General features: G+C 37.3%; 40 protein-coding genes (2 of these 40 running past the window's edge). 20 read left to right on the top strand and 20 right to left on the bottom strand.

Annotation, left to right across the window (positions count from 1 at the left end; genetic code table 11):
* From VXS03_RS04630 to VXS03_RS04600, 7 genes are all read right to left on the bottom strand, one after another.
* Nucleotides 1-131: the 5' end (the start) of a hypothetical protein gene (locus VXS03_RS04630; protein ID WP_327762247.1), read on the bottom strand. It extends 184 nt beyond the left edge of the window; the window shows 131 of its 315 coding nt (coding positions 1-131); its start codon is at nt 129-131; its stop codon lies beyond the left edge, outside the window.
* 199 nt (nt 132-330) lie between these two features.
* Nucleotides 331-1,068 carry a DUF2931 family protein gene (locus VXS03_RS04625; protein ID WP_327762246.1) on the bottom strand — a complete coding sequence of 246 codons (738 nt, stop codon included), beginning with the start codon at nt 1,066-1,068 and terminating at the stop codon, nt 331-333.
* The gene (locus VXS03_RS04620) at nt 1,069-3,147 is read right to left on the bottom strand and encodes a phospholipase effector Tle1 domain-containing protein (RefSeq protein ID WP_327762244.1); all 2,079 of its coding nucleotides are present in this window, start codon (nt 3,145-3,147) and stop codon (nt 1,069-1,071) included.
* On the bottom strand, nt 3,144-3,917 hold the full coding sequence (locus VXS03_RS04615; RefSeq protein WP_327762242.1) for a DUF4123 domain-containing protein: 774 nt from the start codon (nt 3,915-3,917) through the stop codon (nt 3,144-3,146). Before VXS03_RS04615 ends, VXS03_RS04620 begins: the two co-directional genes overlap by 4 nt.
* On the bottom strand, nt 3,917-5,947 hold the full coding sequence (locus VXS03_RS04610; RefSeq protein ID WP_327762241.1) for a type VI secretion system Vgr family protein: 2,031 nt from the start codon (nt 5,945-5,947) through the stop codon (nt 3,917-3,919). Before VXS03_RS04610 ends, VXS03_RS04615 begins: the two co-directional genes overlap by 1 nt.
* Nucleotides 5,948-6,055: 108 nt before the next feature.
* Nucleotides 6,056-6,574 (bottom strand): Hcp family type VI secretion system effector, encoded by a 519-nt coding sequence (locus VXS03_RS04605; protein ID WP_327762240.1) that lies wholly within the window; start codon nt 6,572-6,574, stop codon nt 6,056-6,058.
* A 312-nt stretch (nt 6,575-6,886) separates the two neighbouring features.
* Entirely contained in the window at nt 6,887-9,352 is a 2,466-nt protein-coding gene (locus VXS03_RS04600; RefSeq protein ID WP_327762239.1) for a GH92 family glycosyl hydrolase, read from the bottom strand.
* 634 nt (nt 9,353-9,986) lie between these two features.
* Here VXS03_RS04600 and VXS03_RS04595 point away from each other — a divergent pair.
* Nucleotides 9,987-10,622, top strand: a complete 636-nt coding sequence (locus tag VXS03_RS04595) for a hypothetical protein (RefSeq protein WP_327762238.1) — start codon at nt 9,987-9,989, stop codon at nt 10,620-10,622.
* A 79-nt stretch (nt 10,623-10,701) separates the two neighbouring features.
* Here VXS03_RS04595 and VXS03_RS04590 read toward each other — a convergent pair whose 3' ends face one another.
* Both VXS03_RS04590 and tpx read right to left on the bottom strand, forming a co-directional pair.
* Entirely contained in the window at nt 10,702-13,194 is a 2,493-nt protein-coding gene (locus tag VXS03_RS04590) for a GH92 family glycosyl hydrolase (RefSeq protein WP_327762237.1), read from the bottom strand.
* Between the two features lie 302 nt (nt 13,195-13,496).
* Nucleotides 13,497-13,994, bottom strand: coding sequence for a thiol peroxidase (gene tpx / locus VXS03_RS04585; RefSeq protein WP_327762236.1), 498 nt, complete (start codon nt 13,992-13,994; stop codon nt 13,497-13,499).
* A 394-nt stretch (nt 13,995-14,388) separates the two neighbouring features.
* On the opposite strand from tpx, the gene VXS03_RS04580 reads away from it, so the two are divergent.
* From VXS03_RS04580 to VXS03_RS04555, 6 genes are all read left to right on the top strand, one after another.
* Nucleotides 14,389-15,411, top strand: coding sequence for a HoxN/HupN/NixA family nickel/cobalt transporter (locus VXS03_RS04580; RefSeq protein ID WP_327762235.1), 1,023 nt, complete (start codon nt 14,389-14,391; stop codon nt 15,409-15,411).
* A gap of 266 nt (nt 15,412-15,677) precedes the next feature.
* A complete protein-coding gene (locus VXS03_RS04575; RefSeq protein WP_327762234.1) occupies nt 15,678-16,016 on the top strand; it encodes a DUF1971 domain-containing protein in 339 nt (112 codons plus the stop codon).
* Between the two features lie 12 nt (nt 16,017-16,028).
* Nucleotides 16,029-16,661 carry a deoxynucleoside kinase gene (locus VXS03_RS04570; RefSeq protein WP_327762233.1) on the top strand — a complete coding sequence of 211 codons (633 nt, stop codon included), beginning with the start codon at nt 16,029-16,031 and terminating at the stop codon, nt 16,659-16,661.
* A 450-nt stretch (nt 16,662-17,111) separates the two neighbouring features.
* Nucleotides 17,112-17,354, top strand: a complete 243-nt coding sequence (locus tag VXS03_RS04565) for a hypothetical protein (RefSeq protein ID WP_327762232.1) — start codon at nt 17,112-17,114, stop codon at nt 17,352-17,354.
* A 253-nt stretch (nt 17,355-17,607) separates the two neighbouring features.
* Nucleotides 17,608-18,759 carry an iron-containing alcohol dehydrogenase gene (locus VXS03_RS04560; RefSeq protein WP_327762231.1) on the top strand — a complete coding sequence of 384 codons (1,152 nt, stop codon included), beginning with the start codon at nt 17,608-17,610 and terminating at the stop codon, nt 18,757-18,759.
* Between the two features lie 437 nt (nt 18,760-19,196).
* The gene (locus VXS03_RS04555) at nt 19,197-19,673 is read left to right on the top strand and encodes a hypothetical protein (RefSeq protein WP_327762484.1); all 477 of its coding nucleotides are present in this window, start codon (nt 19,197-19,199) and stop codon (nt 19,671-19,673) included.
* Nucleotides 19,674-19,912: 239 nt separating this feature from the next.
* On the opposite strand, the gene VXS03_RS04550 is transcribed toward VXS03_RS04555, so the two are convergent.
* From VXS03_RS04550 to VXS03_RS04530, 5 genes are all read right to left on the bottom strand, one after another.
* Nucleotides 19,913-21,073, bottom strand: coding sequence for an ABC transporter substrate-binding protein (locus VXS03_RS04550; protein WP_327762230.1), 1,161 nt, complete (start codon nt 21,071-21,073; stop codon nt 19,913-19,915).
* A 19-nt stretch (nt 21,074-21,092) separates the two neighbouring features.
* A complete protein-coding gene (locus tag VXS03_RS04545; RefSeq protein ID WP_327762228.1) occupies nt 21,093-22,022 on the bottom strand; it encodes a porin in 930 nt (309 codons plus the stop codon).
* A gap of 654 nt (nt 22,023-22,676) precedes the next feature.
* Nucleotides 22,677-25,352 carry a molybdopterin-dependent oxidoreductase gene (locus tag VXS03_RS04540; RefSeq protein ID WP_327762227.1) on the bottom strand — a complete coding sequence of 892 codons (2,676 nt, stop codon included), beginning with the start codon at nt 25,350-25,352 and terminating at the stop codon, nt 22,677-22,679.
* A gap of 381 nt (nt 25,353-25,733) precedes the next feature.
* The gene (locus VXS03_RS04535; protein WP_327762226.1) at nt 25,734-28,646 is read right to left on the bottom strand and encodes a GH92 family glycosyl hydrolase; all 2,913 of its coding nucleotides are present in this window, start codon (nt 28,644-28,646) and stop codon (nt 25,734-25,736) included.
* A gap of 256 nt (nt 28,647-28,902) precedes the next feature.
* Nucleotides 28,903-31,428 (bottom strand): GH92 family glycosyl hydrolase, encoded by a 2,526-nt coding sequence (locus VXS03_RS04530; RefSeq protein WP_327762225.1) that lies wholly within the window; start codon nt 31,426-31,428, stop codon nt 28,903-28,905.
* 859 nt (nt 31,429-32,287) lie between these two features.
* Here VXS03_RS04530 and VXS03_RS04525 point away from each other — a divergent pair.
* The 5 genes from VXS03_RS04525 (at nt 32,288) to VXS03_RS04505 (ending at nt 37,955) form a co-directional block, all read left to right on the top strand.
* Entirely contained in the window at nt 32,288-32,605 is a 318-nt protein-coding gene (locus tag VXS03_RS04525) for a PTS fructose transporter subunit IIB (protein ID WP_065193308.1), read from the top strand.
* 28 nt (nt 32,606-32,633) lie between these two features.
* A complete protein-coding gene (gene ptsP / locus VXS03_RS04520) occupies nt 32,634-35,129 on the top strand; it encodes a phosphoenolpyruvate--protein phosphotransferase (RefSeq protein WP_327762224.1) in 2,496 nt (831 codons plus the stop codon).
* A 271-nt stretch (nt 35,130-35,400) separates the two neighbouring features.
* A complete protein-coding gene (locus VXS03_RS04515) occupies nt 35,401-35,553 on the top strand; it encodes a hypothetical protein (protein ID WP_327762223.1) in 153 nt (50 codons plus the stop codon).
* Nucleotides 35,550-36,485 (top strand): DMT family transporter, encoded by a 936-nt coding sequence (locus tag VXS03_RS04510; RefSeq protein WP_327762222.1) that lies wholly within the window; start codon nt 35,550-35,552, stop codon nt 36,483-36,485. Before VXS03_RS04515 ends, VXS03_RS04510 begins: the two co-directional genes overlap by 4 nt.
* Before the next feature lie 9 nt (nt 36,486-36,494).
* A complete protein-coding gene (locus VXS03_RS04505) occupies nt 36,495-37,955 on the top strand; it encodes a sodium:solute symporter family protein (protein ID WP_327762221.1) in 1,461 nt (486 codons plus the stop codon).
* Nucleotides 37,956-37,996: 41 nt separating this feature from the next.
* Here VXS03_RS04505 and VXS03_RS04500 read toward each other — a convergent pair whose 3' ends face one another.
* Nucleotides 37,997-38,926, bottom strand: a complete 930-nt coding sequence (locus tag VXS03_RS04500) for an AraC family transcriptional regulator (RefSeq protein ID WP_327762219.1) — start codon at nt 38,924-38,926, stop codon at nt 37,997-37,999.
* A gap of 467 nt (nt 38,927-39,393) precedes the next feature.
* Here VXS03_RS04500 and VXS03_RS04495 point away from each other — a divergent pair, with 467 nt between their 5' ends.
* A complete protein-coding gene (locus VXS03_RS04495; protein WP_080156497.1) occupies nt 39,394-40,626 on the top strand; it encodes a serine/threonine protein kinase in 1,233 nt (410 codons plus the stop codon).
* A gap of 297 nt (nt 40,627-40,923) precedes the next feature.
* On the opposite strand, the gene VXS03_RS04490 is transcribed toward VXS03_RS04495, so the two are convergent.
* A complete protein-coding gene (locus tag VXS03_RS04490; RefSeq protein ID WP_327762218.1) occupies nt 40,924-43,155 on the bottom strand; it encodes a patatin-like phospholipase family protein in 2,232 nt (743 codons plus the stop codon).
* A gap of 186 nt (nt 43,156-43,341) precedes the next feature.
* Entirely contained in the window at nt 43,342-45,342 is a 2,001-nt protein-coding gene (locus tag VXS03_RS04485) for a replication initiator protein RctB domain-containing protein (RefSeq protein ID WP_327762216.1), read from the bottom strand.
* Nucleotides 45,343-46,681: 1,339 nt separating this feature from the next.
* Between VXS03_RS04485 and VXS03_RS04480 the strand changes: the two genes are divergently transcribed.
* The 5 genes from VXS03_RS04480 to VXS03_RS04460 all read left to right on the top strand — a co-directional run bounded on the left by VXS03_RS04480 (nt 46,682) and on the right by VXS03_RS04460 (nt 52,134).
* Nucleotides 46,682-47,896, top strand: coding sequence for an AAA family ATPase (locus VXS03_RS04480; RefSeq protein WP_080156500.1), 1,215 nt, complete (start codon nt 46,682-46,684; stop codon nt 47,894-47,896).
* Between the two features lie 7 nt (nt 47,897-47,903).
* On the top strand, nt 47,904-48,878 hold the full coding sequence (locus VXS03_RS04475) for a ParB/RepB/Spo0J family partition protein (RefSeq protein ID WP_327762215.1): 975 nt from the start codon (nt 47,904-47,906) through the stop codon (nt 48,876-48,878).
* Nucleotides 48,879-48,978: 100 nt separating this feature from the next.
* Nucleotides 48,979-51,108, top strand: coding sequence for a tRNA(Met) cytidine acetyltransferase TmcA (locus VXS03_RS04470; RefSeq protein WP_327762214.1), 2,130 nt, complete (start codon nt 48,979-48,981; stop codon nt 51,106-51,108).
* A gap of 12 nt (nt 51,109-51,120) precedes the next feature.
* Nucleotides 51,121-51,867, top strand: a complete 747-nt coding sequence (locus tag VXS03_RS04465; protein WP_327762213.1) for a phosphatase — start codon at nt 51,121-51,123, stop codon at nt 51,865-51,867.
* Between the two features lie 60 nt (nt 51,868-51,927).
* Nucleotides 51,928-52,134 carry a hypothetical protein gene (locus tag VXS03_RS04460; protein ID WP_327762212.1) on the top strand — a complete coding sequence of 69 codons (207 nt, stop codon included), beginning with the start codon at nt 51,928-51,930 and terminating at the stop codon, nt 52,132-52,134.
* 261 nt (nt 52,135-52,395) lie between these two features.
* Here the strand turns inward: VXS03_RS04460 and VXS03_RS04455 are convergent, their stop codons facing one another.
* Complete coding sequence (locus tag VXS03_RS04455; protein ID WP_327762211.1) at nt 52,396-54,333, bottom strand: bifunctional diguanylate cyclase/phosphodiesterase; 1,938 nt, start codon at nt 54,331-54,333, stop codon at nt 52,396-52,398.
* 262 nt (nt 54,334-54,595) lie between these two features.
* Between VXS03_RS04455 and pdxH the strand changes: the two genes are divergently transcribed.
* Complete coding sequence (gene pdxH, locus VXS03_RS04450) at nt 54,596-55,234, top strand: pyridoxamine 5'-phosphate oxidase (RefSeq protein ID WP_327762210.1); 639 nt, start codon at nt 54,596-54,598, stop codon at nt 55,232-55,234.
* Nucleotides 55,235-55,273: 39 nt separating this feature from the next.
* Here pdxH and VXS03_RS04445 read toward each other — a convergent pair whose 3' ends face one another.
* Both VXS03_RS04445 and VXS03_RS04440 read right to left on the bottom strand, forming a co-directional pair.
* A complete protein-coding gene (locus VXS03_RS04445) occupies nt 55,274-55,987 on the bottom strand; it encodes a PAS domain-containing protein (RefSeq protein WP_327762208.1) in 714 nt (237 codons plus the stop codon).
* A gap of 402 nt (nt 55,988-56,389) precedes the next feature.
* Entirely contained in the window at nt 56,390-56,821 is a 432-nt protein-coding gene (locus VXS03_RS04440) for a YhbP family protein (protein ID WP_327762207.1), read from the bottom strand.
* 471 nt (nt 56,822-57,292) lie between these two features.
* On the opposite strand from VXS03_RS04440, the gene VXS03_RS04435 reads away from it, so the two are divergent.
* Nucleotides 57,293-57,671, top strand: partial view of a DUF11 domain-containing protein gene (locus VXS03_RS04435; protein ID WP_327762206.1) — the 5' portion only. 50 nt of this gene lie beyond the right edge of the window; only the first 379 of its 429 coding nucleotides appear in the window; it begins with the start codon at nt 57,293-57,295; its stop codon lies off the right edge, out of view.

The raw sequence follows: 57,671 nt of genomic DNA, 5'->3' as shown, positions 1-57,671 counted from the left end.
TCTGGGTTAGTCGAGAAATTATGTGTGATATGCCATTTTACATTGGCACCATCAGACCAACCAAAAGCGGCACTCCACGTTTTGGCTTTGCAATTTTTACCACTGGCTCCAAAAATCGCCCAAGCATCCACTTTGGCATCGGCAGGTTTTATTCCCTTTATAGTGATATATCATTCATTATTCTCATCGCCCCAAACTTGGGTTGCTCCTTGATCTCGTCCGGTAATACTTGGCTTGGCATGAGTAGCGCTTGATTGAGGTCATCATCTCTTAATATGCTCGGTGAGATAGTTACCGCCTCACAGAAAGCTGTAAGGCGATAAGCCATTATTAATGAAGTTGCTCTACAGTATAATTCTTCGATGTATATATCTTATTTACCTTGTTCCAAGGGATCGGGACTAGTGTTGCATTGGCTTTTTTAGCTCTTTTTAAAACAGAATTTCTAGTCTGATTATGATCGGAATAAGTACTCCCATTATAATCAGTATTAGGCGTCGCGATGGGAGATAGCTCTGTGACATAAGTATATTTACCACACCCCTCTAACCATACTTTTACTTGCCCGTTAGGTAGAAAACCAAAATCAAATGTCGTTTGATAGCAAGAGCGACGAATACCATCAGCTTCAACTCGGTTTTGTTTTTTATACATCAGCCCTTTCATTTTTGGCGTAACATTTAGTTCTGTGATATAAAATTTCGCATCAAACAAGGATGTCCAATAGAGCACTATTTTATCGGGTAAATGGTTGGTGTATTGGACTTGTCTATATCCTCCCATAGTCGCAAAAGCTAAGGGTAATCCATAGCCATCATAATTGGGTAGAAACTCTTTCACGCGTTTAAGGCCACTGACCGTCATAAATTGACTATGAGTATGTAAAATAGAAGTCCAATCTTCTGTTTTATTAATACCATAGGCTTTGGTAACTCTCACTGGATAAAATGATGGCATGGCATAAGCCACCGTCCAATCAGGAACCTCATCAGGTACTCGCTCTTTATTTATCACGCCACATCCACCCAGAAAAAGGGAGAATATCACTGTTAATATAATGGTTTTCATTTACTGTCCTTGTTTACATTCGAAAATTTCACGAAGAGCAATACTTCCATCGTCTTTATAAAATTGATAATTAGCTATCCCACCGTCTGCTGAATGGTGAATAAGGTCGTTATCCATAAAATCATGTAACTGTTTATCGTTACACAGTGATTTCACAATCTTATCTATCTCACCATTTTTAGCGTCATTTAAGATCGTTTCGCAATATTGGCCAAAAGGTATGGAGCCAATTGTTTGTGGAACAATATAAGTTGGAAAATCTTTGTTATTCCAAATATCACCATCTTCAATTTTATCATCCAATGGCACCCCATAGTGGCTAGCAAGACCGTACATTAAGCGTAAATACAAGCGGGATAGCTCCCCATGAGCCACTCGTCGATAATACAGTTTGGTGGTAATTTGCTTTTGATCACCATTCAACGGGGTGATATCGCTTTTGATTGTAAAATTTTCGGCTTTCCAGCCCATAGTAACTTCTTTTTCTTGGTGCTGTTTAAGATCGTCTTCAAAACGTTTTTGGATTTTTTTAAGTTCAAAATCAAATAAATGGCCTCTTTGAGTTAGGGTTTTTATGCACTTATTCTCTAATAATGGTAATAAGTACCCTTTATCGAATGCGGCAGATGCATAATAACCACCGCCAATGTCAGAGTGACAGCCTGGCACTTCAAGCTCGATAAAATTTGACGCGGGATTGAATTTATTTAAACAAAAATTATAGCGGTATTCCGCTTTTCTGCATGCGGTTAAGTGAACCGCATGCTTAACGCGCGCAGGGTCTAGCCATAATCGTACATTTCCTGTTTTATCATTATGAGGAGATATGTCACCAGTCATAAAGTTGGTGATTGCCGCCACTGTATCAAATATTCCAGCAAAGGTGATTTCACAAGAATCGTTGTGTTGCCAATTAAAGTTCGCTGCGAAGTTAATATTATTATCTTGGCAGGCTTTAATCATGAGAGTCGCAAACTTCCCTTCTTTACCTTCTAACACAAGGTTAATGAAATGCCGTGCCGCCGCTGCACCTCGACTAAAACCCCATACGTCTAATTCAACTTTTTTAATACCATCATATGCATCAAAAACATCTAATATTCCAGAGTGTATATCCTTTAAATTTTTACATAATTGTTTAATCCCTGTCTCGGCTTTTTGGGTGACACCATAATCGCCAATACCTAACCCTTGCCCAATTAACGATTCATCAGCGGGTGCAATATCGGTACTGTTACCTGTTCCTACGCCAGTGATGTACTCCCCGTGATAGGAGATTCGTTCTTTTATATTAGGTTTTCGACTATCTGGATAACGTTCAAACAGCTTCTGAATATTGGTATGCTCATTGGCGGCACTACCTGTAACTTCATAAACTTCAACACATTGGTTTTCGTCAGGTTTGTTTTCAATAGGAATTCGAAACTTTTCATCTTGAGGGTATTGAAAGCATCGGTCATCTAAATCTTTAATGGCAATACGGCCGTTTTGACTCGCTATTTCAAAACGAGATTTCCACAGTGGGGTGAATCTTTTTATCTGCTCTATCCCCCAATCTGAACTATAAGTATTATTTGCTGTGCCGTCGAAAAACATGCCAACACGAAGTGTAATGTAATTAAAACCTTTTACTTTAATCACATAGCTGGTGTTCGTGATTAAATGAACCTCACCTTCAGCTTCAGCGATATGCTTCGGTGGCAATGTTTGAGTGGATTCTAATTCAACAAAATCCCCTGTAGTGGCCGTGATTAATTTTTTGGCCGTGTTGTTATGTCCTAGCGCTTTTAGACGTTGAGTGACATTATCAGGCTCACTATCAAGAGGGGTCCGTTGTTGCGACTCTTTTAACCATGTCGCATTATCAAACACGATTGAGACTGGACCGGAAGCAAGTGACCTCACTACAACAGGCTTACCTGTTAGCTGTATGATAAATACGGTGCCTGATGCATCGGTTAATCGGCCACTAATATTTTTAAAAGGAACGTTATGCTCGTCCACAAACATAAACTCAATCCAGTATTTCATTTTCTCACACGGAATACAGAATGGACTTGCACCTGTTGGGCTACTCATGAGATTTTCCCTAACCAATGTTGTAGTTCTTGTTGTTCATCAATGTCTAAATGTAATCGCTCAATGACCAGAGTGAAGGATATTTGGGTCTGTTGTATTAATTGAGCGATCACCCAAAACTCCAAAGACGCTTTTTTTATCAACGAGCTACCTTGGTTAAATAAGAGAGTTAAATCAGATTCTGTCTTATTCAGTTTCGCCATTAACTCTGGAATAGTTTGCCAAAGTCGTCGTGAGACACAATAGGCGTGGTTGTTGATGTTATACAGCTCAGTAAAATCATCATTTTCAATTATCCACCACGGCGCTTCTTGTAAAGAAAATCGCTCTGGGTAAGCATTTTCAAAAAGTGTATATTTCCCAGAGAACATCACATGAACCCGTTGTGCAGCCCCCAGTAATTTTGTCTGTCTTTCTGTAGAACTATTGTAATAAACCGCATTAAAAATATGAGGGTCATAAAAACGAAACATCACGTTTTCACCTTGATAACCAGCTAAGAGCAAAGAGCGTAAATGGGCAATAAGTGTCTGATATGATAACGACTCAAATAGAATACCTTTAGACAGTAAAGATTCATCTAGATGAGTGTGATTGTCAGTGATAGGGATCACCCAAGGGGAGACGTCGACCAAATCATTAAAAGGTTGAGAGGCAAACAGGGGCTCAGCACCTTCTAGATAGCTCGCTCCATTGTGTAACACTGCTTTATATGTATCGTGATTAATGAGCCAATATAAAGGGAGATTATTTTCTATTTTATTCAACATCAACTTTGCTCCTCTAGAGGACAGGTTTTCACCATAGGAACATTAGCTTTTTCTGCTTTCATGAATGCGGTAATAGAAACTATAGCTGTAGGTATTAATGCTACCGCTGCTTCAACTGCACCTGGTAATAACGGCGAAACACCCGCATAGCCGGAGCCACTGCCAGCACTTCCACCTGAATTTAAATTTACTGCCGCCCCGACCAATGACACACCCGACGCGTCTATTTTGATAAAACTACCGCCTGCTTTTAATGTAATTTCAGCACCAGCTTCAATCACAACTTTATTACCGGCTTTAATATGAATCTCATTCCCCGCATCGACTAATATCGCTTTACCCTGTTTAAGATGTAATGTGCCGTCGATCATCAATGTTTGATCGCCTTTAACATACTGACGACTTTCACCATCAACCGTTAAATGATCATTCATTTTTATTTGGGTAAAGCGTTCATTTTCTACATCAAGGTGTAAATCATGTTTGATATTATCGGTACGATCATTTTCAACTAAGACATTGACATCTTTTTGCGCTCGAACGTAGATTTCTTCTTTACCTGCTTGGTCTTCAAAACGCAGTTCGTTATAGCCATCACCTTGGTGGGTTTCAGTGCGTAAAACAGTGCGGGTTTTATGGGCCGGTAATTCATAAGGAGGCTGATTGGTGGCATGATAAGTACGGCCAGTGATGATCGGTTGATCGGGATCACCTTCTAAAAAATCAACAATCACTTCATGGCCTACACGAGGCAGGGCAACCATACCATATTGGCTACCTGCCCAACCTTGTGAAACTCGCACCCAACAGCTGGCGTTATCATCACTGTTACTGTAACGATCCCAAGGGAACTGAATTCTGACACGCCCAAATTCATCACAATAAATTTCTTCACCTTCAGGACCAACAACCAGCGCGATTTGTGGGCCATCAACGGTGGGTTTGGCATTAAACGGCGGGCGCCAAGGACGATGAGCGGGAATGACAACAAACTCATTATTATAGGTTGTTGCACCTTCACCACCGGCTTCTTCTAATGCTTGGGGTTGAGTGCCAACATGGGTGACAGCGATGATCAACCAATCACGATTACAGGTTTCATTATCATGCTCTTGCAGCGTAAATTTCACGCCGGGAAGAATAGTGGGTACATTACTTTTGGCATTCGCGGTCTGAGCATCGCGTCGAAGAGATTCAATTCGAAACTGCACAAAAGGTTTACCACTGGCATCGTCTTTATAACGACCAGGGTAATCAAAATGCTCATAGGTGGTTTGTTGGTAATCTGCTTCTTTCGCTGCTGAAGTTTGTAAAAAACTATAAGCAGGCTTTTTAAAACTGTAATCTTTTAGCTGAGCGGATGATGAGCAAATTTGGGTATTACGCGCAAAAGTTCGAATAAACGGTACGCTACTGCGACCACCACTGCGGCTATTGTAAGCTAGGGGCTCAGCTAAACGGGTTACTGTTTGGGTATCGTCACTAAAAATGAGGGTGTTTTTGTTATTGTCGTGATTGAAGTAATAAAAAATCCCTTCTTCTGCGGCAATTCTATCAATAAAGGCTAAATCACTTTCACGGTATTGTACGCAATATTCACGCTGTACTAATTGGCGGCTGATCGCAAAACCATAGTCATTAATGCCCATTTCTTGCAGCAAGATAGAGATAATTTCTGGCACTGTTTGTGTTTGAAAAATACGGCTATTTTGACGCAAGGCTAACCGTGCCAAAGGTGGCACAAATTCAACGTGATAGATTGTGTGACTATGGCCGGTATCGCCTTGAGTGAATTGGCGCACAATACCATGCCATTGCTGTTGTAATTCACCATGCTGCCAAACCGTTAATTTGGCATTACGATCAATGGTTTCAATTGGTGTTAAGCTGGGATTGCGGCTGGCTAAATCGATTGTAAAAGAAAAAGGTAAAGACAAGGTGTCGTTGCCTTTAAATTCAGTCACAGCAAATGTTGATGCATCAAGTCCTTCAACGGAAAAGGTAAATTGTAATCCTGTTTGTTGTGCCATGATGTTACCTCAATTAAACCTATGCTAAAGCGATGAATGAATGCCTTAGCACAGGCATAAACGACAAAAGCCCGCACTAGAGCAGTACGGGCAATAATTATTTGATACTTACGCTTCTAGCGGAGCACGCCAGTCATCAGCACCCGATGTGCCAGAAACCGTGTGATCCCAATTAATTTTGCGGTAAGCCATTGAGATTTCGATCAGCTGAGTGAAATCAGCTTTGGTTGAATCTTGGCAATGTGGCATTTGATTGTCGATATTCACAATCGTTGCATCAGTTAACGTGGTTGTGAAGTAATGCTCTTGCTTACCTTCAACAGAAGTGCGGTACCACTTAAGTTCAACCGTTGGCAACATTTCACCAGACGCCAATGAGTTGTACATCAACGGCACAGCTTTGTTTAATGCCACGGTAAATTTGAAAGGTTTATGGACACGCTGACCAGCAGGTTGACCTGATTGCGGATCAGTTGGCACGGTTACAATGTGTTTAAACTCTTGCACCAGCATCTGGTCTTCATGACCTTCAACGTAAATGTTGCCGACAGAATTTGCAGTGAATGCACCCGCAGTGATGTTGCCCTGAGTTTGACCTTGAATAGAGATATAACATGGAGTTGGCATGGTAATGTCCTTAAAAATATTGGAATTTAATCACTTTTAAAGCAACTTCCATACCACATCAGAAAATAAAAATAAGATATTGAATTATAAGTAAATTAAAATAAAAATCATGCTTCAATCAATACTCTGAGCAAGTTATTGCCCAGTACCGAGCAAACTATTGCCTAACAAGCAAATTATCGCCCACATTTACGCTTAGCAATACAAACACCAAATCAAGAGCATAAAAAAGGCCAAGTACTATGCACTTAGCCTTCATTAAAAATCATCAACCTAGTTTAAAACGATATATTTTCATTTAATTTTTGTTAATTAAAATATCGCCTGCAATGCTTGCTTCTTATCACCCGTCATCACAAACCGTAATTCACCACCGGCTTTAATATCACTATGTTTAAAGGTTAAATTAGCTCCTAGCGCTTGGCCATTAATGGTGACTGACTGAACGTATTTATTCACCGGACTATTATTATCAGCCACGATAGTAAATTCACCGCCCTCAACATCAATCGCAACCTTATCAAACAATGGACGCCCAATTGAATAAGTAGGATCTGCAGGTGTTACTTGATAGAAACCCAAAGCACTCATGATGTACCATGCTGACATTTGCCCCACATCTTCATTACCAATCAGACCTGTCGGCTCAGTGGTATAGAACTGATTCATGATTTGATCTAAGTATTCCTGTGCTTTCCAAGGCTCATCAGTCAAATTGTATAAGTATGGAATATGGTGTGATGGTTCATTACCATGCATATATTGACCAATATAACCGGTTAAATCTGGCAGTTCTTCACCAGTATTTGAAGAGCGAGCAGTAAACAACTCATCTAAGTCTTCACGGAATGATTTTTCAGGCGTCATATTCGGTTTATTTTGAGCAACATCAGCTGTATAAATTTCTTGCTTTAGACGCTCAAAATCATGCATTGGCTGGAACTTCCACTGCCATGCATTACCTTCAGTAAAGGCAAATTCATCAACAAAATATGGATCAAATGGCAATAGTGGGCATTGCTCCATTGCTTTACTACTACCATCCGTTTGTACCACATCTATCATCACACATTCATCTTTGCGCGACTCATCAATAGGCTGATTAAATTGTGATGCAGGTTTATTCGGACTAACACTTAATGGGTGATTCTTCGGACGTAAGAAGCCACTAACTTTATCCCAATGCTGCAACCAGTTATCAGCACGGCTTAAAAACTCGTCTTGCAGTTTTACATCACCTGCCATACGCGCAATTTCTGATACTGCCCAATCACCATAAGCAAACTCTAAGGTATAAGAGGCTGAGTTCCAGTAGCCATGATGAACATATTTATTTTGTTCATAAACCTTTACTTGCACCACATTTGCAGCACCAATGTTTTGATCGTCAGTCCAGTCTGGAAATTCACTTTTCTCATGATAGCGCGCGGTAAACTCTGCAGCTTCTAATGCATCTTGCGCATTCACCTTTAAATCTTTTGCCATTGCATCTGCAATAATTGAAATGGCCGGGAAACCAATCATCGTCCCCGTATAGTGACCTTGTAATTCCCATTTAGGCAAAATACCGCCATCTTTATATTTACGAATGAGATCATTAGCATATTCTGTTGCGCGTTGTGGATTAATGATAGTTTGTAGGGGATGGAAAGCGCGGAAAGTATCCCACATTGAATACACAGAATAGTTTGGCGTATTCCCTGCATCTTTAATTTCTTGAGTACGCATTGCACGGTACTGACCATCAACATCTTGGAAAATCATCGGTGCAATTGAAGCGTGGTAAAGGGCTGTATAGAAAATCTGCTTTTGATCTTCTGTGCCACCTTCAACTTCAACCTTGGCCAGTTCGTTATGCCATGCTTGTTGAGATTGCGCCAGCACAGTATCAAACCCCCACGCAGGTACTTCTGCATTAAGATTTTTCTCTGCGCCGTCAATGCCCGTAGGCGATAGACCCACTTTTAATTCTAATGGTTGATCTGTCGGCGCAAACTCTAAATAAGCAATGGTTTTAACCGCTTCAATATTATCATTATGTAATTTAACGCTCGTTTCAACCCCATCAATTAGTGCGGTTGCTTTCACAATCGGTTGGTTAAATTTTGCATAAAAATAGACATGTTGATTATTTGCCCAGCCATCTGAACTACGTTGGCCTCGAATAGTATAGTCATCAATTATTTCAATATTACCGACAGTGGTACTATTACCCCAACTCTTATTTAGAGTATGATCTAAGTCGAATTTAATAAATGGAGTAGTCCCTTCAGCAAAGGTATATTTATGGTAACCCACACGTGCAGTTGTGGTTAATTCTGCTTTTATATCACCACGATTTAATTCAACTGAATAATAACCCGCTTCTGCAATTTCATTCGCTTTATCAAAGGTATTATAAGTTACGTTATTTTTTTCAGTAAAAGGCAAAACTAATATATCACCTAAATCAGTGATACCAGTACCACTTAAATGAGTATGTGAAAAACCATACACTGGAATATCTTGTTGCTTGCCATGATCAAAATAACCTGCAGCCGAACCCCAACCATCCATTTCTGTATCAGGGCTTAGTTGCACCATTCCCGATGGATATACCGCACCAGGAAAAGTATGGCCATCAGCACCAGTACCAATAAAAGGGTTTACATATTGTAAATATACGTCTGAAACTGGAGTAATATTATCTTTAGATACTGATGTATCATCAGAATTACAGCCAACTAACCCTACAGCTAATGCGATAGAGAATGCTACTGGACTCAGTTTATTTATCATTATTATCGACCTATATTATTGATGGTTGAGTAACGAGTTAAATAAATATCAACTCAATTTGTTTCATTCAATAATAAAAATAAACATCACTATTAAGTAGTAGCAAAAAGGTACATTTACTGGATTTTTATCGCGAGTTTATTATTTAGTGACATTGCTTCAGTGCAACTAACCTTAATAAAGGCCGGTGGTATCACAAAAAATCATACATCGACTTATAAAACAATAAAGTTCATTAGACACACCAATATAGGTAGAGTTGGTGCCATTAATTTAACAATCAACCACAAAAAGAGTCATTTCTAACCCAAAAATAAGAATATTCCTATAAGCCAATTATCACTCTCTATAAAAACATTATTTCTAATAAGTAATAATATTATTTACTATAACGATATTATAATTACTATTTATGCTTTAATCTTCGGCAAACAAAGCATAAGTAAGCATCTCTTATGCAATACCTATATTTACAATCGGCATATTAAATATGCAAAAATAATTAATAAATAAAATAACTTTCTGAATATATACTGAACTTTAATCAATAATATTTGTGTTTATTAACCTATTTTATTTATGCTAATAAACAATAGATATAAGTTCGTAACTCAAACAAACCACTGGCAATAATATGCGCTCAGATATAAATACAATAATTTTTAAGTTAATAAATTTTTTATTTCTCTTAATTATATTAGCAATACCTATAGCTATCATTAACTATGATGTACTTTATTTAAAAAACAATATTCCTGAACAGTCTTTAACTGAATATACTCAAGCACTTTTATTATTATGTACCGCAGTTGCATTTGCTTACCTAGGGCAAACCAATAAACTTTACCGCCGAACCGCTTTTCTTATTGCTGGTTTTTTCGCATGTTTATTAATAAGAGAACTTGATCTCTTTTTTGATCATTTAATTTTCCATGGTTTTTGGGTTTATCCTGCATTAAGCGTTGCCATTGCAGCCCTAATCTATGCTAATCAGCAACGAGAAAGAACCATCTCTGCTTTAGCTGAAGTAATGAAAAATAGTTACTTCCCTATATTATGTTTAGGCCTTGGTATTACTTTAGTTTATTCTCGATTATTTGGTATGGGTAGTATGTGGCATCAAATTTTAGGGGATAATTTTCAACGCATAGTTAAAAATATTGCAGAAGAAAGTTCTGAATTACTAGGCTACACCCTAATATTTTATGCTTCTATAAATTATGTTTTCTATTATATTAAACAATATAAAACATCAATAAAAAACAATTAATTCCTATAGATATTCGCTTTTTTTAATTTAATAAAAAGGGACGTAAACTTACGTCCCTTTATAATAATATATTAATATTTTATTTAATTGCAGGTAATGTCATTGCTTGTGATTTATCAGCTGTCATCACAAATTTAAGTTCACCGCCCACTTTAAATTCTGAATGATTAAAAAACAAACCGTTATCAAGAGGTTTACCATTAATTGATACCGATTTTATGTACATATTATCATCAGCATTATTCAGTGCTTTAACTGTGAAGAAACCATCCTTTACAGGTAATCGCACTTCATCAAATAACGGTCGACCAACAGTATATATAGGTGCAGCAGCATTAACTTGATAAAAGCCCATCGCCGACATCACATACCATGCCGACATTGAACCGACATCTTCATTACCAATAATGCCAGCAGGTTCTGCAAAATACATCTCATCTAAAATATAATCGACAACCTCTTGAGTTTTCCATGGCTCAGCAGTCCAATTATAAAGATATGGAATATGATGTGATGGCTCATTACCAAAGGCTACTTGGCCAATCATACCTGACATATCCGCAGTTTCGGTACCTTCACTACCAGCAGTAAAAGTAGCATCGAGATTTTTAGCAAAAGCGGCCTGACCGCCCATTTCATGTTGTAGGCCATTAATATCATGCGGTACAAACCATGTCCACTGCCATGCATTACCTTCTGCATAAGGACCTGATTCGTGTGCGGTATTATAAGGGTCAAATGGCGAAATAAATTCACCATCAAGGGTTAATGGACGCATAAACCCAGTTACATTATGTTCAGCATACTCAGTTGGATTATTATCAAAGTAACGCTTAAATGCTTGTGAACGTGCTAAATATTGTTGTTCAATTACAGTATCACCTGACGCTTTTGCTATTTGAGCAATTGCCCAATCATAAAACGCATTTTCTAACCCATAAGAAACGGATTCTTTAATATTTTCATCGTTTTCATTCGTGACAGGCACAAAACCTTGCTGTTGAGAAAATTTAATCGCATCAGGTAGAACACGTTTTAATACATCAAGATCCCACTCTTGAGCTAATATTGCATGGTTATCATAAGTTGATGATTCAACAGCGGCTTGCAATGCTTGTTGTTTTTCTTGTTGTGTAAATTCATTTGGGAACTTAGTGATCGCATCAGCAATAACAGCAACCGCGGGATAACCAATCATGGTGCCTGTTTCATCCCCTAGATGTTCCCACTTAGGCAATAAACCACTTTCCCGCCATTTCTGAACCATATTCTTGGCATATTGAACGGCACGTTCAGGCTCCGTAATGGTTTTTAATGGATGTAACGCACGGAAAGTATCCCATAATGAATATACCGAAAAGTTTGGTTGTTCAGGCGTTGCTTGACCATAAGCAATAGAATATTCACCATCGCCATTACGAATAGAACCTTTACCCATCCCCCTAAATTCACCACTGACATCTTGATGCACTTGAGGGGCTATTTTTGTATGGTAAAGCCCGGTATAAAATATTTCTTTTTGCTCTGGTGTTCCGCCTTTAACATCAAAATTTAATGCCCGTTGCCATTTTTTCACCGCCGCCATGCGTGCTTCATCAAATGACTGATTAGCTTCTGCGTCATGGTTAGCTTTTGCGCCATCAGCACTTACAGCAGAGATTGCGACGGCAGCATTAACAACCTGAGTATCACCGCCTTCAAACTCAACATAGGCAGTAACGTCAGCTTTAATGCGCTTAACTGGCTTACCCGCATCATCACGCAGTAATTCTGAAACATGCTCGGCGGTTAAGCCTTCTACTGGTTTACCGTTAGCTAAGATAACCACATTTTTGATTTTTTTATCAAAGGTCGCATGGAAGAATATTTTCTGATTTTTCGCCCAACCAGAAAAATGTGCCGCATCTCTTTCACCTGTGATGGTATAACCATCTTCACTGACAGTTAATTGATTACGTAATGAGGTCGAACCCCAATCACTGTTTAAAATAGAATTTAAATCAATTTTTAATTTCTGATCAGCGCCTTGAGGGTAAGTATAGCGGTGAAAACCAACCCGCTCAGATGCAGTTAATTCGGCTTTAATGTCATTATCTGCAATTTCAACACTATAATAACCGACTTCAGCATGTTCAGTTGTTTTATCCATTTTCACTGAGATAGCTTTACGGTAATCATCATTATCTTCAATATATTTTTGGTTATCTTCAATAAATGGCAAAAATAGGATATCACCTAATCCCCCCATTCCTGTGCCACTTAAATGTGTATGTGAGAAACCAAATAACGTATCTTTATCATAATGATAGCCAGACGAAGAGTGCCACCCCATCAATTCAGTATCAGGAGATAGCTGTATCATACCTTCAGGTACGACCGCGCCAGGAAAAGTATGGCCATTAAATCCAGTACCAATAAACGGATCAACAAATTTAGTATTGCCCGTTAACTCAATCGTAGGTCGATCTTTATCTGGCACAATAGTGGTCGTATTATTTATAGTCTCGTCATTACACCCAGCTAATACTGCTGCAACCATTAGAGCCAAAGGCATTATCTTCATTGTCGGCATATCCATTCCCTAGCTTATCTCGTTAGCTGTAAATTGTTATATCGACAGCTACAATTGAAAAATTCTAACTGAATTATCAATAAACTTAGGTGTAGGATATATAGGACGAATTACGCATTCACTGGTTTTTTGTAACAGCAATTATTCGCTGTGACATAACGCATATTCCTTTAAAGCTCGCTTTGGACTCAATATCACAGTTTAATGTTTACACATAAAAAAGCCGCTATATGTATAACCACATAACGACTTTTTTAATTAATTGAAAACCGCTCTAGCCCTACAAGCTATAAAAGTAATTCTCAGCGTAAAACCGCCATTGCTGCTTCATAATTAGGTTCATGTTTGATCTCAGCAACGCGTTCACTGTAAATCACTTGACCATCTTCATTAATAATAATCACAGCACGCGCAGCCAAACCTTTTAGTGGCCCTTCATTAATATTTACACCATAAGCTTGAGTAAATTGAGGCTCACGGAAAAATGATGCTGTTTTAACATTTTCAATCCCTTCTGCTGCACAGAAACGACTTGCGGCAAATGGCAGGTCAGCCGAAATACAAAGCACAACAGTATTATCGATATCAGCCGCCATTTGATTAAACGCACGTACACTCATCGCACAAACAGGTGTATCCACACTTGGAAAAATATTTAAAACAACTTTCTTTCCTTTAAGTGAACTCAGTGTCAAATCACTAAGATCTGCACCACAAAGTGTAAACTCTGGCGCGGATTGCCCTGCTTGTGGGAATTGACCTAATACTGATAATTTTTTTCCTTCAACAGTTACTGACATAACATTCACCTTTTATTCTTTTAAATTATTTTTGTATTTAGAGAGCCAAAATATACTGTGCTACTTTTATCGATATAACAACCATTAAAAATTAAATACATACGCCTGAGGGATGTTTATAATGATAGACAACCGATAAACCACACATAAAAAACGGCTTTACCTTTCGCCAAAGAAAAACATAAAGCAATGAAATATAACAATTAAATTATATTAATTTAGAACTAAAACGAACTTAACATAAGAATTTAAGCAGCGAAACAAAAGAGAATGATAACTATTATTAAAAGAGCAATGTTATATTTCATTTGCACGGTTGATAAACATTAAATTTCACTCATCCTCTCAGCGTAATTTTCTAAACATAATCAATGAAGACTAGAGATTTAATCTAATGAAAATCAGCGATAATACAAAAAAAAATGCGATATGGTTGGTATCTAGCCTTATCTTCATCAATATAACAGTATGGGTTATTGCTGTACTTGCCTTCTATCAGCACCCCGCAATGCTTGGTATGTCACTATTAGCGTGGTCTTTAGGTCTACGCCACGCTGTCGATGCTGATCATATTGCGGCTATTGATACCACCACAAGAAAAATGATGGAACAAGGTAAAAAACCTATCACCATTGGTACTTTTTTTTCACTTGGTCACTCAACTATTGTGATGTTAGCTGCAGCAGGTATTGCGTTAACCGTTGGTACATTTAAGTCAAAAATCCCTTTTATCAGTGATATTGGCGGTATTATAGGTACTAGCGTTTCTATTTTATTTTTATTAATCATGGCCTATATCAACCTTAGAATTTTTCTTTCGGTCTATAAAAAATTCAATGCTTATAAACAAGGTATTCGTCCAACAGATGCGGATTTAAATATTCAATTAACCGGACCATTAAATAAATTATTCCATTTTTCATTTAAATTTATAAATAAAAGTTGGCATATGTATTTTATTGGTTTTCTATTTGGATTAGGTTTTGATACCGCAACTGAAATTACGTTATTAGCACTATCAGCAACCAATGCCTCTCAAGGAATGAACATCTGGTTAATCATGATCTTCCCGGTTTTATTTACCGTCGGTATGTCATTAATAGATACCCTAGATAATCTAGTGATGCTTGGCGCCTATGGGTGGGCATTTTCAAAACCCTCACGTAAGCTTTACTACAATATGACTATTACTGGAATTTCTGTGATCGTGGCGTTGATTATTGGTGGCTTAGAAGCATTAAGCGCCATTGCATCAAGTTTAAAATTAAGCGGTTCATTTTGGGATAGCATTAATACCATGACCGATCACTTTGGCATCGTCGGTATTGGCGTCATTGCGATATTTATTGGCTGTTGGATACTGTCTATTATTAATTATAAGCTACGCAGTTACGATAAACTTGATCAACCAATCTAAACTGTTAAATTAAAAATAAGAGGCCGTATTTTCAATGGCCTCTTATCTAAACCTAATAATAGAATTTCTCTCAACTTAGATAATTTCACTTCAAAGTGCCGCTTCACTATCATAATCAAAAATAACTCGATTTATTTATCGTATAAAAACAACACCTTAAGCTAAAAAAGAACAATCTAGATGACAATAATTATCATTTCCCTTGAAACCCACAACTAAAGATGTATTATTAATGCATCTTTAGTTGGCGTTAACAGAGTGTACTTATGAGCCATTTAAGAATACCTAAAAATTGGACAATTCAACGATCAACAGCTTTTTTTACTAAGGACAATGTACCACCAGTACTCTTGTCACATCACAACACGGCTAAAGATGTCTTTGGTCAACTCTGTGTAATGGAAGGCCAAGTCGTTTACTACGGCTTTGCTAATAGCACCGCAACAGAACCAGAAGTACGTATTGAAATTAATGCAGGGCAATTTGCAACCAGCCCACCTCAATATTGGCATCGTATTGAATTATCAAACGATGCTCAATTTAATATTAATTTTTGGTCTGATGCAGATAAGAAAAACGAAGTATTATTTTCAGGTAAAAAATAGAGAAATAAGTCTATGCAGAAAGCTCTCATTGTATGTATTGAAGGTAATATTGGCTCAGGTAAATCGACTTTATTACCTAAACTCGCAGCAATGCTACAAGCCGACACTATTTTAGAACCCGTAGATACAGATCCAGAATTTCAACGATTATTAGGATTATTTAGCCGTGATCCATCAGATGTTAATGCTCGCAATAACTTTCAGTATTACATCACAACACAACGATCTAATTTATTAAAAAACTTAAATCCTAATAAGCGTTATGTTATCGAACGATCTTTATTAAGCGATCTCGTCTTTACTCATACTTGCATGTCAAACTACGAAAATACCGTTGAAGATGCAGCAAAACACATGGATTGCTATAAACATTTAATTGCTAAAATCCACGACTACCCAACAATAGATTATTGTATTTATTTAAAAACCAAACCTGAAATTGCTTATCAAAGGATGCGAAAAAGAGCTCGCCCTGAAGAAATGACCTTATCATTACGTTATTTGACTGATCTGAGTGCATTTCATGACGCCGTATTACCTCAAGCTTGTCATAAAATGGGAACGACATTAATCGAAGTTGATTGGGATAATCCAAATGCGATGGATTTACTAAGAGTTAAATTATCTGGCTTGAATTTAGAATAATTATATTATGAAGATTAAGTAATATAAAATTAAGAAATACATCTATTATTATCCTTCTCCCGATTTCATGTAATAACTATTATATGAAATCGGAGCTACTGCCTTTAACCTCAATTCACCGTGTAAAATTCAAAAATATACCCACCAGAAAAATCACTATAAAAGCAGAAATTTAATTTACCTTCATGATTAGTCACCTCACATGATCATTAGAATATAAAAATAACCAGAAGCTCACTTCATACTTAAAAAATTATTAACGCTTATTGGGATTTTATCTATATTCCAACAAACTACCGACCATCTCCTTTTACTACATCAATCATTACAAAATGGTAATAATCTTTTTCACTTTGACGTTATTGTTTTGTTTTTGGTAATTGTTAATATACCCCCATCAAAACGCAAACAGCGTTGACAAACAATTATAAATATAAGGTTATACGACTCATGAAAACAGTCATTAAAGCAATTATCGCTACCGCTATTATCGCTACTTCTTACACTGCATCTGCACGTGATGGCGCATTCACAGGTAATGTTAGTTTCAACAACAAAGCTAATAACACTGTGGTTGCAAGACATTACGCGGTAAATGGTACTACTGACAAATCACATTCAGGTATTGTCATCACAAATAAAAACACTCAGATGACGTTTGCAGAAAAACTACTCTCCGCAGCGGATAAGTAATAGTTTTGCAGTAGGCAATTACACTTAACGTACAATTTCATTATTACTTATAAGTAAAAGTGTTTTGGTTTTATATTTATTGTTACCAAAATAACAAGGTGTAAAATAATCATATCGACACCAATCATAACCACTAAGTTCGATATGGCATATTACATCATCAGTCGTTTATAACATGACATCAAATAAATTCAGACTTATGGCTATCGCGGTAAGTCATTATAAATTAATCAATAATTATCGGAGCTTTACTATGAGCAATGTATTTTACATGCCACCTGTCACCTTAATGGGTCCTAATGCAATTCAATCTCTAGGTGCTGAATTAGCGTCAAAAGAATTGAAAAAAGCACTTATCGTTACTGATAGTGTGTTAGTTGAAGTGGGTCTGGTTAGTAAGCTAACAGATGAGCTAACAGCACATAACCTTGATTACGTTATCTATGATGGTGTGCAGCCTAATCCAACAGAGAAAAATATCGAAGATGGTCTTGCCCTATTGGCTGAAAGCAAAGCAGACTTCGTGATTTCATTTGGTGGTGGTTCATCACACGATACAGCAAAAGGTATTGCGCTAGTTGCAGCTAACGGGGGTCATATTCGTGATTACTCTAAAGGTGTTCACTTATCGAAAAAACCACAACTGCCATTGGTAACAGTGAATACAACAGCGGGTACGGCATCAGAAATGACAGTATTTGCGATCATCACTAACCAAGAAGATGAAACTAAATATCCTGTAGTTGATAAACACTTCACCCCTATCATCGCAGTTAACGATTCAGAGCTAATGGTAGCAATGCCTAAGTTCCTCACTGCAACGACAGGTATGGACGCATTAACTCACGCAGTTGAAGCGTATGTTTCAACAGCAGCGACGCCAATCACTGATGCATCAGCAATCAAAGCGATTGAGTTAATTGTTAACAACTTAGAAGCAGTAGTGAATAACGGTCAAGACCGTGAAGCACGTGATGCAATGCAGTACGGTGAATACTTAGCGGGAATGGCATTCTCAAATGCTTCTCTCGGTTACGTGCACTCAATGGCGCACCAATTAGGTGGTGTTTACGACCTGTCACACGGCCTATGTAACGCTATTCTACTTGCTGAAGTGTCACGCTTTAATGCCAAACAAGTACCTGAGCGTTTTGTTGATATCGCCAAAGCAATGGGGATTGATACGGCAACGATGACACAAGAGCAAGCGGTTAACGCAGCCCTTGAAGCAATTGATGGTTTATCAGCAGCAGTTGGTACTAAACAACGTTTAGCAGATCTTGGTGTTACAGAAGATAAGCTCGCATTTATGGCGCAAAACGCCCTAAACGATGCATGTTCTTTAACTAACCCACGTAAAGCTAGCCTAGAAGAAATCGTTAATATATTTAAAGCACGGATGTAATTATTCTGACTATCAATAATTACAGACTTTAACAAACAAAAGACTACTGATTTATGATTAGTGGTCTTTTTATATTATTAATTTTCCTAGCTAATACCTGCATATTGTTATCCTTTATAAATTAGAAATATATTTCCCCTCACATACACAAAAAATAACACCAATCAGAAGCATACAAATATCATATGTATTACTTTTTATTTAAACATAATATCTATTTAAACATTTCATTTCAAACAGGCCGACCATAATTATTAACAAAATTGAAATCAAATATTTAATTAATAGAAAACAAATAACCATACCAACACTTACAAATAAATTGTAGCATTGTTATATATATAATAAAGAAAGGTAGAAAAACAATCTCAAAATTATAAATACCTGGTTCAATATAGCTATGTTTTGTATTTTATAAGGACATTTACACAATGAATATTTTAAAAAAATTAAACTTCCAAATAATTCCTATTCAAATTTTTCTTTTCGCCTTTTGGTTTAAAAATGGATTTATTGATAAGTTTTTTGGTGTAACCATTGCAGCATTCAACCCAACAGAGGCTAATAAAGGCGACTCATGGGCTGGGTGGGAATCATATATAACAGGAAGCTGGAATAAATCAGAGGTAGCACACGCACTGTTTACTCCTGCATATGATATTTTATTTCCAATCATCATTTTTCTTCAATGTTTACCAGTAGTTATGATTATAATTGCTATTATTAATGGTGAATTTTTATATGACAAAACACATAACTTCACAAAACGAGCAGCTACTACATCACTATTTGTAACAAGTATTTTACTCTTTAGTCAAACTATTGCTGGCGCATCTGATGGTCAGTATTTATGGCAGTTATTAGGTTTTGGTATGGTTTTAATCATGTACTTAAAATCAATTAGCAAATCATAGAGTTAATTTTAAAGCCCCTAGTATAGGGGCTATTTAAGATTAATAAATAATACTTATCCGTAAATATTTTTATTATAAACTATTAAACCTAATAAGCATTCACTCTAATTATACAAATGAATAACAACATAAGAATATTAACTAATATTTACTTAATAAAAAATTACACTAATTTTATTATCAGAGGGATTGAAGTAATCTACTATCAATACTCAATATTTTATCTAATTAAACATAAACTATTGCGCCATTATTTTAAAATTACTGATACCAAAAATACCTTTCACATCATGATCACCAAGCTGCTTATTCATTTCTTCAAAAGTATGTTCCGGATTTAGATCTTTAAATAACTCAGGACGAATCCATTTAGCAAAATATTCAAGTGCAACAAGATTATAAGGTGAGTTATAAAAAGGTTTATACACAGCGTAAACATTCTTAGTTTGGAATGCTTTAGTTGCTTTTAACCAATCTCGAGACATTAGCTGCGTGGTTTGATCCTTTATTGCTTGAGAGTTCATTGCATAGCCTAATGGAATACCATGAGTCGCTTTACCTGTTTTCTTATCAATCCACCCAGCTGACTGCATAATATATACATCAGTGTTAGCTGTAATAATGGTTTCGGGTGACATTACTCCTTTATGCGCCCCTTTTAATGGCTCTGTTGCAATATTTTCAGCTTTTAACAGAGTAATAAAATCACTCATATTGCCGCCAGAATAGGTATCACAGCAAGATTCAAAGGTATAGCCTGCAGCTGTCTCAAGAAAGACATTTTTGGATTTAATTTCAGGATGTTGTGTAATGACATCCTTAATATGATTTAAGTGTTTAAGGTAATAATCAGAGAATGCTTGACCTCGTTGCTGCTGGCCTAATGCGGTTGCAACCGTCGTCACTGACTTTAAAGTATTGGCAATGGTTTTTTCACGGAAATCAGCAGTAATCACCTGAATACCGGCTGCATCCAACTTATTTATCAATCCTGTAGACTGGGCTTTTTTTGCACTGTCTAAGCCAATAATAAGTACATCAGGCTTGGGTTTCATATTAATAAAAGCTTCAGCATCAAACTGACCTTTACTGATCTTGCCAATGGTATGTGCCTTTGCTAATGAAGGGTAACGTTTAAGGTAAAGATCATACATGCTGGGGGCTGAATTTTTCATATCATCACGCATCGCAACTAAATGCTTACCCGCATTTTTGCCGTATACGATTTCTAATAATGGAAAGTTACGAGCCGTGCCTAATGCAATATGTTCAGGTTGATGATCTAACGTGATCGAGCGACCAGTAATATCGGTGACAGTCATTGGATAATCTGCAGCAAATGCAGAAAAAGAAGCTATCGCGCCAAGAGCAATAGTCAATGTTTTTAAGCGAATTTTCATAGTAAAGCCTTTTGATAAATTAGAAGTCGTAACGAATACCAATCATTTCCTGCACATCATTATTAATAGTGTCTACATTAATGGCGGCATAGGTCCTGAACTGGCTATTCCATCGCGCGGTAATATCGACATTAGCCGCACGAGTGTCATCCGCATTATCAAAGTTCAATTCACCAAACCCGATAGTCGCAGTGTATATTGGGTTGAATTTATACGCAGCGACAACATCATAGCCGTTACCTGCTTTACCCTTAACTTTCTGTTTAGTATACAAAGTACCAAGGTATAATTTATTAAGTTGATAACCTAAACCAATATCAAATTGTTGTTTTGATTGCTGTTGAACTTTAGTTTGTTTAGCAAAACCTATTGCGGTTATAAATCCTGTATCACCGATTGTTTGAGAACCCGCGACAGAGAAACCACGATCAAAATCCCCCTTTGATTTACCTTCTGCTCCGGCATAGTTTGCGCTTAAAGTGGTTCCGAAGTCGTTGGTATAAGTAGTAGCAATACTGTTGGCGATACGCTTACCAACTTTAAATTTATCTGCAGCAATCGCTCCATAAAATGCTTGAATATCCGTAATATCAGTAACAATGCTCATCGCACCGTCTGTCTTACCATACACAAGGGTTGCATAACCGTTATCTAATACCGCTTTAATACCAGCATATAGATGACGTGTTTTTTCTGATTCAGCTTTAAATTCCTGTTCGAAAACACCAATACCACTAATAGTGTTAGTTAGTTTCGTCTCACCCGAAATCTTAACTCTCGCTCGACTTAAGTCGTTAATATCATGATCTGCATTTTCAGATCGCGCTTCAATTCGACCACCAATATTTAGTTTTGAATCATCTGTTTTATAAATGGTTGCCGCATTTATAGTGCCACTTGCTGTTGCCAGACATAACAACCCCAGAGCAAGTTTATTGTTATTAATCAAAAATCACCTCAGTCAATTAAGCATCATTTGATGTTACCTTTCGGTAAAAGAGAATGAGAATAATAATCATTTAATAACAGTTGTCAAATTTTGTTACACTTTTTATCCTTAAAAAACATATATATTCGCAATAGATATATTTATTTAACTCATTTTAGTCGCATAATTTTACATATTTGAGTACTGCGGCCTATTAGTATCGTTAGTATTCATAGTGAGAGTAACATCATCCACCAGCGAATATTTCATAACGAACACACCACAAAAAATACGTAATAATGTCGCTAAATCATGAGTCACCTCAAAGGTTAAAATTATTTAATTCAATAAGATAGTTCTGATATTTTAAGTTTAATTGACATAAAGAAAAATAGAGGGGGAAGGTTAATAAACGCATTATTTTGAGTAGATAGGTGAGGAGTAGAATCAAACCAAAGGACTGCCTCGCAAGCTAATTGTTCAGGATTAACTTAGCGAGGCACAAGATTTTCGTAGCCAAACAAATTTATTATGAATCATAAGGCTTAACAATATCGGTTGTTTTATTTTGTGGTATTGGCCTCATAATCTGCATTTTTTTATAAAAAAAATCCGAACACTCCATTGAGTTGTTCGGATTTTAATCATATAAAATCAATATCTAATCTAAATTAATTACGCTTTTGCCGCGTGTTTATCTAAATATTCTAAAACAAGTTTACGATCAGCTGCGTTTAAACCCGCACGAGGGAACATACTTTGCGTGATCCCTTCCCACTGTGCACGAGTATGTGCTGATGGATTCGGTGCCGCATGACACATAGTACAACTTGCATAGAAAATTTCTTGACCACGACTGATCTTCGGCGCTTTTTTTCCAGAATTTGCTTTATGAAGTAATGCAATACGACCATCAATATTCAAATCAACCATAGGTAAAATAGAACCATCATTAGGCCCTGTTGGTTGTTCGATCATTGGTGGTTCGTACGCTTTGTTTGGTGAACATGGATCGGTACATTTTTTATAGTATGCTAAACAAGTATTCGCACTTGTACCTTGGCTTAATCCGCCACATGATTGATCCGATGTAATAATATTAATCTGACCACTATTACAACGGCCTAATTTATCAAGTTGCATCCATGCGCCTTCATGTAGACATGCTACGCCACGACGAACTTCTTTTGATAATTTAGCGCCACACAGTAATGCACCACGATCATTGTGTAACTCAACCAAATCACCGTCTTTAATGCCTTGAGCATGCGCATCTTGATCGTTAATCAATAAGTACTGACGTCCATCAACACACTCATAACTATTGGTATCTGCGTTTGCCATTTGTGAGTGTAAACGCATCCAAGGGTGTGGGCTCAAAATATGCAATTGTCCTTCTTTAGCATTACCTAAAAACTCAAACGGTTGCATATAAGTCGGTACAGGTGGGCAGTCATCCAACTTCATTTTAGCGATAGATTCACTGTATAGTTCGATTTTACCTGATGGCGTATGTAATGGGTGTTTCTCTGGATCATCATAGAATGCACCATGACGTTGCCAGTAATCTGCTTTTTCTGGGGTTGGCATAACAGTAACGCCATCTTTCCAGAATTCATCAAACGGTTTAATTTTCGCAGCCGTTGATGACTCATAAGCGGTTTTAAGCAGCGTCATCATATCTTTACCCGTAGTATATTTATCTTCTACGTGGAAAATTTTTGCTAAACGACGGAAAATCTCATAATCATCTAAACTTTCGCCATAAGGTTCAATCACTTGCTGCATAGCATAAACTTTATTATTGCTATATGTGCCGCCAGAAGTAATATCAACCCGCTCTAACGCACTTGTTGCGGGTAAAACAATATCGGCAAATCGAGCTGACGCACACCACCATGTATCCTGACAAACGTAAGTCTCAACTTTATCATTCATTGCTTTAATTAAAGCATTAAGGTTTTGTTGATGTGAGAACAGATTATTACCTGAGTTATAGACCATTGATATATCAGGGAACTTTAACGTTTGACCATTATAAGTAAATGACTTACCAGGATTACGTAACATTTCAGATTGCAGAACAACCGGACAACCTGCAGAGACGGGGTTAAAGCCTTGGCCTAATGTTACAGGTAATGATGCACCTGATTGTGGCATACCACCGTTACCATAGTGCCAGCTAAAACCAAAGCCTTCACCTGGTTTGCCAATTTTACCGGCCATAGCCGCAAAGTTAATGATCGACCAGTGGATCATCTCACCGTGATCAGCTCGTTGAACCGCCCAACCCGCTGCAATTTGGGTTTTTTTAGATTTAAATAATACTGCTAGCTTTTTAATTTCATCAGCAGGAATACCGGTAATTTTAGCTGCCCATTCAGGCGTTTTAGCTACGCCATCTTGTTTACCTAATAAGTAATCAAGATATTGTTCATAACCTACAGTATATTTTTTCAAATATTCAAGATCAGCTAGTTTTTGATCTTGTAAATGGAAAGCCATTGCATTAAATAATGCAGTGTCAGTACCTGGAATAATTGATACCCATTCACTGTCTAAATTATGATCGGTCGTGGTCCGTTTAGGGTTAATGGAAATAAACTTAATCCCTTTTTGTTTCCACTTAAGCCAATGACTTTGCATTTGATGATCAGCAACACGGAATTCAACCCTGTTTGTTTTCCAAGGATCACTTCCCACTAACACAAATACTTCAGTATTTTCTTCAATAACAGGCCAAGCTGTTTGAGGTGAATATACTTCCATATCACCGACAATATGCGGCAAAATAACGGTTGAAGCACCTGCAGAATAGTCACCAATAGTAGTACTACAGCCGCCAATTAAATTAAAGAAACGACCTTGAACAACAGGTGGGCGTAATAAGCCTGTATTTGACCAGCCATCATAAGATGAGTCAAAAATACCTTGGTTACCTTTGTTTTCAATGGTATGCAAAATAGCACTTGCTGTTAATTGTAATGCTGTATCCCAACTTACTCTAACAAACGGTTCTTTACCGCGTAATTCAGGTTTAGTGTCACCACCTAAATTTTCTAAATATGATTTACGTACCATTGGATATTGAATACGTGTTTTATTATAAGTTCGGCTTAATAAACCTTCTAATAACATTTCAGTTGGCAGTGGATCAATTTCTTTACGAGGTTGAATACCGACTAATTTACCGTCTTTTACTACACCATAGAAAGGTCCCCAGTGGCTTGCACTAGGAATTAAAATTGTATCATCAGCAAATGCAAAATTAGCGGGGAATAGTGTTAAACCATTTGCTGCAATAGCCGTGGCGATAGCTGATTTTAGAAAGTTACGACGAGAAATAGGCATAATATCTCCAATTGCCATTTATATTCTAAGCGCCTTGAAAATAATGATATTAAATGCATTGAGCTCAATACTTACTAATGACAATAAATTACTTGCCATCAAAAATACTTATTAACAATACATAATCTATCAAATATTTTTAATAGCTTTATTTTTTATTTATATATGGATATATCATGAATATTACGCTTTATTTCAATTTAAAATAAATCTTAAAATAACAAACACTGATTCTATAAATGACTTCATAATCAATACAATTTTTGATATTGATTATGATTTGAATATTAAAAAGAGGAATAAAAAATCCCACGGTAGTTAACCGTAGGATTTGAAGAACAATAACTATAAATAATTTTTATATCAAAAAAGCATAACTCTTTATCGAGCACCAACAGGTAGTGATTTCTCGTGTAAGAACTCACCAATTCCAGTATCTGGTGGTGTAGAGTCAGCGGCAGCACCCCACTGTTTATTTGGTGTATCACCCATAGTAAATACTAGGTCACCACCGTACATAATCTCATCATGAGTCAGATAGGTACGATTAAACGTCTTACCATTAAACGTTGCGTTTTGAATAAAGATATTTTCGCGACTTACGTTCTTTGCGATGACATTAAACGACTGTCCGTTACCGACATCAATGGAGGCAGTTTCAAACATCGGGGTACCAATTTCATAAATACTGCCCGCATTCACTGGATAGAAACCTAGCGCACGGAACACAAACCATGAAGAAAGCGTACCAAAGTCATCATTACCACAAATACCATCAGCAGTATTGTCGTAACAAACATTGGTTGATGCAGCAATGGCTGCTTGTGTTTTCCATGGTTGGCCGACGTAATTATACAAGTAAGATACATGTAGATCTGGTTCATTACCCTGTACATGTTGACCTACGTTACCGGTATTAAAAACAGGGAACTGGTTATCACCCGCATTACGGTCTGGATATGTTGACCAGTATTCATCTAAACGCGCCGCAAATAATTCGCCTTCTTTTGCTTCAGAGTTAAACTTACGATCCGCTTGAGTCATCAGATCTTTTAAACCATGAATATCATGCTGCACACTAAAGAAGTATTGCCAGCCATTTGATTCAGAGAATGCCCAGTTAAACATGTCAGGACGCCAATCTTTACCAGCATTTCCACCTGTTACAGGATCAGTCCAGTTTTTATCAATAAATTGACCATTATTATCACGCGCCTTAAACCAGCCTTTCCATGGCGTATGTGCTTCCCCGCCAAAATCAAACTGTGCTTGCCAGTTATTTGAGCGATTAGCAAATTCTGTATAACGTGGATCATTTTCGCCAAACACCAAGGCAATCGATTTTGCAATCATCCAATCATTCATTGAATATTCAAGTGAATATGACGCTGTCCATGAATCTTTAAAAGGTGAGTGCTTACCATAAGAATCCGTTTCTGTATCATGAAGCTGCGCTGGCACCCATCCATTTTTTTCGTATTCACCAATCCATGACACACCTTGGCTAGTTGCTGCACGCGCATCTGTTACCATGGCGGTAATTAAGCGCGCTTTAATATCATTTTGATCTGCCTGACTAAAACCAAGTTCTGTCATTCGCGCATCAAGGATGCCTTTAGCAAGTACATCATAAATAACCGGGGTTGAGTGCATCCCCATCATCATGCCAGTTTCGTTTCCTTTAAATGTCCACTCAGGTAAGCGACCTTTACGAGATTCCCCTGCATGACCTGCCGCATCAAGAGGTGTAAATTCTTCTTCTGCATAGGACAGCATTGACAATACGACATCCGCTAATGCATTAGGAGTAAAGATAGACGCTAGCGGTTGTACATTTCGGTATGTATCCCACAGAGAGAAAGTATCATAACGAGTAAAGTCAGCCTTACCATCATTGTTAGCATCGGCTAAACGAACATCATCCACTAATGGTGCTTCTTGACCCCAAGATGGACGACCATTTGGATAAGCATTACGACCTTGGAAAGCACGATAATATTTACCATCAATATCTGAGTGGGTTGTTTGGCCTAAAAAAGCATGGTACATCGCGGTATAGAAGGTTTGCTTATAGGCTTCATCACCTTCAACTTTTACTTTACCCAGTAACGCTTCCCACTCATTGGTGGCATCTAAACGTACATCATCAAAGTCTTTTCCTTCAACCTCGGTCATATTTAAAAATGCACCGCTCAATGGCTGATTATTTGTACCGTCATTACCAATTGCAGTACTTGATAACGCCAATTTTGCTTCAACGGCTAACCCTTGTTTTTCAGTATCAAATTCAACATAAGCGCGAGCATATTGATATTTACCAAACACATCACGATCATTAACCGCGTCATAGGTTTGAGAGCCTTTAATTGACCCTATTTCAGTAAAGTCAGCTGGCGCATTAACGTATTGTTTGGTCTCTTTGTCATAATAAGCAAAACGGACATTTTTGATCGGTTGATCAAACTCCATCACAAAATATTCTTTCTGAGATGCCGCCCAACCATCAGATAAGCGATGACCAATCAAACGGTTATTTTCTTTATCCCAACGAATAAAAGAATCAGAAGTGTAATCCCAGTTAAGCTTAAATCCGGTATTAACGATAATTTCAGATTTCGTATCGCGTGGGAACGTATAACGATGCACACCAACACGATCAGACGCTGTCAGTTCAGCGGTAATGTCATAGTCAAGCAGCTCAACCTTGTAATAACCTGCAGTCGCTTGCTCATCTTTGTGCTTAAAATGGGATGCTTCTAAATTGAGGGTTGCAGAACCTTCATTGATCATAAAATCTGAACGGGAGTTAATTGGCATTACCAAAATGTCATTTAAATCTCCCGCACCAGCGCCAGATAAGTGAGTATGAGAGAAACCACTAGTGCGAGCATCATGATAATAATAACCAGAAATATATTCCCAACCATTAGAGCCATTATTTGGTGACAATTGCACCATGCCATTGGGCGTTGTTGCACCTGGGTAAGTATTACCTAAATTACCAGTACCTATAAATGGATTAACGTAGCGGGTGACATCCATGCCCGACAAATCAACCGGAATATGAACCCCCATATCAATAACTGGGTTTTCTGTACTTGGTTTATCATCACAATCACCGTCCCCAGTCGGTGGACAAACGGGCTTATCCCCTTCGTCAACAGGAGGAAGAGTGCCATCACCATCAGGGACAGTAACATTAACATCAATATTATGCGTGTCGTCATCACAAGCAGTTAAACCCAATGTAGCAGCAATAACGGCCATTGAAAGTAGGGTACGTTTGAATTTCATTTCAAATCCTTTTCTAATTTATATATTATTTTTAATGCTGCTATTAATAGTTATTAATAAAAAACCCATTAACGACCATGTTGTAATAGGCAGTATTTAATAAATAAAACAATGTAATTTAAACCCACCGTTTAATTAATATTGACGCGTAACTATCAATGATGATTAAACAATGAATGATATAAAGAAACGAACAGTATTGAGAGGCAGACAAATCTAATCAACTTTGTCTGCTTCAAATATAACTAATATTAAATTATTTAATTGTTGGCTTTTTATTGGTCATCACAAAGTGTAATTCGCCACCAGCCATAATTTCACTATGGGCAAAGGTATAATGATTACCCAATGGCTTTCCATTAATAGTGACTGATTCAACATAGATATTATCAGGACTATTATTTTCAGCCGTTATCGTAAATTGACCGCCATCAATATCAAATTTCACTTCATCAAACAGTGGTCGTCCAATAGTATAAATCGGTGCGCCAGGATTAACTTGATAGAAACCTAATGCACCCATAATGTACCAAGCTGACATTTGACCTACATCTTCGTTACCAATTAAACCCGCTTTGGTTGGATGGAAAAATTCTTTCATTGCCTGATCGACATATTCTTGTGTCTTCCAAGGCTCTGCCGTCCAGTTATACAGATATGGTACATGGTGATCGGGTTCATTACCCATGATGAACTGACCAATATAACCCGTCATATCACCCTGAGAAGTGTCAGCTTTATCATTTGCAGTAAATAACGCATCTAAATTTTGTAAGAAACCAACCTCACCACCCATAGTTTGTTTTAAACCAGCAATGTCATGCGGTGCAAACCATGTCCATTGCCATGTATTACCCTCAGTAAAATCTTGACCACGGTGTTCAGCACGATAAGGCCAAAAAATATCAAATGATGTCGCATCATTAATATCACAGTTAGATGGCAGTGGTGAAATAGGATCCCCTTGACCGTCAATGGCACATGATGGATAGTTATTTACCCATGAACCATCATGATTTTTAGGGCGCATAAATCCAGTTGCACCGTATTTAGCATATTCAGCCTTATTGAGATCAAAGTAAGGCTTATAAGCTTGTGAACGTGCCATGTAACGTTGATATTGAGCATCATCTCCCGCTAACTTAGCGATTTGGGCAATACACCAATCGTAGTAAGCATTTTCTAATCCGTATGACACCGATTCATTAACCAATTCATCGTATTTATCTTGGGCGATACCACCATCTTGAGGCTTTTTCTTAGCATCCGCTGGCACATACCCGTGTTGCTCAGCATATTCACCATGACGGGTCATGACCGTAAAACGTTTATCACCATTCCACGCATCTTTATAAGGCACCCAATCTTGCGTAATAGTTAAATCAAAGTTAGCTGACACATCCGCAGCTTTTAGTGCTAATTCAAAATCTTGTTGAGTAAAAGCATCAGGGTATTTCACCATTACATCAGCAATCACAGAAACGGCTGGGTAACCGACCATTTCACCGGTGTAATCAGAATGCAATTCCCACTTAGGTAATACACCACCGGTTTTAAATTTATTCATCAAATCATGGGCGTATTCAATTGCACGTTCTTTATCAATAATGGTTTTAAGTGGATGAGCTGCGCGGAATGTATCCCACATAGAATACACTGAATAGTTAGTAAAATCGGCATCAGCTTGATGGACTTTGCCATCCATACCACGGTATTTACCATCAACGTCTTGATACACAAACGGCGCGACATAAGTACGGTAAAGCGAAGTATAGAACATGGTCTTATCGGCTTGGGTTCCGCCTTTAATAGTAAATTTATTTAATATTTTCGCCCATTGTTGTTGGTTATCAGCCACAACATCATCAAAATCATAGCCGTTATCGTCAGCCTGTAGGTTAGCCATAGCACCATCAATACCAGTGCCAGAAATAGCAATCTTAACGGTAATTGGTGACTCACCTTCCCCAAAGTTAAGATGGGTCACCACATCACGCACTCGATCACGTTTATCGCCATACCCTTGATAATCAGCTAATCCAACTTCTGTGGCTGCCGTTTGTTTACCTTCAACATACGCCATGTGACCACTAAACGGTTCTGAAAACTCAGCATAAAAATATACCGTTTGCCACTGACCCCATTCATTACTGGTACGTGCTCCCGCGATAGCATTATCTGCCACTTTTTTATAATAAATACTGCGAGAGTGATTACCGTATTGTTCTAGAAGTTCATGCTGTAAATCGATCTTTACTTTACGATCGGCACCCGCTGGAAAACTATAGCGCTGAAAAGCAACTCGATCCGTTGCTGTTAATTCAGCTTTAACTTTTGTTTCAATAAGATCAACCGCGTAATAACCAACTTTTGATATTTCAGTTTGCTTATCCATCGTAACAGCAGTTGAGTGAAAACCGGTATAAGGCAAGAAAGCAAAATCATTAAGATCCCCTTTACCTGCACCTGAAATATGAGTGGTACTAAAGCCCGATAATTGGTTTAAATAATGATGATAATCAGATGGGGATCCTTTGCCATCCCAATTAGTTGGATTCCAATTATCGGGGCTTGGCTGGATCATACCTTCAGGCGTGACAGGGCTAGGATTAACATTACCTAAACCATCAGTGCCAATCAAAGGATCAACATAATTAAGCACCGCTAATGCTGGCAAATTGTCATTTTTATCTGTTAATGATTGAGTTGAATTATCATTATTACAGCCAACAAGACCAACAGAAAATGCAATAGCGGTTGCGACGATTGACAGTTTAAACATGGTTTCCTATCCCTATTTTTTAATTGCACCATACTCTTACTGAGTAAGGCCGATATTATTAAAACAATTGGATTAATAAGATTAAATAAAACGACTATTAGTCTTATTTATTCATAGTCATTTCACTGGATTATTAACACGCATTATTAAAAATAAAGAATTATGGTGATATAGGATAATTTACGCATTCACTGTATATTTGTAACAGCACCTAATAGCTGTGAGTGGGCTCTCATTGTTATATAGCAATATTTTGGCTCAATATCACAATTTACTGTTTTTATTTAAATAATAAATATCAACTCTGAATTTATATATCTTAAAAGTTGATATTTGTGATTTTAATAAAGACTGCGTAATCTCACATAAAAAACATTTAGATAACATAATGCTATGAAAGTGATATTTATCCAGTATTTATATTTTAAATTTAAGTAATAATTACCTAGCGTTTATATATATAAAATATTGTCATTATCTTCCAGAACAATGACCTTTAGCAGCATGCAGTCCCCCGCTCATGCTGCCTTTTTCTTTCAACCTAACGACAACCACTCTGCTATTCGATCACCTTTTTTCACTATTTATAAACACGACCAATAATAATTGCTCCATAAACTCCTACAAAATAATCCGGTAATCATCAAAACACTGTGCTTCCTTAAATAGCCAGCGCACAAAAATGCTAATCATTACTGTGAATATGCACCTAAAATGCAATGAGATCCTTATCACGGTTGGTTATTACGGTTACAAATGTCCTATAAAAGCGTCGTTTCTCTTCTATCTTGCTCTCTATTAACTGCTTATATTGATGCCATTGCCCTAGCATTACATTATCTAACAGCAGGAGAGACATATGAGAGTTGTCGCGATTACCGCATGTCCAACAGGGATTGCACATACCTACATGGCAGCCGACAAGCTCACTGAGACAGCGAAAAAACTCGGGATCACAATAAAAGTCGAAACCCAAGGAGCAATGGGAGTAGAAAATCGCCTCACCGACCAGGATGTTGAGCGTGCTGATATTGTTATCCTTGCGGCCGATATTAATGTCGAGCAGAGTGACCGTTTTACAAAACACCGCTGTCTAGAAGTTTCTATTCAAGATGCATTACAGCATCCACGACGCATTTTTTCTCAATGTCAGCAACTGTTGTTAGCTCACCAATAACATTAAATAAATTTAAGGCGTATTATTTATGACTCATCAATTTCAATTTCAATGTGTATTACCTAATGGCATTCATGCACGTCCAGCTAACCATTTAGAACAACAGTGCCGTCAATTTGAGTGTCAAATTACACTAACGAATCACCGCACCAATAACTCAGGCGATGCAAAAAGTGTTTTAGCTTTAGTGGGTACAGATACACTATTAAACGATAACTGCACAATGAGCTTTGAAGGCGTAGATAGCGAACAAGCCAGTCAAGCACTTCAAACTTACATCGAACAACAATTTCCACATTGTGATGAAGCATTACAAACGTTATCGGATGATAGCGAAATCGTGTTACCGCAATCATTATTACGCCACCAGCCCCATTTGATCACAGGTAAACGTCTTGCCCCTGGTATTGGTTGTGGTGTACTCGTTGCAATGAGCCAAATTGATCCACAGCAATTTGCGACAACAACCCACGATGACAATGAAGCCCAACGTTTTGAGCAAGCACGAGCACAAGTTAGCACTCACTTAAATAACACCATTGCTAATGGTTCACACCATGAACAAGAAATCACTAGTGCGCATTTAGCGATCATTAATGACTCAAGCTTCATTGAGGGCGTAACAACCCTGCTAGCAACTCATTCTACTGCCAATGCTATTTTAGCGGTGATGGAAAAATTGTGTCATCAACTAGAGCAGTCAGCAAGCAGTTACTTACGTGAACGCGTACTGGATATCAAAGATGTATCAATCCAACTATTAACAGCAGCATACCCAACTGTATTGGATAACCAAACTGCATTTTCACTCCAGCAACCAAGTATTGTTATCGCGAACGATTTAACGCCGAGTCAATTTTTAGGGCTTGATAAAACATTATTGCAAGGCTTAGTATTAACTCATGCAGGCAGCACATCACACACCGTCATTTTAGCGCGCGCATTCAATATTCCAACACTCTCTGGTATTGAAATCAAAACATGTACAGCGGCATTGAATCATCGTGTTTATGTTGATGCTCAATTAGGTGTTCTAGCTATTGAGCCTAGCACCGAAGTTAGTGGTTACTTCAACCGAGCTATTACATTGGCAAATACGCTTAAACAGCAACAAAGTCAGTATGCCCACCAGCAAGCAACCACTGCTGATGGTCACACTATCGAAGTCGCGGCCAATATTGCTTGTTCAATTGAAGCTGATAATGCCTTTGCACAAGGAGCTGAGGGTATTGGTTTATTCCGTACTGAAATGCTGTTCATGGATCGTCATCAAGCACCCGATGAAGAAGAACAATATAATCATTACCGTGAAGTGCTCGCAGCGGCGAAGGGTAAGCCTGTGATCATTCGCACCATGGACATAGGTGGTGATAAGCCCATTGATTACCTTGCCCTACCCCATGAAAATAACCCATTCCTAGGTTACCGTGCAGTGCGCATTTATCCACAATTCTTAGCGCTGTTCCATACCCAATTAACGGCTATTTTGCGTGCATCAGTGCATGGCAAAGCCAAAATCATGATTCCGATGATTCAAAGCATTGAAGAGATTCGCTGGGTTAAGCAACAACTAGAAATTGTTAAACAACAACTAACATCACAGAACATTGCTTTTGATGAAAATCTTCAATTAGGAATCATGGTTGAGATTCCATCAGTGGCGTTTATTGTTGATTTGTTCTGTAAAGAAGTTGATTTCTTCAGTATTGGCTCAAACGATATGACCCAATATTTATTAGCCGTTGATCGTGATAATGCCAGTGTGTCAAAACTGTATAACAGCTTAGCTCCAGCTTTCCTACGCTTATTGAAGCAAGTGGTTACTACCGCACATATTCATGGCAAATGGGTGGGATTATGTGGTGAGCTTGGTGCAGACAATAAAGTTTTACCATTACTCGTCGGTGCTGGCCTTGATGAGATAAGCATGAGTGCACCAAAAATTGCGGCGACCAAAGCACAACTATCTGAGATCAACTTTACTGACAGCCAAACGTTATTTGCAGAAGCATGTGAATGCGCCACTATTGAAGAAGTAGAGACGTTACTTGAACAACGTCATACTCAAGCACAAGTTAAGCCGATATTAGTTCAGCAATGTGTTTTTAAAGCAGCCGATTTTGCCAATAAAGAAGAAGTGATTCAAGCGCTAGTCGGTAACTTGGGTATTCAAGGCCGTACTGATGAAGTATATAAACTTGAAGAAGATGTTTGGGCTCGTGAAGCCGTATTCTCGACAGGGTTAGGACATGGATTTGCGATTCCACATACTAAATCTGACCATATTCGTCATTCTAGTATCAGTATTGCGCATCTCGATAAACCGATTGATTGGATGTCAGATTCTGGTGAGGTTGATTTCGTTATCATGTTAACCTTGAATAAAGACCAAGGTGATCAACATATGCGTATTTTTGCCGGCCTTGCTCGTAAACTTATTCATGAAAGTTTCCGTGACAGTTTACGTCAAGCCGAATCACCAGAAGCCATTATTGCCATTATTACGGAACAAATTGGCTTATAATTCAAATGTAAGCTTATCAATATAAAGCTCCTCTCTTGAGGGGCTTTAGTTTTTAAACCACCACCAAATTATCAATCGTCGTTATCCCCTTCCCTTACCAACTTACGCTCTAAAAATGACCCAGATCTCATTTAAAAACAGAGAGCGTTTATTGGTTATTTTATGGCAGCTTTTAGCTAGTTCATTCGCTCACAATCATTAATTATTGTTATCAATAAATAGTTAGCATTTCCCTTAATTACTCCCGCTTCTTACAGATAAGGAAAGAGTAATGCAAACAGGTTATTGGGCAATTGATGCTTTTATTATTGCCAATATCACCCTCTGGATCACTGTCGTTGGTATTTTTATCTATCAAGAGTATTCCAATGGTGGATCATTGGTAAACCAATCAAATAGTACACATTCAAGGAGTAGAAAATGAACCCTAAAACGCTTGGATATACCACGATGATTGTTTCTGCCACCCTTATGGGTTGTGTTGGCTTGTTCTCACGTAATATTAATACCAGTGGTGATGTCATTGCATTTACACGGATGATCGTCGGCGCTATCTGTATTTTTGCCATTATGCTCTACCAAGGTAAAGCGCAACAACTCAAAAGCATAAAACTTACTCCTGCCGTCATAACCAGTGGCGTCTGTTTAGGTTTATGTTTAGCCGCTTATGTCTCCGCCACCCAATATACAACCTTAGCTAATGCGGTATTTTTAATTTATACCGGCCCTGTTTTTTCTACTATTTTAGCCGCTGTTTTCTTAAAGGAAAAAATATCGGCTCTGACGGCAACAATGCTAACCGCGGTATTTATTGGTTGTTTATTTATTATCGGCATTATTAGTTATACCCCTCAGACAGGGCTAACGCTGTCGTTGTCGTTTTCTAAAGAAAATATGATCGGTGATATTCTGGGATTAATGTCAGGTATTGGCTATGGCTTATATTTGTTCTTTAGTCGTTACCGTACCGATATTGGTTCAGATTCACGGTCGCTATTTAACTTTTCGTTTGGTGCGATAGCAATAGCGGTTTGCTTTGTTATTAACCCTCCATCATTAGCAGCAATGGATGGCACCTCATGGCTATGGCTACTATCAATGGGGTTCTTTATTGGTTTTGGTGCATTATCATTATTAACTATTGCCGCTAAGCATTTAAAAGCCGCTGAATTAGCTTGTATTTCTTATTTAGAAACAGTTGTCGGGGCTGGATTGGGTATTCTTGTCTTTAGTGAATCATTAACCGTTCTACAAGCCATTGGTGGTGTATTGGTTATTGGTGGTGGTATGGGAGAGATCGTAATTAATATCATCAAGAAACGGGCATTGTCTCATAAGCCGCTACCACAATCATAAGGTGACGCTATGCACACTTCACTCAATTGGGGGCTACTCCTAGTAACCGTAACAATTATGGTTGCTTTAGCTCTGTACAGTAATAAAGTCATGCACAGCAGCAAGGGTGAAGGTGGTTTTTTGCTTGCCGCAAATTGCTTAGGCCCTTTTATTGGTGCCTCAACCATTGTTGCTACCGCATTCTCTGGTTGGGGATTTATGGGCTCTCCTGGCGTTGCGTATAAATATGGTGCGATTGAATTATTAGGTAATTTTTTCTTCGCACCAGCCATGATTTTAGCAGTACTATTTTGCGCACGATTTTTACATCAAAAAGCCCAAACCATGGGCACATTAACAATTGCGGAATATATTGCAGCCAGTCATGATGGCCCTCAAAGTGTCAAGCGAGTAACCCAAGCTTTCTGTGCCATTATCACTATCGTACTGTTACTGATTTTTCTTGTCGGCCAAATAAAAGCATTAGGGCTTTTAGCAGGACCATGGCTGGGTATTAGCCATACCACCGCCTCATTAATTATGGTGGCGATTATTATTATCTACACATCAATTGGCGGGCTTGCTGCAGTTGCTTTTACTGATACGTTTATGGTGTTAGGTATGTGTTTATCAGCCATTATTATTATGGTGACCATTTTTACTGATCTGCCACCCTCTATGTTAATCGAGCAACTAAACGCCATCGATAAAAATTTATTAGCGCCACAAGATTCAGGTCCTTATGGAAGTAGCCGCTGGCATGTATTAATGGTACTACCGTATGCGTTTATCTATAGTGCAACTCTGCCCTATATGTCAGTACGGTTTATGGCTTTTGCTAATACCACTAAATTACACCATGTTGCAGCTTATATGACTCCGATGGCGTGTTTACTTAGCCTGGTTCCTATCGTTGGCTGCTACATTCGCGTAAAAGTACCAACCCTAACAACGCCTGACGATGCTATGCCCGTTTTTCTTACTCAATTTCTATCACCTTCATTATCTGCAGTGGTGACTTTGTTCATTTTATTTGCCATGAAATCAACCGCTAACTCAGTATTACATGCAATATCAGGTGCTGTTTCTCATGATTTACGTCAAGCGTTATGGCCACAATCATCATTAACAGCAAAACAGTTATTACGGCTCAATCGCTGTGCGGTATTAGGCCTTGGAGGGTTAGGGTTTATTATTATGCTATTCGCTCCCCCATTTATGCTCTCTATGTTAGCGATTTTAGGGTCGGGAACATTAATGGCTGCATTAGTTGCACCGACATTATTAGCTCATTGGCTACCAGGGAATATTTATGCAGCACTAAGTGCATTAGTGATTGGCTTTTTTAGTGGCTGTTTATTGTTTGTTGAATTTCATTTTGGCTGGGTTGAAGCACCGCTTTATGCATCATTCTTGGCTTGTTGTACCTATGCGCTGGTGGCTAAATGCTGCCAATATCAATTTATTGCCAATCATCTTCGGCAATCATAACAATGTAACAAGAGAATAATTACCCCGTTATTCTCTTGTTATTAGGGCGCAATCAAAGCATTGGTTTGCCATTGGTGTAATTGTTTTTGTAACTGACCTTGTATTGACTGGGATGTATCAATATTTTCTCGTAATGAGAGGTGATTTACTCGGTAGTGCCTCGGGGTTACATGTAATAATGTTTTAAACTTTTCATTAAAATTTGATAATGATGAAAACCCAACTTCGGCACCGATATGCGCAATAGTCCAATCCGTTGAGACTAAATATCTTGCCGCTTGTTTCACCCGTTGTTCAATTAAATATTGTCGAAACGTTACCCCTAAATGGGTATGAAAAAAGCGTGAGAACGTGCTTTCAGCCATGTGTAATTGTTGCGCGACTATCGTGACGGTCAGCGGTTCAGCAAGGTTTGCAGCAATATACTGCAATACAATATCAACGCGGTTTTCAGTTCTTTTCGTCATAGAAAAAGCAAGCGGATGAGTATCTAGGCATTGTTGCGATGGTATTTTTGTTAGTTGATCCAATAACATTAATATATTTAGTAGTTGTTTAAAATCAAATGAGTTTTCTATACTATCCATAATTTCAAATACCGCTTCTAAGCCTCCACTATCAAATAATAATCCTTGCTTTGCTTTATCCAACATGTTTTTTATATTGGTAAATTGAATACTATCAATAAACGTTTGCCCTAAAGCATTTAAACGAAAATGCAGAACATCTCCCACGTTATCATTATTATTGATAGCTTCCACACTAATTTTAAAAGGATTAAACGGTGCAATTAAAACTAGCTGCCCAACGACTAAAGGCATATGCGTTGATGATAGATAAAGAGTACTTCCATTTTGTTTAGGACGAATCAATATATAATCAGCCCCAAAAATAAAATTTTTATTCTCAATTAATGGCTGTAAATCAAACATCAAAAATTTAGGTGTATTTGCTATTACCCTTTGATACATAATCGACCCTCCTTGAATACCTCCATTATTACAATTTTATGCCACAGAGCTAGATGCTTTATTCCAAAGTGAGCGGCTATTCACTGACACGATAAATTCTTTTTTAAAATATGTGATATTCCATCGAGCTTTTTAGGTAATAACTGAAATTGGCATATTCAGAGTGCCATAAAAATCGTTGTGATTGATTGTTATGTATTATTCCCGCCCAAAAGTAATAACGACCGCTATAAATACCATCATCAGCATATAATCGACATTTATCAGCATAACTTCGCTATAAAATCAGTTTTAAAGGCGCATTATAAAACCATTGAAGAGCACAACACATGACCTTCAACAGCGAGAGGCAGCGACATAACACATTGTTAAATAGAAGAATAAATATTGGTTATCGCAAGTAAAACTAACAATGTGCCAATACACACTGTTTCAATACAACTATTCGTTCTCATGGAGAATTTGCAATGAGTATTTCAAACGATTTTTATCCAAATGCTTCTTTACCGCTTGAGCGCAAAGAATCAGGTGTGCCTTATGTTAGACCTGGATTACATGTCGAGTCTTATAACGATTTTGATCCTCTTCGTCATGTTATTGTTGGTATTGCTGATAACCAGCATATTCCAGAAGCTTGCCCCGCTAGTAATGAAAAGATCCCTGCCGATTCACCAATGCGTGGTAGTAAAGCAGGTCGCCGTACTCAAGAGTCAATCGATCGTGCTAATGAGTGCTTAAATGGTTTTGCGCAGATCCTTGAAAACCGTGGCATCATTGTTGACCGTCCAGGCGCCGTTGACTGGCATGATCGTATCAATACCCCCGATTTTTCAATCAGTTCAGGCTTCGGTTGTATGCCTCCTCGTGATTGCTTGCTCACTATGGGTAAAAGTATTCTAATGGCGCCAATGAGCTTTAGAAGCCGTTATTTTGAATATTTGGCATACACTGATCTTCTTCGTGAATATTTTGAATCAGATCAAAAATGTATGATCGAACAAGCACCACGCCCACGTTTATCTGACGATAGCTTCCGCATGGATTATGTTGCAGCTTATGAATATCTATCTGATGAAGAAACAATGGCGCGTTCATTAAATAAAGAATATAGCACCAAAGAAACGGATATTTTATTTGATGCAGCAGATGTTATGCGTTTAGGTAAAGATATCTTTGTTCAGCACGGCCTAACTACAAACTTAGCTGGCATTCACTGGATCAAGCGTAAGTATGAGCCAATGGGATACCGTATCCATACATTAAGTTTTGCAGATAACCATCCAATTCATATTGATGCCACATTCTGTCCTTTACGCCCAGGTCTAATGTTGCTTAATCCGCATCGGCCACTATTTGCAGGCCAGCGTGAAATTTTTGAGAAGAATGATTGGCAAATAGTTGAAGCGGTTAAACCGGCATGGGATAACCCACCACCACTTTGTTATTCAAGTACATGGCTATCAATGAATACATTGATCATTGACCATAAAACAGTCTGTGTTGAAGCCAGTGAAAAAGCTCAAATGGAGCAATTTGATAAACTCGGCTTTAACGTTATTCCAGTTGATTTACGTGATGCTTATGCATTTGGCGGTGGCTTACACTGTGCAACAGCCGATGTATGGCGTGAAGGTAAATGTGAAGATTATTTCCCTAATCAGTTTAGTGGTTCACATAATATTGAACATTGGGAATACTAAATAATCATTTTTTCATTTGCCCCTTAGTAATCATCATTATTAGGGGGCTTTTTGTATTTATATACAATCAAATTAATAAAAAAAACGAGCCCCAAGAGGCTCGCAAAAAATCATATAATACTTTTAAATGTTTTATTATTAACCTATATATATCCATATAAATAGATAAAAATAAAAGCAAAAGTGTATCGATAACGATTATCAACTAAAATCACTTTAAATTGTCAAATATATGTAAAGTATTAAATAGATATTCACGTGTAAATATCTATTGATAATAAATAAACATCTATATATTTATAATGTCCCACCCAGTGAAAGGTAGAATGAACTTTCACCTGTTGATGTTTGGCCATAACTCAAATAGATAGGGCCTAAAATTGAATCAACAGCAACATATACACTGCCAGCCGTAATCGCACTTTGCCAGCTCATTTCTGAAGTACGATCCCATACGCCACCTTTTTCAAGTGAACCACCAACATATACCGGAAATTTAAAGGCACCAAAATTATTATCAAGAACACGATAACGATATATTAAGCTAGTCAAAGCACTGTAACGGCCATTTAATTCATAACGATGGTAACCTGATAAATTAAATAACCCGCCAAGATCTTGAGCATAAATAGGCAATAAATTATCAGCATCTGAACCAGCTGTCTTTATTGAAAAGACGACAGTATGTTTATCGTATGTAAATGGCTTAATTAACGATAAATTATAATATACTGTATCACCAGATTCTGATGCCCCCGTATTGGGTCGACGTAATGTATTGCTATAACCAATTTCACTATTTAAATATGAGCCATAAGATGGAAAAAAGAAACTATCTAAATCATCATAAGTAAAATCTAAATATGGTCCATATAAGTCATAATCTTCTTTTTGATCAAAAGCTGATACCGTAATACTACCAGTTTGGCCTTTATATCCTAATGTTAATGCAGCCCATGGTTTGATATTCCACCCCATTTCCGCATAAGCATTAGTCTGGTTATATTTAGCATCAATATTTTGTAAATCATCAGAACTTAAATCATAAGCACTAAAATTATCAAATCTACGAATTTCATTACTCGTTGCTGCACCAAATGCAGTAAAGAAATGTTGTTGATAATCTATCGGAAAATATAATTCCGTCGAAATATCCTTCCAACTCCCCAACTTCCACTCAAGTAGCCACTCACCACCTTTATCGGTAAGATCAGTATAAATATATTGTGCACCAAAAGAAAAATCAGAGCGGCTTTCAAAGTCATCTTCAAATGCAAGTGTAAAGTTTAAGTATCCAGGTCCCCAAGATTTTTCATTAATATCCATAACAAGAATATTTTTATTATCTTTTTGTTTTATTGAATAATTAATTCGGCCATAGATATCTTCACTTTGCAAACGCTTAACTGATTGCTCTAATTCATCATTAGAGATCACTTTCCCTGTTTTTAATTCTAATTGTGCTAACAATGTTTTATCAGGTAAATTAGTATTATTTATAATTTCAATGTCATCAATAAAATATGAGTCATGCGCAGCTAACTGTACACGCCTTATATTCTTTTGTTTATTATATTTAGCATAATCAACAGCAGATAATTGATAGCGCAATAAACGAGGAAGAGATGCTTGGGCTATTTTCCTTCCAGCTTGATAAGCTTGATCTAACTTATCAAAATCAGCTGCCGTCATAAAAGATACATTTGGCTGTAAGTAAATATCGCTCGGTTTCATTAAGCTTTTTTGATAGTCAGCACTGGCATTAGTCATAAATGTCGTTAATTGCGACACGATATTTAATGCACTGTCTAAATCTTTTTTAGGCATTAAACTATCACGTAAATCCACCGCAATAATAACATCAGCCCCCAGCTGCTTTGCAACATCAACAGGCATGTTATTCACAACCCCACCATCAACAAGTAACTTATTGTCTAGATGAACGGGTTTTAAAGCACCAGGAACAGTCATAGATGCTTGCATGGCGGTTGCTAAATTACCAGCGCCAATCACAACAGGAGTTACCTTGGTAATATCAGTCGCGACACTGCGATAAGGAATTGCGAGTCGATCAAAGCTCTTTAGAGCCGGTAAATTTACGGTTAGTTGACGCAAAATAACAGCAAGCCCTTGGCCTTGAAATGCGCCAGGACGGGATTTAAACTCACCATTAATGTCTAAACCAATATCGGTATGTAGTTGATAAGTATCACCTTGCTTCTTTCTTCGTAGCGAGAGATCATTACGGCTAGCGCGATCGATATACCCTGTGTTCCAGTTAATATCAAATGTTCGTTGTTTCACTTCTTGTGCTGACAACCCCATGGCATACATGCCGCCAACATAGGCCCCCATACTTGTACCAGTTACGATATCAACCGGAATACGATTTTCTTCAAGAACCTCTAACACGCCAATATGTGCTGCCCCCTTGGCACCACCACCACTAAGTACGACACCAATTTTAGGGCGTTCAATTACAGGACGATCAGCTGTTGCAGCATAGACCTTAACAGCTGATGTACTCAAAAAAATACAACATAAAACACTGCTAAAATTCTTTTTACTAAACAACATCGTCTAACTCCGCTAGCAATAATACTTAGTATTACGTAATACACATCAAAGTATTACGTATTAAGCTCTTAGGGAGTATTAAAACAAAAAGAGCGTCGATAAACACGCTCTTTCTCTACTAACCATTACTATTTATTTTTAAATTCCTTTAGCAACATCATCTAGAGCTGTTAGTACTTGCTCAGTTATATGACCTTCATGGACTAGTTTGCATACTTTTCGACGTACAGCTAAACCAGAAATTAAACGTTCAATAGATAAATGACGTTCGTCTTGGCGGCTATTATACAATTCAACCGTTTTACTGAGTGTTTCATAGCTAACGCGTTCACCAGCCACATGAAGCCAATCAAGCTTCTCTAAATAACCCTGACACTCTTCAGTAATTGTAGTTGCTGGATGACCAGTCATTGCTGATAATGCCGTTATACTGCGTTGTAGTGCTTCAGAAGAGGTATATTTAGATAAAACGATAGTAAGTTCATCTGCATTTATTTCAACAAGATGTTTACGCAGCTTAATACGACGTCCTAACCGCCCTCGAGGTCGAGGTTCTTTACGTTGGATTGGTTCAAACTCACCATCAATGATCGCTGATAATTGATCCAATGCTTGTTTAGGCATGATCTCATTACGCAATGGATTTGGCATTGTTGGTGCCATATTACGTTTGCCTTCATTGGTGGTTTTTGCTCGTGAATAACGAATAACCTCTTCAGCATCTGATTTAATATCGATACGGTAATCGGTATAACGTTTATCAATATCATCAGCCGAAATCGTTAAATGATATCCCCATAAATTAACCGCAAACAGGGTATCGGTAACTTTACCTTCAGCCAGCTTTTTTAATTCTCGTATAATATCTGATGAAAAACGACGCCATTCAATATTTCTAGCAAGCTTTTGATTTAGTTCACTTAATAGCATTGAATCCACAACACGACGTGACATACGACTTCTGAAAAAGGTATATAACTGAAACACTAAAGTATGCTGACGTAAAATCTCAGGTGGGAATAAAAAGAAATAATCACGAGTTAGTAACTCATCAAAAAATGAAGGTTCCCACACTAAAATATATAAATTAGGTTTGATGCGAATTTCGCCATCGTCACCTTCTTGAGGCGCTTCTTCTGATGCCGTGATTGTACGAGCAATAAACCTAAATCGATCACTTTTAAAACCTTCAGGCATATTTTCGCTAAGCCAGCGGCCCGTTAATTCATGCAATTGAAAATCGGTAAATTCGATACGATCAATACTCTCACGAATAGAATCACGAGCAGGCCCACTGTCTTTTTTGCCACGTAATGCCAAAATATCAGTGATATAAACAGGTGTCTTATTCGCCATAGAGCGAAGTTGGATCTCATAATCAGCAAGATGGTGATCATGGTATTGTACTGTTAACGTAAATAACGCAAATAGCGTCATAAGATCATCAACAGTCATGATCGATTTTGAGGATCGTGTTTCAATGATCGCTTTAGTACCACTGATCGCGACCATTGCTTTTTGATAACTTTTCTTTGTTCGTGGCGGCGCTAATGCTTGATCAATAATACCAGCCCAACTTGTTGGTGATACAACAATTTGATCAGCTTCATCTGGCATTGATGGTGGAGTGCCTAAGCCATATTCAGTTAATAAGCGACGATTAACATGATTCTGAGCTAGCGCTTTAGAACGCTTTTGTTTTTCACGTTGCTTAAATTGATCTGATAGTAAACTGCCAGTACCTAATTGAGATATAAGTAAGGCTGGATTGATAAAGTGATGTAGCATGGTTTTACCAGCAAGGCCTTCTTCAAATCGTACAGGCTGTTGATTAAATAACCCAACACTGACAGCTGCCCGTAAACGTTGCTGAATTGCTGCTCGTGTTAACTGGCCTTCTGTTGCTTCAATGAGCTCTGTTGTTGAGACCATGCCATCTTGACTTGATAAACCACGTAATGAAATTAAATTTAAGAGCTCAATAATACTTTTAGTGACACCTTTGAAATGTTGGTATTGGGGTAACCAATCAACCAAATTTGCAGGGATCACAAATAAATGCCCATCTTTGTGTGATCTTGGGGCTTCGATCAATATTTTATCAATCGTATTTTTTTTAGTATTTCGAGCGGAATTCATTTGTCATTAGCCGTAGAAGCATCATCTTTCCGTAGAGATTAATAGAAAAAGATCAATAAAGAAAGTTTTTTATTTAAAGATTTTAAAACTGATCTTTATGATTAAATCTGATCTTATTGATATTATGATCTAATGATCAGGTAAAAAAAACAAGCTTAACTTGTTGTTTGTAATGAATATTATTTTACTCTGTATTGGAACTATGATCAACGTAAAGTCAGAAACATGATCATATAGCGCTGGAAAGCATGATCATCAAAGGTATGGAAACATGATCATTGTTAACTTGAAAACATGATCATAATGATATTGAAAGCATGATCATCACTGATTATCACCTTTTCCACAATGTTATCCACAGCTGCAGTAAAAGTTCTCCTGTTTATTCATATTATTTCCTCTTTTGAAGGCGTTAGTCGCTATTTATTTACCGGAAAGATGATCATGTTGATGTGTTTTCAAGTTTTTAGAGTGTATTTGCTGTTGTTATCGCCATAGGCTGATGCCTTTTTTAGTTGAATTGACACTTAATTGAAATGACATTCAACGTAAACATCAATGGATTTTTCATGTCTCCGCTATTGGATCAATGATCACCACGAGTTTAGTGTATTTCAATTTGGCTGATTTCGATACTTTAGCCGTTGTTGAGTGATTTTAAGAGATTCACTAACGCATCGCAGCCCTTATTGAATCAGCGTTCTCCGTAATTTATCTTCTCTTTTACATGCTTCCGTGGTGTTGGCTCTACCATTGTGATCATTGAACTTCATCTTGATCATTTTTCCGCTATTAAGCGAGTCTAAATACTCGATTTACAGGGGAATTATTATGATTATTTAAGCTTGATCATCGTTTCATGTTTTACTCTTTATTACAGGAACAATGATCAAGTAACAGTGAGTTTTTAAGGATTAATGGAATATGATTTCAGCTTGTTTTTTGCTTTAGTTAGCCTATTTTTAGTTTTTACTAATGAAATTGAATGATTTCACTATCAAATAGATTAGTATCCTTAAAAAGAGAATGTTTTTATTGAAATGACATTATCCGTAAATTATCGCTGTTTTTTCATTGTTCCGCTGATTAAGAATCATAATTGGATTTACATTGTAAACTTGTGACGCTGTAACATTTTCACAAAGTGGTTTTAATGAGGTAGATTAGCTTAGATTATCGAGTAGATTAGAGTCTAAAAACCCGGTTTTTTTATGCTTTTTGCATTAATCTATGTTTTTTAGTTGAGATTAGTATCACATGTTTTTGTTCAGCTTTTTATTGTTTGTAGTATGTTTTATTGTACAATAGAGACAGTCTATTATCATGGCGAAGAGTACTAATGAATAGGGAACAGACGATACAAAATTTGCTCAACATTGCAGAGCAAACTAAACAAGTACAAGCGGATCGTATTGAAATTGTTTTAGAAGAGCGTCGCGAGGAAGTTTTTCCACCAATGTCAAAAGCATTAATGGAAACGCGCTCAGGCTTAACTCGACGCAAGTTAGATGATGCTATTTCACGTATGGAAGCGACGGGGCATCAATTTACAAAAAATAAAGCAAATCACTATTCAATTACCCTTGAAGAAGCGCATCAGTTGATGGAGTCAGCAAAAAAGCCTGCTTTTTATCAACGAGAAGGTGCAGGGCGTAAGCCTTGGGTGGTGAATGTTCAGAATCAGAAAGGTGGTACTGGAAAATCGATGACAGCGGTACATATCGCTGCTTGTTTAGCCTTAGATTTAGATAAGCGTTACCGAATTTGTCTTATTGACCTTGATCCTCAAGGATCGTTGCGTTTATTTCTTAATCCATTGATTAGTATAGGTAAACAAGAAACTATTTATTCAGCTGTCGATGTAATGCTAGATAATGTGCCGGAAGGTGTATTAACGGATAAGCATTTTGTGATGGATAATGTAGTTATGCCTACTCAATATCCTAACCTTAAAACTATCGCTGCTTTCCCTGAAGATGCGATGTTCAATGCTGATGCTTGGCAAGATTTAGCTGTAAATCAAGATCTTGATATTGTTCGTTTGCTTAAAGAAAAAGTGATAGACCCAATTGCTGATGAATTCGATATCATCATGATTGATACTGGTCCTCATATTGATCCACTTGTTTGGAATGCAATGTATGCATCAAATGCGTTAATAATTCCTTGTGCTGCTAAACGTTTAGACTGGGCATCAACCGTTAACTTCTTTCAGCATTTACCCACTGTTTATGAGATGTTTCCAGAAGACTGGCACGGGTTAGAATTCATTCGCCTGATGCCAACGATGTTTGAAGACGATAATAAAAAGCAAGTTTCGGTATTAACTGAGATGAATTATTTGTTACGTGAGCAAGTAATGATGGCAACAGTACCACGAAGCCGTGCTTTTGAGACATGTGCAGACACTTATAGCACTGTTTTTGACCTTACTGCGGCTGAATTTGAAGGTGGTAAAAAAACCCTTTCTACGGCTCAAGAAGCCATTCAGCGTGTTGGTCTTGAATTAGAACGTGTTATGCATAGCCACTGGGCAAACTTGAACGAGGAGTAATTGACAGATGGCAATTAAAACTACAGATCTTAATGCACGTTTATTTGGTAAAGCCGATAAACGTCGTGCGACCAATGTTACAGAAGCGCAAACAGCGGCTCGTGATAAAGCCGCTGTGATTGAATTAGCTGTTGCTGGCGAAGATACTGTTGCTTTTGAATTAGTAAAAGTAAACGCAGATGATATCAGCACACAAACTATCGTTTTTGCTGAAAATGCGCGTGAGCAAGCGTTTTTAAATGAGCATGCTCTTGCTGATATTTTAGTAACATTAAAAGATCGCGGTCAGCAGTACCCTGCGGTGGGGCGTTGGCTTGAAGATGGCAGAATTGAAGTATTAGACGGTAGTCGCCGTCGTATGTCTTGTATTATCGCACATAAAGATTTTCTAATTTATGTCGCTAAAGGCATTAATACTGAGCATGCTAAATTCTTGTCTGATGTTGCTAATGCGCATAAGCCACTGTCTTTATTTGAACGTGGTAAAGAAATGCAGTCGCTATTAGATACCGGTAAAGTTGCTGATCAAAAAGAACTGGCTAAGTATTTACAGTGCAGTGAGGCATTAGTCAGTGGTGCATTAAAAGCTGCAAGTTTACCTATGGAATTGTTGATGGCTTACCCAAGTGTGGGTGAGCTTGGCCGTCCAACAATTGTTAAACTTCATCGTATTTTCTTTGGTTTAAATCACGAACAACAGCAACACATGATTGCTGATTTGAGCGGTGAAAATGCATCATTATGGAAGACAATCAACGCACAAGGCATTAGCCGTATTACGCGTGAAGTAACCGGTAAATTAGAACAATTAGGTGAGCAATTACATCCTAAGACAGTGATTGAAAAGCCCACGTCACAAGATTTAATAAAGGGCAAAGTCTCCTATATGCGCGATGGTGATAAGTTACAGCTTAAATTGAAAAAGATGAGTGATCGTCAAATCAATGATGTGCTAGCTTATTTAAATGACTATCTAAAATAACGTTTATCTTTGTTAATAAAAACCACGTTCTTATACGTGGTTTTTTTATGCCTGTGTGGCTGTGTTATGATTTGTGGGTCATTTATTTCTGGATCTATTTATGTCGGCGCAGTTAGATATTTTCTTCGCTCAACTTCAGCAACAATTATCACACCATTTTTGTCGTCAGTTAATTGTCTTAGAAGGCGATTGCGAATGGGCAACGACATTGGCAACTGTTATTGGTAAGCACTTCTCACAACGATTATGGGCTGGGGATAATGCACCTGTATCATTTATGTCATCGTCACTTAAACAGTCAAAGCAGTGGCTTGGGCAAGAGTTTGATATGGTGGTTATCAATGCATTATTAGGTTTAAGTGCAAACACATTAGGTGCACTTTCTGGCATAGTGAAAGGGGGCGGTGTCCTTGTTATTATTACGCCATCCACATGGCGAAGCTCGAATTTAAGTTCTCCATTTTATCATCGCTTAGGTCGTTTGTTGTTAGAGCCTGAAGTTATGCTTATTCAGCAGTCACAACCTGTCGAGTTATTATCTTTAGCAGTGATACCTGACTACTTAACCTCTTCTCAAATATTTACGGATGCTAATGTTCTACGAGGGTGTTTAACTGCGGGTCAAGCTGGCGCAGTGGATGCGATTATTAAAGTTATGACTGGCCATAGTAAACGTCCATTAGTGTTGTCTGCTGATCGTGGTCGAGGTAAATCGGCGGCGCTTGGTATTGCTGCGGCAGAATTATTACAAACGCGTACGGTTAGAATAGCCGTTACTGCTCCTTCTTTTGCTTGTGCGGCTACGGTGTTTAAACTAACAAAATTACGCTTAGCAACAGCCACACAACCACAACGACATCAATTACATTTTGGCGCTAGCCAGTTAGAATTTGTAGCTGCTGACGAGATAGTTAACCGCGCATCAGAATTTGATTTTATTATGGTGGATGAAGCGGCAGCTATTCCTGCCCCCATTTTGATGGCATTACTTACTCATCATAATCGATTAATTTTCGCGACTACCATTCATGGTTATGAAGGGACGGGACGAGGTTTTGAGATTAAATTTAAACAACAACTAACCGCTAAAATGCCACAATGGCGCAGTTATCATTTAGAACAACCTATTCGCTGGGCTGTAGGGGATCCGCTTGAAGCTTGGATTTTTAAAGCGTTGTTATTATCTGCCGAAGCCCCGAATTGTACAGCGCTTGATCTTGGTTCTGATGTCGCTGCGATTGAATATTCTGTGTTACCGACCTCTGAATTAGTGGCGAATGAAAACTTATTAAACCAACTGTTTGGTTTATTGATTAATGCCCATTACCAAACTTCACCCAATGATATTCAACAACTGCTAGATGATCCTGAGCTATCACTGATTGTTGCTTTAAAAGCAAAGACAATTATTGGTTGCTGTGTTGTATCTAAAGAAGGTGGATTTGATACCGAACTTGCACAATTAGTGATGCAAGGTAAACGTCGTCCGCAAGGGCATTTATTAGCTCAATCTTTAGCTGCTCATTTAGGTTATGCGATTGCAGCTGAGCAGCGTTGTTATCGTATATTACGTATTGCTGTTGCTGATGGCTTTCAACAACAAGGTATTGGTACTCATTTAGTAGCGGCTATTTTACAACAAGCACAGAGTGAGTGTATTGACTATATTGGGACAAGTTTCGGTGCGGCTAATGAGCTTGTGGATTTTTGGTCTCATTGCTCCTTACGGCCATTGCGGTTAGGGATCACTAAAGATGCCGCGAGTGGTCTACATTCCTTATTGTTTGTTAAACCATTATCAAGCGCTGCGTTATTATGGTTTGATGAAGCGGTTACTTTGTTTAGTGCATCTTTTATTTGCCAGCGAGTTGAGCAATTTAGTCAACTTGATAGCGAATTGTTTTTTAAATTATATTCTCAAAATGTTCAGCAACCATGGAATTATGGCTTATCACAGATACAGATTGAACATCAGCTACAAACATTTATTCAAGGTGGCCTTGGTTATGATGTCGTGGTCGCCAGTCTAGAAAGCTGGCTCTCGCGGTATTTGGTGCAAGGTGATTGTGTTTGGAATGATGATATTGGCTTTGCGGTAGCTAAGATTTTGCAAAAACAATCTTGGTCGGCAGTGGGGGAACGGTATCATTTAGCTAGTCGAAAAATGGCTCAGCAGCATTTACGGAATATAGTTGCCCGTTATTATTCTTTATCTTCTCAAGTTTATTAGAGGTTTTTCATTATGCAAATTCATGTTGATACCCATACACATACATTATCTAGTGGCCATGCTTACAGTACAATTATTGAAAATGCTCAAGCGGCTGCAGCAAAGGGATTAAAAATGTTTTGTAATACTGACCATGCTTCTTTAATGCCAGGAGCGCCTCATTTTTGGTACTTTGCTAATCAACGTGTACTTCCTCGATTTCTTGAAGGTGTCGCTGTTTTACGTGGTGTTGAAGCAAATATCATAAATATTGCGGGTGAGGTCGATCTTGATAATACCGTTTTAGCGAAATTGGATTGGGTGATAGCGAGTTTGCATGAGCCTGTTTTTAAACCAATGACGCGAAGTGATCATACTGAAGCATTGATAAATGTTATTCAGTCTGGTGTAGTGGATGCGATTGGCCATCCAGGTAATCCTAATTATGATTTTGATTTTGAAACGGTCATTCGTGCTGCCGCTAAGAACAATGTATTGGTTGAAATCAACAATTCATCATTGGGGCGTTCTCGTGTTGGTAGTGCGCCTCGATGTGAAGATATTGCTGTAATAGCGAAAGAGCTTGGCGCTAGAATTACAACAGGGTCAGATGCTCATTTTGCAGCAGATGTTGGCAATTTCTCAAGTATCAAAACATTGTTAGCACATGTTGATTTTCCCGAGGAATTGATTGTGACTCAGCATCCTGAAACATTTCTAGCTTTCTTAACCGAACGTGGAAAATCTGTTGCTGAACAATATAAAAATCATAAATGGTGATCGGTTAGTATTTCAGTTTACAGTGTAAACTGAGGCGCTATATTATTTACAGTGTAAATCGTGATTTTAATTTACACTGTAAATATTGTATCGTCTAACAACCACAGCCGACAACCACAGCCAACAACCACAGCCAACAACCACAGCCAACAACCACAGCCAACAACCACAGCCAACAACCACAGCCAACAACCACAGCCAACAACCACAGCCAACAACCACAGCCAACAACCACAGCCAACAACTACAGCTAACAACTACAGCTAACAACTACAGCCAACATTGTGTTTTTTTGACTATACGATATAAAAATCTAAAAGTATTAGGAAGAAGTTAATAAATACACATTATGCATATGTATGCTTATTTGTGTGCGTAAGGGGAGTGTAATTTACACTGTAAATATGTATTAAGGATAGATGTGATAATAAGGAGTTTGATATTTACACGGTAAAGTAATAAAAAGGAAAGTCTATTTACACTGTAAATAGACTTTTAATATGGTTTTAAATTTACACTGTAAATGACTTATGCTGGTTGACGATGCTTATCTGTGATAAATCCTTGGTAGCCTCCTACAAATAACTCAGATAGTCGTTCTAATTGAGTTTCTGTTTCCACTCGAGTAGCTATCACTTTAATGTTAAGACTGTGTGCAGTTCTACAAATTGACGATAATACTGTTGATTTTGTTTGATCATTTAATTGGTGAGTGTAGACATAATCAATCTTGACATAATTAGGTTGTAACTCTTTTAGGTACGTTAATGATTGAAAATTACGTCCGTAATTATCGATACCAAAGCCAAAATCGTATTTACGAATAATGGAACATAAAATACCGGTGGCATCTGTATGTCGAATACAGCTGATTTCTTGAATCTCAAAAAATAATCGGGAACTGAGTAGTGTGTTCTTTTGTAGTAAATTATCTAACCAACGAATAAAGCTTGGGTCGTTAATACAACTATTGGTGATATTTATTGCGAAAGGCCCACAGCTTCTGTCTGCGTTCAATTTATTAATGATTGCAACAATAACATGGCGGTCAAACCAACTTCCTATTTTTAAGTCTTCAATCGCGCCTAAGAACATTCCTGCGGAATAGTAATTATTGTTTTTCTTAATGGCAGTAAAAACTTCATAATGATAATTGATACCATTTGATAGCGTAGCGGGTTGATATTTGTAAGTAAATAAGTCTTCACTAATAGCTTCTTCAAGTAATGCTTTCCATTGTTGTTTACCGAGTGTGGTCTGATTATTTATATCTTTAATGATAGCTACTGATTCATGCGGCATTATTTTTGCTTGAGTTAAGGCATTATCCAGCTGAGTTAAAATTTGACTGGGCGTGCTTTTGTTTTCATTAAAGACTAAACCAATAGCAACATTGTCATTAATCGTGTTAGTACTTAAATCGTTAAATACATTTATTAATGATTTACTACAAAGCTTTAACTTTTCAATTGAAATATTGGGAATGAGAACGGCAAATTCATCTTTAGATAGACGGGCAAGCGTTGCATCATTAAAAATTAATACCTCATTTAATCGTGTTGCAATAGTTTTTACTAACTCATCACCTTCTTTAAATCCTTCATTCTGATAACATTCATTGATTAAATCAGTCTGAATAAGCCCTAATCCACCTTTATGTGATTCATTAAGCCATGAACTGAGTTGGTGAATAAAGAAACTACGATTGCCAAGCCCTGAAATAGTATCAAGATATGCTTGTTGCCTTAATTTCATTGCTTCATCGGCTTGGTTTTTAAAGTTTGTATCTAATTGATAACAAATTTTATTGAAAGCTCGCACAATAATGGCTAAATCAGATTCATTAGGTATAGAAAGAGGTGCTTGATTTAAGTTATCTATAGTTTTAGCTCTGGCCGTTAGTCTCGCTAAGGCAGAGAAGTTCTTTAAACAAATAATATAAACGAACAAACTTGATATAAGTGCAATAAGTATGTTTGATAATACGGTACGAGTACTTATTTGCCATAATTGTTGATAATTAAGGGTTGGTTGTACGGTTATTGTTAATAAGCCGAGTGACTGCTTTTCATGTTCAATTATTCGTTGTTCAGTATGTGATGGAATATTAAAAATATACTGAAACCATGCAGGTGAATGGATAGGTGTTATAACGTTATCTTGGCGTATAAGTTGGCGAGCGTCAGCTGATGTAAGGTTAATTTGGCTATAGCTATCATTTGAAAAAAGATGATTAACAACAGCGAATAATCTTTTTTCTTGAATATTAGACATTATTGGAACATTTAGCTTTGTGAGAGCTTGAGGTAGTATAACTAAGGCTCGATTAATATCGGTCTGTGACGCAACGATATGTTGATTTTTTAATGTGGAATAGCTTGAATAAAGTTGTTGTGCAGTCACTGCGCTAACAACTGAGCAAACTAACACGGTTAGGCTAATAACTTGTCGTTTGAAAAGTGTCATAATTTGAGCACCAAAAAAAAGTTAAGTGCAGCACTCAGCGAGTAAATAATTGATAAAGAGATGCTGAATATGAATATATCTAATTGATATAATTTATCAAAACTAAGTGATATGCAGTTGATTGTTTGTCAACAAAAGTTCTTTTTCGCTAAATGCGTCTATTTCTTTATGCAACAAATAAGCGTTTGCAATTTAAAAGTGCTTTTTTCTCAATTATTTATAATGATGTAATTATTAAGTATTTTAAAGTAGGAGAGATGAAATGGATTTAAGTGATATTCGTCGAGAATATACTAAGGGTGGTTTGCGTCGGGATGACTTACCAAGTGAACCTCTCGATTTATTTAATAAGTGGCTTCAACAAGCGGTAGATGCCAACTTACCTGATCCAACTGCGATGACTATTGCAACTGTGAATGAAGAAGGTCAGCCATTTCAACGGATAGTTCTATTAAAAGATGTCGATAAAGAAGGTTTTATTTTTTATACCAATTTAAGTAGTCGTAAGGCTGAACAATTGCATATAAATAATAAGATAAGTTTGCATTTTCCATGGCATATACTTGAGCGCCAAGTCCACATTACTGGCCATGTAGAGCAACTATCAACAGTTGAAGTAATGAAATATTTTTCAAGTAGACCTAAAGAAAGTCAAATAGCCGCTTGGGCGAGTAAACAAAGTTCTCGTCTTTCTGCTCGTCAAGCCCTTGAAGGTAAGTTTTTTGAATTAAAGCAGAAATTTTCGGCTGGAGAAGTGCCGCTTCCAAATTTTTGGGGGGGATATAGGGTTAAGTTTGAATCGATTGAGTTTTGGCAAGGTGGTAAGCATCGCTTACATGATCGTTTTATATATTCACGTAACCAAAATAATGATTGGACTATTGAACGTCTAGCGCCATAAACTAATGAATTAGCGAAGTAATATACTCCGCTAATTTTATTAATATTCACGTAATATGATAGATTGCTGTGTTTTCAACATACTCTCTGGAATATGTGAACCAAAACCAGCATCAAGTGCTAATTCAATCAACTCACCTTTTGAATTAGCATTAAATTTATCTCGCAAGCGAACAACATAGTTTTCTACAGTTTTTACGGCTAACTGTAGTGTTTTAGATATGTACTGTGGTTTCTTACCGTACAGAAGTAAAAATAAGACTTCTGATTCGCGTGTATTCAGCAAAATATTTAAAGGGGGATTATTGAAATGATTACTCTTTTCTTGTTGCTGTTTAATCGTGTCAGTACGACAGAGCCAATGTCCAATTTCAAGTAGAGATGTATCTTTAAGTTCTATTCCTGAAAAGATGGTCCCAATAATTTTATTATTGTTGTCTCGCCATGCTGTTTTTGTGAATAAATGTGCTCGCCAAGACCCATCCGCGTAAGGATGAATATCAAGAATGCGTAACCGCTTTTCGGTTGTCATTACTTGTAAATCTTGTTGCTGAAAGATATATGCATATTTAGCGCTTAAATGGGGGATATCAAAATCTGTAAAACCAATACAATCAAGCGGGTTTTTAAAACCGATGATGTTAGAGTATTCCTCATTTACATAAACAAAAACTGAATTTATATCTTTACAACCCCAACAACCAGGTAATTGGTTTAATATATCTAATGAGGGGTGAGTACTATGAGTGTCCATTTCTTATGAGCTTTATGTCTATTATTAATAGTAATTTTCGTTGATTGTAATGAGTTTATTACATTGGGTAAATCTATATAGTATGTAATGCTCAATTTATAAGCGAAAATTTATTGAATAAAAAAAAGCCGATCATAGAGATCGGCAAAAACAAGACGTTGACTCCTAAGAGTATAATCCTGTACGACGTGTAGAAGAGATAATCAATAAGTGTTGTTATTTGATAGTACATATTACAACACTTACTGATTTTATCCTTACGGATAATTATTAATATTTCCCCAGCGTTGGATGAAATATTAACATGGCAACTATATCTAAGCCGATGATAACAAAATAGGGGGGAAATCACCCGTTGACATTTACACATTGTATTGATATGCATTCTTTGGTGTATGTTATTTAAGTCATTTCAGGGGGCCAAGTAAGCTTTTTTCCAAATCCTAAACTATTGTCTGTCATCTTTATCATCGTCAGTTTTATTTCCCAAATGGGTGCTGAAATAAGTTTTGCTGCAGGAAAAATATTGTAATAATTTTTTTTTGCTCGCTTTTCTTCTTTATTTGTTAGTTTTTCTATATAGCCTTTAAATTGAATACCTTTTATATCAATTATATTCTTTGGTTGAGGTGCTATAGTGCCTGCGATATTCTTATTTAGCATCATTAATTGGCTGTGGTAACTTTCTTCGCTCGTCATAATAAACAGAGACATTGTATTTGAGTCAAAAATATAATAACAATTAGCACACCATAAATCAGAATGGCTATTTACGCATAACGTTAATAAATGATTATTTTTTATAAAATCGCATATATGTTTGGTTTTATTCATTATATACCTCAAACTATTTATCAAATTAAAGTATTAGGAAAGGCTGGTTTTTTATAATCTATTTATACTAATAAAAATGAATAATTATACATAATTGACTTTATCTGTTATTAAGATGAAGGGCAATAAGTCTTCTCTTTCGATAATGGAACGATGATCAAGGTATAGTCGAGTGCTTGGCTACTTTATGATATCCGTTTTTTTAACTTATTGTTTATTATTGCTTTTTTATTATATTCATATGGTGTCGTTGTCAATAAAAGAGTGTTGTACCATTAATCAATCATATATCGAACAGAATATTTTAATTGAAGTTACATTCTCCGTAAAAAAAGCTGTCTTGATCATCGTTCTGCTACTGGTGTTGTTCGTTTTTTCTTAAAAATAAGACACTGAATAGTTAATGAGACAATAAAATCATAAGTAATAAAATTATTATTTACGACATGACATGAGTTAAGAGGCAAAATTATGTTGAAGTATAAACGTGGTTTTTGGGTTTTTTTCCTTTTAAATATATATAGTTACATGGTTATTGCTTCAACCCCTCATGATGTCATCTTAACAAAAACAGTCACTAATATTACCCAACAAAGTGAAGCATCGACACTGATCGATGCTAACCCTGGCGATGTGATTGAATACAATATTTATATCGCTAATAATACCTATAGTGCTATTTCAAATATTAATATTTCTACTTCTGTACCTCTTTTTACAACATTGCTAACAACCATTGATTGTAATGATGGCCATCTACCGCCAGTACTGAATTGTCAAATTTTCACTCCTGATGGTGTTAATAATACTGGATATCAAGGTGACATTACTTGGCAATTATTGGGCAAGC

It is taken from the genome of Photobacterium sp. S4TG1 (genome assembly GCF_036040035.1).
In the GTDB taxonomy this organism is placed as follows: domain Bacteria; phylum Pseudomonadota; class Gammaproteobacteria; order Enterobacterales; family Vibrionaceae; genus Photobacterium.
The sequence above is the reverse complement of the archived record's forward strand: the minus strand, read 5'-3'. Positions and strand labels throughout refer to the sequence as shown.

Coding starts and splice junctions, on each gene's coding strand:
- VXS03_RS04625 (WP_327762246.1), bottom strand. CDS start 1,068: ATGAAAACCATTATATTAACAGTGATATTCTCCCTTTTTCTGGGTGGA.
- VXS03_RS04620 (WP_327762244.1), bottom strand. CDS start 3,147: ATGAGTAGCCCAACAGGTGCAAGTCCATTCTGTATTCCGTGTGAGAAA.
- VXS03_RS04615 (WP_327762242.1), bottom strand. CDS start 3,917: ATGTTGAATAAAATAGAAAATAATCTCCCTTTATATTGGCTCATTAAT.
- VXS03_RS04610 (WP_327762241.1), bottom strand. CDS start 5,947: ATGGCACAACAAACAGGATTACAATTTACCTTTTCCGTTGAAGGACTT.
- VXS03_RS04605 (WP_327762240.1), bottom strand. CDS start 6,574: ATGCCAACTCCATGTTATATCTCTATTCAAGGTCAAACTCAGGGCAAC.
- VXS03_RS04600 (WP_327762239.1), bottom strand. CDS start 9,352: ATGATAAATAAACTGAGTCCAGTAGCATTCTCTATCGCATTAGCTGTA.
- VXS03_RS04595 (WP_327762238.1), top strand. CDS start 9,987: ATGCGCTCAGATATAAATACAATAATTTTTAAGTTAATAAATTTTTTA.
- VXS03_RS04590 (WP_327762237.1), bottom strand. CDS start 13,194: ATGCCGACAATGAAGATAATGCCTTTGGCTCTAATGGTTGCAGCAGTA.
- tpx (WP_327762236.1), bottom strand. CDS start 13,994: ATGTCAGTAACTGTTGAAGGAAAAAAATTATCAGTATTAGGTCAATTC.
- VXS03_RS04580 (WP_327762235.1), top strand. CDS start 14,389: ATGAAAATCAGCGATAATACAAAAAAAAATGCGATATGGTTGGTATCT.
- VXS03_RS04575 (WP_327762234.1), top strand. CDS start 15,678: ATGAGCCATTTAAGAATACCTAAAAATTGGACAATTCAACGATCAACA.
- VXS03_RS04570 (WP_327762233.1), top strand. CDS start 16,029: ATGCAGAAAGCTCTCATTGTATGTATTGAAGGTAATATTGGCTCAGGT.
- VXS03_RS04565 (WP_327762232.1), top strand. CDS start 17,112: ATGAAAACAGTCATTAAAGCAATTATCGCTACCGCTATTATCGCTACT.
- VXS03_RS04560 (WP_327762231.1), top strand. CDS start 17,608: ATGAGCAATGTATTTTACATGCCACCTGTCACCTTAATGGGTCCTAAT.
- VXS03_RS04550 (WP_327762230.1), bottom strand. CDS start 21,073: ATGAAAATTCGCTTAAAAACATTGACTATTGCTCTTGGCGCGATAGCT.
- VXS03_RS04540 (WP_327762227.1), bottom strand. CDS start 25,352: ATGCCTATTTCTCGTCGTAACTTTCTAAAATCAGCTATCGCCACGGCT.
- VXS03_RS04535 (WP_327762226.1), bottom strand. CDS start 28,646: ATGAAATTCAAACGTACCCTACTTTCAATGGCCGTTATTGCTGCTACA.
- VXS03_RS04530 (WP_327762225.1), bottom strand. CDS start 31,428: ATGTTTAAACTGTCAATCGTCGCAACCGCTATTGCATTTTCTGTTGGT.
- VXS03_RS04525 (WP_065193308.1), top strand. CDS start 32,288: ATGAGAGTTGTCGCGATTACCGCATGTCCAACAGGGATTGCACATACC.
- ptsP (WP_327762224.1), top strand. CDS start 32,634: ATGACTCATCAATTTCAATTTCAATGTGTATTACCTAATGGCATTCAT.
- VXS03_RS04515 (WP_327762223.1), top strand. CDS start 35,401: ATGCAAACAGGTTATTGGGCAATTGATGCTTTTATTATTGCCAATATC.
- VXS03_RS04510 (WP_327762222.1), top strand. CDS start 35,550: ATGAACCCTAAAACGCTTGGATATACCACGATGATTGTTTCTGCCACC.
- VXS03_RS04505 (WP_327762221.1), top strand. CDS start 36,495: ATGCACACTTCACTCAATTGGGGGCTACTCCTAGTAACCGTAACAATT.
- VXS03_RS04500 (WP_327762219.1), bottom strand. CDS start 38,926: ATGTATCAAAGGGTAATAGCAAATACACCTAAATTTTTGATGTTTGAT.
- VXS03_RS04495 (WP_080156497.1), top strand. CDS start 39,394: ATGAGTATTTCAAACGATTTTTATCCAAATGCTTCTTTACCGCTTGAG.
- VXS03_RS04485 (WP_327762216.1), bottom strand. CDS start 45,342: ATGAATTCCGCTCGAAATACTAAAAAAAATACGATTGATAAAATATTG.
- VXS03_RS04480 (WP_080156500.1), top strand. CDS start 46,682: ATGAATAGGGAACAGACGATACAAAATTTGCTCAACATTGCAGAGCAA.
- VXS03_RS04475 (WP_327762215.1), top strand. CDS start 47,904: ATGGCAATTAAAACTACAGATCTTAATGCACGTTTATTTGGTAAAGCC.
- VXS03_RS04470 (WP_327762214.1), top strand. CDS start 48,979: ATGTCGGCGCAGTTAGATATTTTCTTCGCTCAACTTCAGCAACAATTA.
- VXS03_RS04465 (WP_327762213.1), top strand. CDS start 51,121: ATGCAAATTCATGTTGATACCCATACACATACATTATCTAGTGGCCAT.
- VXS03_RS04455 (WP_327762211.1), bottom strand. CDS start 54,333: ATGACACTTTTCAAACGACAAGTTATTAGCCTAACCGTGTTAGTTTGC.
- pdxH (WP_327762210.1), top strand. CDS start 54,596: ATGGATTTAAGTGATATTCGTCGAGAATATACTAAGGGTGGTTTGCGT.
- VXS03_RS04445 (WP_327762208.1), bottom strand. CDS start 55,987: ATGGACACTCATAGTACTCACCCCTCATTAGATATATTAAACCAATTA.
- VXS03_RS04440 (WP_327762207.1), bottom strand. CDS start 56,821: ATGAATAAAACCAAACATATATGCGATTTTATAAAAAATAATCATTTA.